Annotated in this window: 49 protein-coding genes and 1 tRNA gene (1 of these 50 only partly in view); 20 read left to right on the top strand and 30 right to left on the bottom strand. The window is 69.1% G+C overall.

Features of this window, described 5'->3' with window-relative positions:
• Positions 1 to 207: 207 nt before the first annotated feature.
• Positions 208 to 525 carry a c-type cytochrome gene (locus CKO41_RS01795; RefSeq protein WP_200381067.1) on the top strand — a complete coding sequence of 106 codons (318 nt, stop codon included), beginning with the start codon at positions 208 to 210 and terminating at the stop codon, positions 523 to 525.
• A gap of 688 nt (positions 526 to 1,213) precedes the next feature.
• On the opposite strand, the gene CKO41_RS01800 is transcribed toward CKO41_RS01795, so the two are convergent.
• Entirely contained in the window at positions 1,214 to 1,942 is a 729-nt protein-coding gene (locus tag CKO41_RS01800) for a hypothetical protein (protein WP_200381068.1), read from the bottom strand.
• 566 nt (positions 1,943 to 2,508) lie between these two features.
• Between CKO41_RS01800 and coq7 the strand changes: the two genes are divergently transcribed.
• Positions 2,509 to 3,156: a 2-polyprenyl-3-methyl-6-methoxy-1,4-benzoquinone monooxygenase gene (coq7, locus tag CKO41_RS01805; protein WP_200250373.1), complete on the top strand. Its 648-nt coding sequence runs from the start codon at positions 2,509 to 2,511 to the stop codon at positions 3,154 to 3,156.
• Positions 3,157 to 3,289: 133 nt separating this feature from the next.
• Here the strand turns inward: coq7 and speD are convergent, their stop codons facing one another.
• Entirely contained in the window at positions 3,290 to 4,114 is an 825-nt protein-coding gene (gene speD / locus CKO41_RS01810) for an adenosylmethionine decarboxylase (protein WP_200381069.1), read from the bottom strand.
• Positions 4,115 to 4,460: 346 nt separating this feature from the next.
• Complete coding sequence (locus tag CKO41_RS01815; RefSeq protein WP_200250369.1) at positions 4,461 to 4,877, bottom strand: OsmC family protein; 417 nt, start codon at positions 4,875 to 4,877, stop codon at positions 4,461 to 4,463.
• Positions 4,878 to 5,229: 352 nt separating this feature from the next.
• Between CKO41_RS01815 and crp the strand changes: the two genes are divergently transcribed.
• A complete protein-coding gene (gene crp / locus CKO41_RS01820) occupies positions 5,230 to 5,883 on the top strand; it encodes a cAMP-activated global transcriptional regulator CRP (RefSeq protein WP_200250367.1) in 654 nt (217 codons plus the stop codon).
• A 34-nt stretch (positions 5,884 to 5,917) separates the two neighbouring features.
• Here the strand turns inward: crp and trpC are convergent, their stop codons facing one another.
• The 18 genes from trpC to mnmG all read right to left on the bottom strand — a co-directional run bounded on the left by trpC (position 5,918) and on the right by mnmG (position 23,966).
• Entirely contained in the window at positions 5,918 to 6,721 is an 804-nt protein-coding gene (gene trpC, locus CKO41_RS01825; RefSeq protein WP_200381070.1) for an indole-3-glycerol phosphate synthase TrpC, read from the bottom strand.
• A gap of 354 nt (positions 6,722 to 7,075) precedes the next feature.
• On the bottom strand, positions 7,076 to 8,098 hold the full coding sequence (trpD, locus tag CKO41_RS01830) for an anthranilate phosphoribosyltransferase (protein ID WP_200381071.1): 1,023 nt from the start codon (positions 8,096 to 8,098) through the stop codon (positions 7,076 to 7,078).
• 47 nt (positions 8,099 to 8,145) lie between these two features.
• Positions 8,146 to 8,730: an anthranilate synthase component II gene (locus tag CKO41_RS01835; RefSeq protein ID WP_200381072.1), complete on the bottom strand. Its 585-nt coding sequence runs from the start codon at positions 8,728 to 8,730 to the stop codon at positions 8,146 to 8,148.
• Positions 8,731 to 8,850: 120 nt separating this feature from the next.
• A complete protein-coding gene (gene glmS / locus CKO41_RS01840; RefSeq protein WP_200381073.1) occupies positions 8,851 to 10,683 on the bottom strand; it encodes a glutamine--fructose-6-phosphate transaminase (isomerizing) in 1,833 nt (610 codons plus the stop codon).
• 16 nt (positions 10,684 to 10,699) lie between these two features.
• Entirely contained in the window at positions 10,700 to 12,070 is a 1,371-nt protein-coding gene (gene glmU / locus CKO41_RS01845) for a bifunctional UDP-N-acetylglucosamine diphosphorylase/glucosamine-1-phosphate N-acetyltransferase GlmU (protein ID WP_200381074.1), read from the bottom strand.
• Positions 12,071 to 12,390: 320 nt separating this feature from the next.
• The gene (locus tag CKO41_RS01850; protein ID WP_200250356.1) at positions 12,391 to 12,816 is read right to left on the bottom strand and encodes a F0F1 ATP synthase subunit epsilon; all 426 of its coding nucleotides are present in this window, start codon (positions 12,814 to 12,816) and stop codon (positions 12,391 to 12,393) included.
• 18 nt (positions 12,817 to 12,834) lie between these two features.
• A complete protein-coding gene (gene atpD / locus CKO41_RS01855) occupies positions 12,835 to 14,211 on the bottom strand; it encodes a F0F1 ATP synthase subunit beta (protein WP_200250355.1) in 1,377 nt (458 codons plus the stop codon).
• A 78-nt stretch (positions 14,212 to 14,289) separates the two neighbouring features.
• Complete coding sequence (gene atpG, locus CKO41_RS01860; protein ID WP_200250354.1) at positions 14,290 to 15,153, bottom strand: F0F1 ATP synthase subunit gamma; 864 nt, start codon at positions 15,151 to 15,153, stop codon at positions 14,290 to 14,292.
• 156 nt (positions 15,154 to 15,309) lie between these two features.
• Positions 15,310 to 16,851, bottom strand: a complete 1,542-nt coding sequence (atpA, locus tag CKO41_RS01865) for a F0F1 ATP synthase subunit alpha (RefSeq protein ID WP_200381075.1) — start codon at positions 16,849 to 16,851, stop codon at positions 15,310 to 15,312.
• Positions 16,852 to 16,864: 13 nt separating this feature from the next.
• Entirely contained in the window at positions 16,865 to 17,404 is a 540-nt protein-coding gene (locus CKO41_RS01870; RefSeq protein WP_200252115.1) for a F0F1 ATP synthase subunit delta, read from the bottom strand.
• A 9-nt stretch (positions 17,405 to 17,413) separates the two neighbouring features.
• Positions 17,414 to 17,884, bottom strand: a complete 471-nt coding sequence (locus CKO41_RS01875; RefSeq protein WP_200252116.1) for a F0F1 ATP synthase subunit B — start codon at positions 17,882 to 17,884, stop codon at positions 17,414 to 17,416.
• A 55-nt stretch (positions 17,885 to 17,939) separates the two neighbouring features.
• Positions 17,940 to 18,173, bottom strand: coding sequence for a F0F1 ATP synthase subunit C (atpE, locus tag CKO41_RS01880; protein WP_015280110.1), 234 nt, complete (start codon positions 18,171 to 18,173; stop codon positions 17,940 to 17,942).
• Positions 18,174 to 18,218: 45 nt separating this feature from the next.
• A complete protein-coding gene (gene atpB, locus CKO41_RS01885; RefSeq protein WP_200381076.1) occupies positions 18,219 to 19,064 on the bottom strand; it encodes a F0F1 ATP synthase subunit A in 846 nt (281 codons plus the stop codon).
• A gap of 10 nt (positions 19,065 to 19,074) precedes the next feature.
• Entirely contained in the window at positions 19,075 to 19,455 is a 381-nt protein-coding gene (locus CKO41_RS01890; RefSeq protein WP_200252119.1) for an ATP synthase subunit I, read from the bottom strand.
• Positions 19,456 to 19,555: 100 nt separating this feature from the next.
• A complete protein-coding gene (locus tag CKO41_RS01895; protein ID WP_200381077.1) occupies positions 19,556 to 20,467 on the bottom strand; it encodes a ParB/RepB/Spo0J family partition protein in 912 nt (303 codons plus the stop codon).
• A gap of 59 nt (positions 20,468 to 20,526) precedes the next feature.
• On the bottom strand, positions 20,527 to 21,303 hold the full coding sequence (locus tag CKO41_RS01900; protein ID WP_200252125.1) for a ParA family protein: 777 nt from the start codon (positions 21,301 to 21,303) through the stop codon (positions 20,527 to 20,529).
• 150 nt (positions 21,304 to 21,453) lie between these two features.
• On the bottom strand, positions 21,454 to 22,092 hold the full coding sequence (gene rsmG / locus CKO41_RS01905) for a 16S rRNA (guanine(527)-N(7))-methyltransferase RsmG (protein ID WP_200252128.1): 639 nt from the start codon (positions 22,090 to 22,092) through the stop codon (positions 21,454 to 21,456).
• Positions 22,092 to 23,966, bottom strand: a complete 1,875-nt coding sequence (mnmG, locus tag CKO41_RS01910) for a tRNA uridine-5-carboxymethylaminomethyl(34) synthesis enzyme MnmG (RefSeq protein WP_200381078.1) — start codon at positions 23,964 to 23,966, stop codon at positions 22,092 to 22,094. Before mnmG ends, rsmG begins: the two co-directional genes overlap by 1 nt.
• Before the next feature lie 89 nt (positions 23,967 to 24,055).
• Between mnmG and CKO41_RS01915 the strand changes: the two genes are divergently transcribed.
• Positions 24,056 to 25,015, top strand: a complete 960-nt coding sequence (locus CKO41_RS01915) for an AAA family ATPase (RefSeq protein ID WP_242463873.1) — start codon at positions 24,056 to 24,058, stop codon at positions 25,013 to 25,015.
• 15 nt (positions 25,016 to 25,030) lie between these two features.
• Here CKO41_RS01915 and corA read toward each other — a convergent pair whose 3' ends face one another.
• Entirely contained in the window at positions 25,031 to 26,122 is a 1,092-nt protein-coding gene (gene corA, locus CKO41_RS01920; RefSeq protein WP_338113755.1) for a magnesium/cobalt transporter CorA, read from the bottom strand.
• Between the two features lie 221 nt (positions 26,123 to 26,343).
• A complete protein-coding gene (locus CKO41_RS01925) occupies positions 26,344 to 26,949 on the bottom strand; it encodes a GDSL-type esterase/lipase family protein (RefSeq protein WP_200252136.1) in 606 nt (201 codons plus the stop codon).
• A gap of 1,219 nt (positions 26,950 to 28,168) precedes the next feature.
• Here CKO41_RS01925 and CKO41_RS01930 point away from each other — a divergent pair.
• A complete protein-coding gene (locus CKO41_RS01930; RefSeq protein ID WP_200252138.1) occupies positions 28,169 to 28,726 on the top strand; it encodes a hypothetical protein in 558 nt (185 codons plus the stop codon).
• 32 nt (positions 28,727 to 28,758) lie between these two features.
• Here the strand turns inward: CKO41_RS01930 and CKO41_RS01935 are convergent, their stop codons facing one another.
• The 5 genes from CKO41_RS01935 to CKO41_RS01955 form a co-directional block, all read right to left on the bottom strand.
• Positions 28,759 to 30,558, bottom strand: coding sequence for an SLC13 family permease (locus CKO41_RS01935; RefSeq protein WP_200381079.1), 1,800 nt, complete (start codon positions 30,556 to 30,558; stop codon positions 28,759 to 28,761).
• Positions 30,555 to 31,763, bottom strand: a complete 1,209-nt coding sequence (locus tag CKO41_RS01940) for an efflux RND transporter periplasmic adaptor subunit (protein WP_200381080.1) — start codon at positions 31,761 to 31,763, stop codon at positions 30,555 to 30,557. The genes CKO41_RS01935 and CKO41_RS01940 overlap by 4 nt, the downstream gene beginning before the upstream one ends.
• Positions 31,764 to 31,769: 6 nt before the next feature.
• Complete coding sequence (locus CKO41_RS01945; protein ID WP_200381104.1) at positions 31,770 to 34,133, bottom strand: ABC transporter permease; 2,364 nt, start codon at positions 34,131 to 34,133, stop codon at positions 31,770 to 31,772.
• Positions 34,133 to 34,867, bottom strand: coding sequence for an ABC transporter ATP-binding protein (locus CKO41_RS01950; protein ID WP_200381081.1), 735 nt, complete (start codon positions 34,865 to 34,867; stop codon positions 34,133 to 34,135). The genes CKO41_RS01945 and CKO41_RS01950 overlap by 1 nt, the downstream gene beginning before the upstream one ends.
• A 132-nt stretch (positions 34,868 to 34,999) precedes the next feature.
• A tRNA-Ser gene (locus CKO41_RS01955) sits at positions 35,000 to 35,090 on the bottom strand.
• Positions 35,091 to 35,828: 738 nt separating this feature from the next.
• Here CKO41_RS01955 and CKO41_RS01960 point away from each other — a divergent pair.
• Together CKO41_RS01960 and CKO41_RS01965 are read left to right on the top strand one after the other, a co-directional pair.
• Positions 35,829 to 37,784: an SLC13 family permease gene (locus tag CKO41_RS01960; protein WP_200381082.1), complete on the top strand. Its 1,956-nt coding sequence runs from the start codon at positions 35,829 to 35,831 to the stop codon at positions 37,782 to 37,784.
• 346 nt (positions 37,785 to 38,130) lie between these two features.
• Entirely contained in the window at positions 38,131 to 39,591 is a 1,461-nt protein-coding gene (locus CKO41_RS01965; protein ID WP_200381083.1) for a phenylacetate--CoA ligase family protein, read from the top strand.
• A gap of 380 nt (positions 39,592 to 39,971) precedes the next feature.
• Here the strand turns inward: CKO41_RS01965 and CKO41_RS01970 are convergent, their stop codons facing one another.
• Positions 39,972 to 40,790, bottom strand: a complete 819-nt coding sequence (locus tag CKO41_RS01970; protein ID WP_200252663.1) for a PEP-CTERM/exosortase system-associated acyltransferase — start codon at positions 40,788 to 40,790, stop codon at positions 39,972 to 39,974.
• A gap of 629 nt (positions 40,791 to 41,419) precedes the next feature.
• On the opposite strand from CKO41_RS01970, the gene CKO41_RS01975 reads away from it, so the two are divergent.
• The 10 genes from CKO41_RS01975 to CKO41_RS02020 all read left to right on the top strand — a co-directional run bounded on the left by CKO41_RS01975 (position 41,420) and on the right by CKO41_RS02020 (position 54,704).
• Positions 41,420 to 41,851, top strand: coding sequence for a type 2 periplasmic-binding domain-containing protein (locus CKO41_RS01975; protein ID WP_242463879.1), 432 nt, complete (start codon positions 41,420 to 41,422; stop codon positions 41,849 to 41,851).
• 1 nt (position 41,852) lies between these two features.
• The gene (locus tag CKO41_RS01980) at positions 41,853 to 43,049 is read left to right on the top strand and encodes a putative porin (RefSeq protein WP_200252667.1); all 1,197 of its coding nucleotides are present in this window, start codon (positions 41,853 to 41,855) and stop codon (positions 43,047 to 43,049) included.
• A gap of 9 nt (positions 43,050 to 43,058) precedes the next feature.
• Positions 43,059 to 45,506 carry an EAL domain-containing protein gene (locus CKO41_RS01985; RefSeq protein WP_200381085.1) on the top strand — a complete coding sequence of 816 codons (2,448 nt, stop codon included), beginning with the start codon at positions 43,059 to 43,061 and terminating at the stop codon, positions 45,504 to 45,506.
• Between the two features lie 14 nt (positions 45,507 to 45,520).
• On the top strand, positions 45,521 to 47,062 hold the full coding sequence (gene murJ / locus CKO41_RS01990) for a murein biosynthesis integral membrane protein MurJ (RefSeq protein WP_200252669.1): 1,542 nt from the start codon (positions 45,521 to 45,523) through the stop codon (positions 47,060 to 47,062).
• A gap of 157 nt (positions 47,063 to 47,219) precedes the next feature.
• Positions 47,220 to 48,170 (top strand): bifunctional riboflavin kinase/FAD synthetase, encoded by a 951-nt coding sequence (ribF, locus tag CKO41_RS01995; RefSeq protein WP_200252672.1) that lies wholly within the window; start codon positions 47,220 to 47,222, stop codon positions 48,168 to 48,170.
• Positions 48,171 to 48,268: 98 nt separating this feature from the next.
• Positions 48,269 to 51,127 carry an isoleucine--tRNA ligase gene (ileS, locus tag CKO41_RS02000; RefSeq protein WP_200381086.1) on the top strand — a complete coding sequence of 953 codons (2,859 nt, stop codon included), beginning with the start codon at positions 48,269 to 48,271 and terminating at the stop codon, positions 51,125 to 51,127.
• 11 nt (positions 51,128 to 51,138) lie between these two features.
• The gene (gene lspA, locus CKO41_RS02005; protein WP_200381087.1) at positions 51,139 to 51,627 is read left to right on the top strand and encodes a signal peptidase II; all 489 of its coding nucleotides are present in this window, start codon (positions 51,139 to 51,141) and stop codon (positions 51,625 to 51,627) included.
• Positions 51,628 to 51,778: 151 nt separating this feature from the next.
• Positions 51,779 to 52,684 carry a 30S ribosomal protein S6--L-glutamate ligase gene (gene rimK / locus CKO41_RS02010; protein WP_200252680.1) on the top strand — a complete coding sequence of 302 codons (906 nt, stop codon included), beginning with the start codon at positions 51,779 to 51,781 and terminating at the stop codon, positions 52,682 to 52,684.
• Position 52,685: 1 nt separating this feature from the next.
• Positions 52,686 to 53,759 carry a succinylglutamate desuccinylase/aspartoacylase family protein gene (locus tag CKO41_RS02015; protein ID WP_338115528.1) on the top strand — a complete coding sequence of 358 codons (1,074 nt, stop codon included), beginning with the start codon at positions 52,686 to 52,688 and terminating at the stop codon, positions 53,757 to 53,759.
• 21 nt (positions 53,760 to 53,780) lie between these two features.
• Positions 53,781 to 54,704 carry a LysR substrate-binding domain-containing protein gene (locus tag CKO41_RS02020; RefSeq protein WP_200381089.1) on the top strand — a complete coding sequence of 308 codons (924 nt, stop codon included), beginning with the start codon at positions 53,781 to 53,783 and terminating at the stop codon, positions 54,702 to 54,704.
• Positions 54,705 to 54,775: 71 nt separating this feature from the next.
• On the opposite strand, the gene CKO41_RS02025 is transcribed toward CKO41_RS02020, so the two are convergent.
• On the bottom strand, positions 54,776 to 55,693 hold the full coding sequence (locus CKO41_RS02025; protein WP_200252686.1) for an extracellular catalytic domain type 1 short-chain-length polyhydroxyalkanoate depolymerase: 918 nt from the start codon (positions 55,691 to 55,693) through the stop codon (positions 54,776 to 54,778).
• 199 nt (positions 55,694 to 55,892) lie between these two features.
• On the opposite strand from CKO41_RS02025, the gene CKO41_RS02030 reads away from it, so the two are divergent.
• The 3 genes in view from CKO41_RS02030 to CKO41_RS02040 are tightly spaced (at most 26 nt apart) and all read left to right on the top strand, a layout consistent with a single transcriptional unit that may run on beyond the window.
• The gene (locus CKO41_RS02030) at positions 55,893 to 56,483 is read left to right on the top strand and encodes a peptidylprolyl isomerase (RefSeq protein ID WP_200252688.1); all 591 of its coding nucleotides are present in this window, start codon (positions 55,893 to 55,895) and stop codon (positions 56,481 to 56,483) included.
• Between the two features lie 26 nt (positions 56,484 to 56,509).
• Positions 56,510 to 57,403, top strand: a complete 894-nt coding sequence (locus CKO41_RS02035; protein WP_200252690.1) for an HAD-IIB family hydrolase — start codon at positions 56,510 to 56,512, stop codon at positions 57,401 to 57,403.
• Positions 57,400 to 57,671, top strand: the 5' portion of a protein-coding gene (locus CKO41_RS02040; protein WP_200381090.1) for a carbohydrate kinase family protein. 619 nt of this gene lie beyond the right edge of the window; only the first 272 of its 891 coding nucleotides appear in the window; its start codon is at positions 57,400 to 57,402; the stop codon falls past the right edge of the window. The genes CKO41_RS02035 and CKO41_RS02040 overlap by 4 nt, the downstream gene beginning before the upstream one ends.

Here is a 57,671-nt window from a genome sequence, read left to right on the forward strand (position 1 = left end):
CCCGACCGGCCCCGCCAGCCGTTCGGCGCGCCTTGTACCGATGACCCTTGCCGATCCTCTGGCACGGAAATGTCCGCAACACGCTGCGCCGACTATATGCGAATGGGTCGCATTCTCTAGCATCTTTACGCTACTATCGCACCCGACGCCAAATCACGCAACGATTCGGCGTTTTTCGGCGATGACCTGTTCGTAAGGAGCTAGAAGATGCGCGTATCCCGGACCCTCCCGCGGTCCTACCTGGCCCTGGCGGCTTTGGCCTGGGCGCTGCCGGCCGCCGCCAACATGGAACTGGCGACCGCCAGCGGCTGCACGGTCTGTCATCAAGTGGACAAGACGGTGATCGGCCCGGCCTACCAGGACGTCGCAGACCGCTACCGAGACGACGGCACGGCCGTGGAGACCCTGGTCCTCAAGGTCAAGAACGGTGGCGCCGGCAACTGGGGCGAGATCCCGATGACGCCGCATCCCCATATCAGCGACGAGACCATCCGCGAGCTCGTCGAATGGATCCTGTCGATGTAGTGCGAAATCGAACCTCAGCGGCACGGACTCCGCGTCAGGCCGCGAAGGCCAGCACCAGGACCGAGCCTTTATCGCACCGGCGAGGGGAATCCCGTGAAATCTGGGGGCGGACAGCCCGCAACCCAAAAGCGGCCGATCACAGCTTCATCGGGGATTGAAGTCGTTCAAATAGCGAAAAGGCTGTACGTGCGTCCTACTCGCCCGCTCGGTGACGGCCGCTACGGCGCCCGATGCAGGTCGCGCGCGGCGCACTTGGGCACCGTCCAACTGCCGTTCTTTGGTGCAAGGCACCTCCCGCGAAGGAGATGCTGGTCGATCGGCCACCCTGGCAAGGATCAGCAAGGAAGTCGAAAACCTGATCTCCGACGTCCCGCACCGTCACTCGCTTCGCGCGACTGACGATGCAGGGCGTAACACAGGAGGATGACAAGAGACGTTTCGCGAAGCCCGTCAGGGGCAGCGACATCGAAGACGATATGGCCCCGGCGCCCGCCGGCGCGGCGTCACCGATCGGCCGAGCCGAAGGTCGACCGAGGACCGACGGCAACAGACCTCGTTTCGACCGGACGCGCAACCACCGACCACGGGGCATCCCTGCCCGCACAGGCACCCTGGAATCGCTCATGGTGTCCCGAAAACCTGCCGCCCGCAAGACTGAGGAGGGCGTGCCGCACAGGCCTGCCGGGATTCACCGCCGCGACGGGCAGCTTCCGAGCTTGTGGTCGAGCCAACTCTCGATCTGGGCCACCTCGTCTTCCGACGTCGCACCCCGACACTCCAGGAACAATCTGATCGCGGCCACCGGCCCATTGGTGCGAAGTTCGACGATCACGTCACGAAGATCGAAGTCGCCGTCACCATCACGATCGCATTCATTCTCCACCTGTTCTACCTTGAAGAAGGCCGCGCCGCTGCCGATCGGCGATGCCGTTGGCCTGATCGTCAGGCTGTGCAGCCCCGCTCCGACCACGAAGCTCGCCGTACTGGATGCGGGATCCGCCGCGCAGACATCCGGATCGGAGCCGCAGGAGCCGCTGGCGGCGACGTTCGGCGTCGCGCCCAGGGACGCGCTCGAATCGAAGACTTCGAAGGAATCGCCGTTAGCGAAGGCGTCGGTCACCGTCACGATCGCGGGGCCGGAGAAGGTCCAAGGCGGACTGTCGGCGAAGACCGTACCCGGACTCGAAGCGCAGGCGAGCCCGCCCGGATCCGCGGGTTGGCAACCCCTGGCGTCGGTACCGGTACCAGTGAACGAGAATTCGTACCAGGTCCCATCGGGCACGACCTGCCCGAAGGGGACCGCCCCGCTTTCGGGAAAAGAGTCGGCGACACCGTTGCCCTGTGCGAACACAGGACCGCCCGTCACGGCGACTCCGACCAACACAGCGAATGCGATACTCGAAAATCGAATCTGCATCGTCGATCCTCTCTTCCATCTGGTCTGCGCGGAGAGACCAAAACGAAAAGCCGGCTGTCGCCGGCACCCCTGTACAATTCTCGTACGCGAAAAAGTATAGGTCGCAAGATCCAGACGAACCAAAGAATTAACAAATATAATTTTTTTTGGAAACGTCATAGGCCGAATCCCGAGAGGCACTGTCTCTGCACGGGACATCGATACGAGCCCGAGCGGGCGGATGCGGACGAATCGGGGTGGTCGCTCGCCGACGCCCCTCCGGCGGCCCCCTCGCTCAGGGCCGCCAGGAGGCAATTTGTCGAAAGGCTGACGGGTCGACGCCCGACGCCGCCCGCCTGAATCCCGGTGCCTCGGTGCAACTCCGATCCGGCCCCTTCGTCGATCGAGCGCACCAGGCACTTGCTGCAGCGCCACCGGCGACCCATCTCCAACGGACGACCCGACGGGGATGCGCGCCTGACGCGCGCCATGCGACCCCGATCCCCTCTCCGCGGCATTCTGTGCGGCGAGCGATTCGGCCCACGACGCTCGCCCCGCCCTACGAACCGATCAGGAGCTACAGAGACATGGCCCATCCGCGACGCTATTCGCCCACCGACGACCTGCTCATCGGCCTCGACCAGGCGCTGCGCACCGTCTTCGGCCGCCCAATGACGACGACGCGGCCGAACCCGGCCGAGGGCCTCGTCGAGGCAGACCTGGACGAGGCCGAGCGCCGCCACGTCGGCCGCCTGATGCGCGTCAACCACTCGGGCGAGGTCTGCGCCCAGGCCCTCTACCAGGGGCAGGCGGTCACGGCCCACCTGCCAGTCGTTCGCGAGACGCTGGAGCGCTCGGCCGCCGAGGAGGCCGATCACCTGGCCTGGTGCGAGTCCCGCCTGCGCGAGCTCGGCGCGCGCCGCAGCCTGCTGAATCCGGCCTGGTACGCCGGCTCGTTCACGCTGGGGGCGCTGACCGGTCTGATCGGCGACCGCTGGAGCCTGGGCTTCGTCGTCGAGACCGAGCGCCAGGTCGAGAGCCACCTCGAGGGGCACCTGCGGGAGATCCCGGAACGCGACATCAAGACCCGCACCCTGATCCAGCAGATGAAGGTCGACGAGATCCACCACGCCCAGGTCGCCGGACACGCCGGCGGCGTCGCGCTGCCCGGCCCGGTGCGCTGGGTCATGAAGATCACCGCCAAGGTCATGACGCGCACGGCCTATTGGATCTGAGGGCCACCGGGTCGCGAAGTGCCCGATCCGGACGGCCGGCGCCATTGTCCTGAGCGCGCGGCGATGTCCCGTCTCGCCGACCGGGACCGGGCTCGATCACCGGCCGCTCGGGGCCCCAGCGGCGAACGCGGCCTCAGCAGCCCATGTACTCCAGATTGCGCGCTAGATTGCGACCGTAGAAGATCTCGGTCAGTTCGCGGCGCAGCAACTTCTGGATGCGCTTGTGCTCGCGCTCGCCGAGGTCCTGCGCCTGGATGCAGAAGAGGTAGTCGTCGAGGCGGAAGTGCTTCAGCACCATCTTGGTGTGGAACAGGTTCTCCTGGTAGACGTTGACGTCGACCATCTGGTAGCGGTCCTTCGTGTCGCGGGAGAGATAGTTCTGGATGGAGCTGATGTTGTGGTCGATGAAGTGCTTGCGCCCCCTGACGTCGCGGGTGAAGCCGCGCACCCGATAGTCCATGATGACCACATCGGACTCCAGCGCATGGATCAGGTAGTTCAAGGCCCGCAGCGGCGAGATCCGACCGCAGGTCGACACGTCGATGTCGGCCCGGAAGGTGCTGATGCCGGTCTGGGGATTGGACTCGGGGTAGGTATGCACCGTGATGTGACTCTTGTCGAGGTGCGCGACGACGGCGTCGGGCAGCGGCCCCGGCGAGGCCGTGTTCGACAGCAGTTCGGCGGCGATCGGCTCCTCGGAGATCAGCATCGTGACCGAGGCCCCCTGGGGGTCGTAGTCCTGATGCGCGATGTTGAGGATGTTGGCACCGATGATCTCGGCGACATCGGTCAGGATCCCGGTCAAGCGCTCGGCGTTGTAGGCCTCGTCGATGTACTCGATGTAGGCGGCGCGCTGCTCGGCGGAGTCCGCATAGCAGACGTCGTAGATGTTGAAGCTCAAGGTCTTCGTCAGGTTGTTGAAACCCTCCAACTTGAGCTTTTTCAGGGAATGCGGCATCGAATCCACCCATGCGTCTTGCAGTGCCCAACGCGAAGCGCCACCTTCGAATGGCCGCCGTGCGCTGGGCTGGAGTATGCCCGCCGCCGATGGCGACGGCCGTTGAGGGCACCCGGGCAACGGGGCGCCTGCCGAGCCGGCCCCGCCGATTCGCCGACCCACCCCTTCGACCTTCCGGATACGGCCGCGGCGAGGACCTCGCCCGCGGAACGCACCCGTCCGCTCGGGGCGGGGCCTCGCGGGTCGAAGGGGGCGAAACCTAAAGCCCCGCCCCCCGAAATGCAAGGGGAAATGTCACGAAGGATCGTCACGATACCGCCGCGGTGCGGCACGACCCGACGCGCCATCAGGGGCTGCGGATCTCGTAGTCGTGGGTCACCTCGGCCGTGGCCCCGAGCATGATCGAGGCCGAGCAGTACTTCTCGGCGCTGAGGCGGATGGCGCGCTCGACCTGCCGGGGGTTGAGATCGCGCCCCGTGAGGATGAAATGGGCGTGGATGCGGGTGAAGACCTTCGGGTCGGTCTCGGCCCGCTCGGCCTCGAGTTCGACGACGCAGGCGGTCACGTCCTGGCGGGCGCGGCGCAGGATGTGCAACACGTCGAACTCGGTGCAGCCGCCCATCCCGATCAGCAGCAGCTCCATCGGCCGGGGCCCGAGATTGCGCCCCCCGTGCTCCGGCGGCCCATCGAGGACCAGGGCATGACCGCTGCCCGACTCCGCCGACATCGCCGCCCCGTCGACCCACTCCACGCGTGCCTTCATCGTCACGACTCGTCCTCGCACAATTGGCCCCACCCGACATGACACCGCTGATACGCCGCACCGAGAACGGACCACCTTCGCAGGTCCTCACGCCTTCGGCCCGTCCTGGCCACGCGCCTCGGCGCCGCGGTGCGCGCGCCGGGCAGATCTATCGCTACGGCAACCCACCGACACCAGGGGACGACCGTTGCGGCCACCCCATCGCAGCACCCGAGGCCAAGCCCGACAGGCGCCGCGGACCACCTCGCGTCCCGCACGGCCGGTGGGCCTGATGACGTCGGGTTATTATAGTGCCGAGGGCATGGGCCCCGCAGATCCGAACAACTGCCACGACGCCCAGAGACGACACGCTATGACCCTAATCAAGCCCCCGCAACCGGAACCAGCCTGGCTGAAGCCCTTCCTCGGCTTCTGTCACAAAAAGACCTACGACAAGCACATCGACTTCATCCGTCAGGGGGAACCGGCGCAAAGCCTGTATTACCTGATCGATGGCTCCGTCAAGGTACTGATCGACGACGAGGATCGTCGCGAGTTGGTCATCGCCTACATCAACAAGGGGGAGTTCATCGGCGAGATGGGGCTCTTCGTGCCTCAGACGACCCGCAGCGTCGTCATCCGCACGCGCACCCGCTGTCAGGTCGGCGAGATCACCTATCAGCGCCTCCTGTTGCTCTTCGAGACGGAGCTCAAGGAGCACGCGAAGGAGATCCTCTTCGCCGTCGGCCGACAGCTCTCCAGCCGTCTCCACCAGACCAGCCGCAAGGTCGGCCACCTGGCCTTCCTCGATGTCACGGGCCGTATCGCCGGCGCCCTGCTCGATCTTACGAAGCAGCCCGACGCCATGACCCACCCCGACGGCATGCAGATCCGCGTCACCCGCCAGGAACTCGGTCGCATCGTCGGCTGCTCCCGGGAGATGGCCGGGCGGGTGCTGAAGGCCCTCGAAGAGCAGAGTCTGATCGACGTCAAGGGCAAGACCATCGTCGTGCGCGGGACGCGCTAGCATCGGGCACGCACCGCGCACCCCACCTCCGCCCTCATCCGGGATAGAAGAGCGCGCGCAGCGCCGCGCCCGGGTCCGGGGCGCGCATGAAGGCCTCGCCGACGAGGAAGGCGTGCACGCCGGCGGCCCGCATCCGCTCGACATCGGCACGGCTGTGGATACCGCTCTCGGTGACGAGCAGACGCTCGCCGGGGATGCGCGGCAACAGCCCGAGGGTCGTCTCCAGCGCCACCTCGAAGGTGCGCAGGTCGCGGTTGTTGACCCCGATCAGCCGCCCCGACACCCGCAGGGCCCGCTCCAGCTCGGCCGCGTCGTGGACCTCGACCAGGACATCGAGCCCGAGTTCGTCGGCCAGGGCGTTGAGGTCGTTCAGTTCGACATCGTCGAGGCAGGCAGCGATCAAGAGGATGCAGTCCGCACCGATCGCGCGCGCCTCGTAGATCTGGTAGGGATCGATGATGAAGTCCTTGCGGATCACCGGCAGCGCACAGGCGCCGCGCGCCTCCTCGAGGGCCGCCTCGCTGCCCTGGAAGAAGTCGCGATCGGTCAGCACCGACAGGCAGGCCGCCCCGCCCTCGGCATAGCTGGCGGCGATCTCGGCCGGGCGGAAGTCCGCGCGCAGGAGGCCCTTGCTCGGGCTCGCCCGTTTGACCTCGGCGATCACGGCCGGCTGGCCATCCGCGACGCGGGCCAAGAGGGCCTCGGCGAAGCCGCGCGGCGGCGAGGCGGCCACCACCGCCCGTGCGACCTCGGCCAGCGGCCGGCGGCCAGCGCGTTCGGCGACCTCCTCGCGTTTGCGGGCGACGATCTTCTTCAGGATATCGGGTGCGGATGACATGGCGGTCAGGGGTCAGAGGGGGTAACCGGAAATTATGAGATCTCTACTCTGGAAACTACGAAATGCACCGAAATATGCGAAAAATGCCGATTGGAGGATCGTTCGCGCTCGATCTTCGGGTGTCGATCGCCATCGAGCAGCAAACCGAGCGATTCGAGAACCCTGCCCCTCGGACAGGCCTTTCACAGTACCAATTTTCGCGCCTTTCGCGTGTTTCGTAGTTTCTCATCGTTCCAAGCTGCCGCCTGCGCATCCAGGGCACCTTCTGGGAAGGCCACGAGCAAAGGTCGAACGCTGGGAGAAATGGGCACCGGCAACGACCGCTTCTGACGTGCCTCTCGGGGTCGGGCGCGATCAACCGAGGGACTGGGTCAGGGAGACCAATCGGTCGAGCCGCTCGCTTGCGGCACCGCTGGCGATCACCTCCACGGCCCGAGCGATCCCGGCGGCCAGCGTCTCGGCCCGACCGGCGGCGTAGATCGCGGCCCCCGCGTTCAACGCGACGATGTCGTGCGCCGGCCCGGGCCGGCCGCCGAGGACGCCGAGCAAGATCTCGCGGCTCTCGTCCGGGCCGTTGACCCGCAGCGCATCGAGCGGGGCGCGCCGCAGGCCGAAGTCCTCGGGACGGATCGCGAAGCGCACGACCTGCCCGCCCTTCAACTCGGCGACGTCGGTCGTCTCGGCGATGCTGATCTCGTCGAGCCCGTCCCGCCCGTGGACGACGAGCACATGGAGGGCGCCGAGCCGTTGCAACACCAGGGCCAGCGGCTCCAGCAGGTCGTCGGCGAAGACGCCGAGGAGCTGATGGGGAACGCGGGCCGGGTTGGTCAGCGGCCCGAGGACGTTGAAGATGGTCCGCACGCCCAGCTCGCGACGCGGCCCGATCGCGTTCTTCATCGCCCCGTGATGGGCCGGTGCGAACATGAAGCCAACGCCGATCTCGCGCACGCAGCGCGCGACCTCGGCCGGGGCGAGATCGAGCCGGATCCCCAGCGCCTCGAGGACATCGGCGCTGCCCGAGCGGCTGGAGACCGACCGGTTGCCGTGCTTGGCGACGTGGCAGCCGGCCGCCGCGGCGACGAACATGCTCGCGGTCGAGACATTGAAGAGCCCGGCCGCATCGCCGCCCGTGCCGACGATGTCGACCGTGTGCTCGAGCCCGGCGAGGTCCACACCGGTCGCGAGGCCGCGCATGACCTCGGCGGCGGCGGCGATCTCGGTCACCGTCTCGCCCTTCATCCGCAGCGCGACCAGGAAGCCGGCGATCTGGGCCGGCGTCGCCCCACCGGTCATGATCGCCTGCATCACCCCCATCATCTCCTCGCCGGTCAGGTCATGGCGGTCGAGGCAGCGAGCGATGGCCTGCTTGATGTCCATAGCGGTACCCGTCGTGTCCGAGCGTCCCAGGCGCAGCGGGGCGCCGGTCAGCGCCCTGCGAGGAAATTGCGCAGCAGGTCGTGGCCATGCTGCGTGAGGATGGATTCGGGGTGGAATTGCACACCTTGAATCGGCAGCTCTCGGTGGCGCACGCCCATGATCTCGTCGAGCGCGCCGTCGTCGTGCTGCGTCCAGGCGATCACCTCCAGGCACGCGGGCAGCGTCGAGCGCTCGATGATCAGCGAATGATAGCGCGTCGCCGAGAACGGATTCGCGAGCCCGGTGAAGACCCCGGCATCGGCGTGGAAGACCGGCGAGGTCTTGCCATGCATCACCTCGCGCGCCCTGACGATCGCGCCGCCGAAGGCCTGGCCGATCGACTGGTGTCCGAGGCAGACGCCGAGCAGCGGGATCCGCCGGGCCGCGGCGGCCTGAATCAGGGCCACCGAGATGCCAGCCTGGCTCGGCGTGCAGGGCCCGGGCGAGATCATGATCTGCGCCGGCTCCAGGGCGAGGGCCTCCGCGAGCGAGAGCTGGTCGTTGCGGTAGACCCGCACGTCGGCGCCCAACTCCCCCAAGTACTGGACCAGGTTGTAGGTGAAGGAGTCGTAATTGTCGATCATCAACAACATCTGGGCATCTCGCGAGTCGCAACGAGGGGCGCCGGGCGGCACCGAGGCCGGCTAGAGGACCTCGGCATTGTGACTCAAACGGCGTCGCGAGCGAAACCTCGCGCACCGCTGGGCCGCCCCCTACTCCACCGTCACGGACTTGGCCAGGTTGCGCGGCTGATCGACGTCGGTGCCCTTGAGCACCGCGACATGATAGGCGAGCAGCTGCAGCGGGACCGTGAAGATCAGCGGGTCGATCAGGTCGTCGGTCTGCGGCAGGCGGATGAGGGTCACGCCCTCGCCCTCCTCCATCGCCACCTGCTGGTCGGCGAAGACGAAGAGCCGTCCGCCGCGGGCGCGGACCTCCTCGAGGTTCGACTTGAGCTTCTCGAGCAGGGCATTGTTCGGGGCCACCGCCACCACCGGCATGTCCTCGTCGATCAGCGCGAGCGGCCCGTGTTTGAGCTCTCCGGCGGGGTAGGCCTCGGCGTGGATGTAGGAGATCTCCTTGAGCTTCAGCGCCCCCTCCATCGCGATCGGATACTGCTCGCCGCGACCGAGGAAGAGGGTGTGGTGGCGCTCGACGAACTGCTCGGCGAGCCGCGCGACCGCCTCGTCGAGGCCGAGCACCTGCTCCAGCTTGGCCGGTAACGCGCGCAGCAGCCCGACGACGCGGGCCTCGCCGGCCTCGTCGAGGGAGTGATAGCGGCCCAAGACCACTGTCAGCAGGAGCAGCGCCGCGAGCTGGGTCGTGAAGGCCTTGGTCGAGGCGACGCCGATCTCCGGCCCGGCCCGGGTCAGGAGCACGAGATCGGACTCGCGCACGAGCGAACTCTCGGGCACGTTGCAGATGGCCAGCGTCGTCGCATAGCCCGCCTGCTTGGCCAGGCGCAACGCGGCGAGCGTGTCGGCCGTCTCGCCGGACTGGGAGATGGTGACGAACAGTGCCCCCTCGGGGACGACGTGACGGCGATAGCGGTACTCGCTCGCGACCTCGACCTGGCAGGGCAGCCCGGCCAGGGCCTCCATCCAGTAGCGGGCGACGAGACCGGCATGGTAGCTGGTCCCGCAGGCGACGATGGTCACGGCGCGGACCCCGGCGAAGATCGCCTCGGCCTGGTTGCCGAAGGCCTCGGGCAGGGCACGGTTCCCGCTCAGGCGGCCCTCCAGCGTATCGGCGATCGCGTGCGGCTGCTCGTAGATCTCCTTGAGCATGTAGTGGCGGTACGCGCCCCGCTCGGCCGCATCGGCCGAGACCGTCGACTCCCGGATCGGGCGCGTTACCGAATTGCCAGCCGCGTCCCAGATACGGACCTCCTCGCGGGTCAGCTCGGCGAGATCGCCCTCTTCCAGGAAGATGAAGCGGTGGGTGACCGGCAACAGCGCGAAGACGTCCGAGGCGATGAAGTGCTCGCCGAAGCCGACGCCGATGACCAGCGGGCTGCCCTGGCGGGCCGCGACCAGGCGATCCGGGTCGCGGGCGTCGATGACGCCGAGGGCATAGGCCCCGACGAGCCGACGGGTCGCGCGGCGCACCGCCTCGGTGAGACCGTGCCCGGCGGCAAGTTCGTCGTGGATCGCGTGGACGACGACCTCGGTGTCGGTCTCGCTCGTGAAGCGGTGACCGGCCGCGGTCTGTTCGCGACGCAGGACCTCGTAGTTCTCGATGATGCCGTTGTGCACCAGGGCGCAGCGCGCGCGGCAGACATGGGGGTGGGCATTGCGGGTCGCGGGCTCGCCATGGGTCGCCCAGCGCGTATGGGCGATGCCGAGGGTCCCGGACAGCGGGTGGGCCTCGACCTCCTCGCGCAGGCGGGCGACCTTGCCGAGGGCGCGCACCCGCTCGATGCCCCCTTGCGCATCGAGCACGGCGATGCCGGCCGAGTCGTACCCGCGGTACTCCAAGCGGCGCAACCCCTCCAGCAGGATAGCCGCGACCGGGCGTTGCGCGATGGCGCCGACGATTCCGCACATGGAACGACCCTCCTTCTCAGTCCTTCGGCTGCTTGCGCGGCCGTACCCAATACTCCATCGTCTTCTGGCGGGCCCGCGCCAGCGTCAACTGCTCGGGCGGGGCGTTCATCGTGATGACGGAGCCGGCGCCGATCGTGGCCCCGGCGCCGACCTCGACCGGCGCGACCAGCGCCGTGTTCGAGCCGATGAAGGCCTCGTCGCCGATCCGCGTGCGGTGCTTGTTCGCGCCGTCGTAGTTGCAGGTGATGGTGCCGGCACCGACATTGACGTCACGGCCGATGTCGGCGTCGCCGATGTAGGTCAGGTGATTGACCTTGCTGCCGACGCCAAGCGTCGCCTGCTTGATCTCGACGAAGTTGCCGACGTGCGTCGCCTCGGCGAGGTCCGCGCCCGGGCGCAGCCGCGCGAACGGCCCGACCCGCGCCCCGGCGCCGACTTGCGCGCCCTCGATGACGCAATTGGCCAGGACCTCGGCGCCGGCGCCGATCGCGCAATCGCGCAACAGGCAGTTCGGGCCGATCGTGACCCCGTCGGCCAGTTCGACCTCACCCTCGATGACGGCATTGACGTCGATCACTACGTCCTGTCCGGCCCGCAACCGACCACGGATGTCCAAGCGGGCCGGATCCGCCAACGTGACGCCGGCGCGCATCAGGGCCTCGGCGAGGCGGCGCTGGTAGAGGCGTTCGAGCGCGGCGAGTTGGACACGGTCATTGACCCCGACGACCTCCTCCGGGTCCGCCGGGCTCGCCGTCGCCACGGTCACACCGTCGGCGACGGCGAGGCCGATCGCGTCGGTCAGATAATACTCGCCTTGCGCGTTGCCCCGGTCGATCCGACTCAACCAATCGGCGAGCCGCGTCCGCTCGGCAATCAGGATCCCGGTGTTGATCTCATCGATGCCCCGCTCGGCCACGTCGGCGTCCTTGTGCTCCACGATCCGCTGCACGCGCCCGCCAGCGTCGCGCACGATGCGGCCGTAGCCGTCCGGGTCGGGAAGACGCGTCGTCAGCAGTCCGAGTTCGGTGTCGGCCGCGACCGCGATCAGCCGCTCCAGGGTCCGCGGCTCGATCAGCGGCACGTCGCCGTAGAGCACCAGGATCCGGTCGCAGTCGGCGAGCGCCGGCAGCGCCTGCTGGACTGCGTGACCCGTGCCCAGTCGCTCGGCCTGCTCCACCCAGGCGCAGTCGTAGCCCGCGAGCGCCGCACGGACCTGCTCCCCACCATGGCCATAGACGACGCAGGTCCGGGCGGCACCGATCGCCTGCGCGGCCTCCAGGCAGTGGGCGAGCAGCGGCCGCCCGGCCAGCGGATGGAGGACCTTCGGCCGGGTCGAGCGCATCCGCGTCCCCTGCCCCGCCGCCAGCACCGCCACGCCAAGTCTCATCGTATCGCCCCTCTCGCAAGCACCGATGCCGGGTTAGGCTTCGCTCACCCGACGCCTCTACGCCTCGACCGACCGTGTCGGGTTACGCGGCGCTGACCCGACGCCTCGACCACCGATCGAGGCACCGTCGGTCGCGAAGGGTCCGCACAGCGGACCGCATCCCAATCCTCGTCGAAAGCGCACTGCTCGAGCCACCTCGATTCGCCGATCGCCCGGAACCCCGGTCACATGCCATGCCGTGCAACGCCGGTCGACGTCGAGCAGAAACGCGAGGCCCCGCACGGGGCGGGGCCTCTGGTCGTAGCGCATGGGCCGGCCGATCACTTGCCCTTCATCTTGCGCAACTTCTCGATCGCCCGCAACTGCGCGACGGCCTCGGCGAGCTCGGCCTGGGCCTTCGCGTACTCCAGCTCGGCGGACCGCCCGGCCAGCGCGTCCTCGGCGCGACGCTTGGCTTCCAGCGCCGCGGCCTCATCGAGGTCGCGGGCCCGCAAGGCCGTGTCGGCGAGCACGGTCACGACGTCGGGCTGGACCTCCAGCATACCGCCGGAGACGTAGAAGTGCTCCATCTCGCCGCCGTCGTGCTCGACGCGGACATCGCCCGCCTTGAGCCGGGTGATCAGCGGCGTGTGCCGAGGCGCGATGCCGAGCTCGCCCATCTCGCCGGGGGCGTAGACCATGGTCGCGAGCCCGGAATGGATCGCCCCCTCGGCACTCACGATGTCTACATGAATCGTCATCGCCATAGCCTGCTCCTGATGCGGTTACATCTTCGCCGCTTTTTCCACCGCCTCTGCGACCGAGCCCACCATGTAGAAGGCCTGCTCCGGCAGGTGGTCGTATTCGCCGGCGACGATCGCCTTGAAGTCCGCGATCGTGTCCTTCAGCGACACGTACTTGCCCGGCGCGCCGGTGAAGACCTCGGCGACGAAGAAGGGCTGCGACAGGAAGCGCTGGATCTTGCGCGCCCGTGCGACGACCAGCTTGTCGTCCTCGGAGAGTTCGTCCATGCCGAGGATCGCGATGATGTCCTTCAGCTCCTTGTAGCGCTGCAGGGTGCCCTGCACGGCACGCGCCGTATCGTAGTGCTCCTGACCGACGACGTTCGGGTCGAGGATCCGACTCGTCGAGTCGAGCGGGTCCACGGCCGGGTAGATGCCGAGCTCGGCGATCTGCCGCGACAGCACCAGCGTCGCATCCAGGTGCGCGAAGGTCGTTGCCGGCGACGGGTCCGTCAGGTCGTCGGCGGGCACGTAGACGGCCTGGAAGGATGTGATCGAGCCGGTCCGGGTCGAGGTGATGCGCTCCTGGAGGCGCCCCATCTCCTCGGCCAGCGTCGGCTGGTAACCTACCGCCGAGGGCATGCGCCCGAGCAGCGCCGAGACCTCGGTACCGGCCAGCGTGTAGCGGTAGATGTTGTCGATGAACATCAGCACGTCGCGCCCTTCCTCGCGGAAGTACTCGGCCATCGTCAGACCTGTCAGGGCGACACGCAGACGGTTGCCCGGGGGCTCGTTCATCTGGCCGTAGACCAGGGCGACCTTGTCGAGGACGCCGCCCTCGGTCATCTCGTGGTAGAAGTCGTTGCCCTCGCGGGTACGCTCGCCGACACCGGCGAAGACCGAATAGCCAGAGTGCTCGACGGCGATGTTGCGGATCAGCTCCATCAGGGTGACGGTCTTGCCGACGCCGGCACCGCCGAACAGGCCGACCTTGCCACCCTTGGCGATCGGCATGATCAGATCGATGACCTTGATACCCGTCTCGAGCACTTCGGTCGAGGCCGCCTGATCCTCGAGCTTGGGGGCCTCGCGGTGGATCGACCAGCGTTCGGCGCTCGGCACCTCGCCCTTCTCGTCGATCGGATCGCCCAGGACGTCCATGATGCGCCCCAGGGTCGCGGTGCCGACCGGCACCGAGATCGGCGCACCCGTATTGGCGACGCTCAGACCGCGCCGTAGGCCGTCGGTGGAACCCATCGCGATGGTCCGGGCCACGCCGTCGCCGAGCTGCTGCTGGACTTCCAGCGTGAGGCCCGTCTCGTCGACCCTCAGCGCATCGTAAACCTTGGGCATCGCGTCGCGGGGGAACTGCACATCCACCACGGCGCCGATAATCTCCACCACGTTACCGGAACTCATAGCTTTTCCTCATATTGCCTTGCGGCAGTTGGATGCCTCAAAAACTCGAATCGGACCAAGGCCTGGCCGCCCCCCGATCTAGACCGCCGCGGCGCCGCCGACGATCTCGGAGATCTCTTGGGTGATGGCCGCCTGGCGTGCCTTGTTGTAGACGAGCTGGAGCTCGTCGATCAGGTTGCCGGCGTTGTCGGAGGCGGACTTCATCGCCACCATCCGTGCCGCCTGTTCGCAGGCCCCGTTCTCGACCACGGCCTGATAGACCAGCGATTCGATGTAGCGGGTCAACAAGGCATCGAGCACCACCCGGGCATCGGGCTCGTAGATATAATCCCAGTGATGCGTGCGCCCCTGTTCCGACTCGGCATTGATCGGCACCAGCTGCTCGATGCTCGGGCGCTGCGTCATCGTGTTGACGAATGTGTTGCAGGCAATGTGGATCGCGTCGATCTCGCCGGCCACATAGGCATCGAGCATCACCTTGACGGTCCCGATCAGATCCTCGATGTGCGGCTTGTCGCCGAGATGCGTCACCTGCCCCATGACGTTGCCGCCGAAGCGGCGGAAGAAGCCGAGCGCCTTGTTGCCGATGGTGCAGAAGACGACCTCGACCCCGGCCTCGCGCTGCGCCTTCACCTCGGCGAGTAGTCGCCGAAACAGGTTCGAGTTCAGGCCGCCGCAGAGGCCCCGATCCGAGGACACGACGATGTAGCCGACGCGCTTGCGCTGACGGCCGATATCCATGTAGGCGTGGCGGTACTCGGGGGAGGCATGGTACAGATGATGGATGACCTGGAGCATCTTCTCGGCGTAGGGGCGAGAGGAGGCCATGCGGTCCTGAGCCTTGCGCATCTTGGACGCGGCCACCATCTGCATCGCCTTGGTGATCTTCTGCGTGCTCTTGATGCTGCTGATCTTGGTTCGAATCTCTTTGGCGCCTGCCATAGTCTCTATGCTCCGAGCTGGCGGCGACGGGGCCCGCCGGGCCTGTCTGCCCGGGCGGGGGCCGCCACCGGCCGCGTAGGTGTCGTCGCGCCACGCGGCAGCGCCGCCGGCGGCGTCAGGGCCGCCGCCGGTCCGGCCGCCGCCGGCGAACCGCGCCTACCAGGTGTTGGTCGCCTTGAAGTCCTTCAGGGCCGCGTGCAGCCCTTGCTGGATCTCCTCGTTGTAGTCGCCGGTCGAGTCGATCCGCTCCAGCAACGCCGCCTGGCTGCCCTTCATGTAGCCCTGCAAGGCGTTCTCGAAGTCCACCACCTTGGCCACATCGACGTCGTCGAGATAGCCCTCGTTGACCGCGAACAGGCTGACCGCCATCTGGCCGACGCTCATCGGCGAGTACTGGCGCTGCTTCATCAGCTCGGTGACCCGCTGCCCGCGCTGGAGCTGCTTGCGGGTCGCCTCGTCGAGGTCGGAGGCGAACTGCGAGAAGGCCGCCAGCTCGCGGTACTGGGCGAGCGCGAGCCGCACGCCGCCACCGAGCTTCTTGATGATCTTGGTCTGGGCCGCACCACCGACACGAGACACCGAGAGGCCCGCGTTGATCGCCGGGCGGATACCGGCGTTGAACAGGTCGCTCTCGAGGAAGATCTGACCGTCGGTGATCGAGATGACGTTCGTCGGCACGAAGGCCGAGACGTCGCCGGCCTGGGTCTCGATGATCGGCAAGGCCGTCAGCGAGCCGGTCCGGCCCTTGACCTCGCCGTTCGTCGCCTTCTCGACGTAGTCGGCGGTGACGCGCGCAGCGCGCTCGAGGAGACGCGAGTGGAGGTAGAAGACGTCGCCCGGATACGCCTCGCGGCCCGGCGGACGGCGCAGCAGCAGCGACACCTGACGGTAGGCCCACGCCTGCTTGGTCAGGTCGTCGTAGATGATCAGGGCGTCCTCGCCGCGGTCACGGAAGTACTCGCCCATCGCACAGCCGGCGTAAGGAGCGATGTACTGCATCGCAGCCGAGTCGGCGGCCGGCGCGGCGACGATGATCGTGTGCTCCATCGCCCCGTGCTCCTCGAGCTTGCGGACCAGGCCCGCGATCGAGGAGTTCTTCTGGCCGATGGCGACGTAGATGCACTTAACGCCGGTGCCCTTCTGGTTGATGATGGTGTCGATCGCCACCGCGGTCTTGCCGGTCTGACGGTCGCCGATGATGAGCTCGCGCTGGCCGCGGCCGATCGGCACCATCGCGTCGATCGCCTTGAGACCGGTCTGCACCGGCTGATCGACCGACTTGCGGGTGATTACACCCGGGGCGACCTTCTCGATCGGCGAGGTCGCCCCGGCGTTGATCGGCCCCTTGCCGTCCATCGGCGCGCCGAGCGGACTGACGACGCGCCCGAGCAGCGCCTCGCCGACTGGCACCTCGAGCACGCGCCCCGTGCAGCGGACCCAGTCACCCTCGGACAGGTGCGTGTAGCTGCCGAGGACGACGGCGCCGACCGAGTCGCGCTCCAGGTTGAGGGCCAGCGCGAAGGTATTGCCCGGCAGCTCGAGCATCTCCATCGACAGGGCGTCGGAGAGCCCGTGGGCGCGGATGATGCCGTCGGTGACGCTGACGATGGTGCCTTCGGTACGGGCCTCCGTCTTCAGCTCGAACTGCTCGATCTTTTGCTTGATGAGATCGCTGATCTCAGAGGGATTGAGTTGCATGGCGGTTTCCCGTTCAGAATTGCAATTGGGTAGCCAGGCGCTGCAGCTTGCCGCGCACGCTGTCGTCGATGACCAGATCGCCGGCGTGGATCTCCACGCCCCCGAGCAGACCCGGATCCTCCTCGACGGTCAGCTCGATCTCGGCGCCCAAATGGGTCCGCAGCACCTCGATCAGCCGCGTCTCCTCGGCCGCTTCGAGCGGATAGGCGCTACGCACCGTTACCTGACGCAGGCCCCGCTGCTTCACCCGGAGATCATCGAACAACCGTGCGATCTCGCTGATCGCCTCGAGCCGGGCATTCTCGGCCAGCAGCCCGACCAGATTCCGCGCCTGCGGGGGGAGGTCCGGGCCGCAGATGTCGAGGATCAGGTCGCGCAGCCGCTCGCGCGGGGCAGTCGGGTTGGCGATCTGGCGGGCCATATCCGGGTCGTCGGCGATCGTCGCGAGCAGGCTCAGGGCCGCGGACCAGGATTCGACCGAATCGGTCTCGCGAGCCAGCTTATAGACCGCCTCGGCATAAGGCCGCGCGATGGTGGTGATGTCTCCGGCCATGGCGTCGCCTTACAGTTTCTGTGAGAAGGAATCGATGAGGGCCTTGTGGGCCGCCGGATCGATCTCTTTCTGCAAGATCCTCTCGGCGGCGGCGACGGCCAGTTGGCCGACCCGCTCGCGCAGATCCTCGCGGGCGCGATTGACCTCCTGATCGATCTCCGCCTTGGCGGCAGCAACCAGACGGTCGCCCTCGACCCGCGCCTCCTGCTTGGCCTGATCGACGATCTCGGCGGCGCGGCGCTGGGCCTGATTGACGATCTCGGCACCCTGGGCCTTGGCCTCCTTCATCAGGGTCAGGGCCCGCTGCTCGCCCAATTCGCGCTCGCGCTGGCCACGCTCGGCGGCGGCCAGGCCCTCGGCGATCTTGTCCTTGCGCTGCTGCAGGGCCGTGACGATCGGCGGCCATACATAGGTCATACAGAACCAGACGAATAGCCCGAAGGCGATCATCTGGGCGATGAGAGTCAAATTGATATTCATCCGTTTTCCTCGTTGGGGACGAGAACCGTCGATCCGGCCGAGGGCCGGACCGTCGTCAGACAGCGAACATCAAGTAGAGACCCATCGCGATCGAGATGACCGGCAGGGCGTCGGTCAGGCCCATCACGATGAAGAATTGGGTACGCAGCATCGGGATCAGCTCGGGCTGGCGCGCCGCGCCCTCGAGGAAGCGCCCGCCGAGGACGCCGATACCGACCGCCGCGCCCAGGGCGCCCAGGCCCAGCATCAGACCAGCCGCGATGAACTGAATAGCTTGTGCGAGTTCCATGAGTACTCCCGTGTTAGCAGATGAGCCGAAGAAAGTGGAACGAGATCAGTGGTGCTCTTGGTGCGCCATGTCGAGATAGACGATGGTCAGCACCATGAAGATGAAGGCCTGCAGCGTGATGATCAGGATATGGAAGATGGCCCAGGCGATCTGCAGGAGACCACCGGTCAAGGCGAGCACGACACCGCCGCTGTACATCACCGCGATCAAGATGAAGATCATCTCGCCGGCGTAGAGGTTGCCGAACAGTCGCAGCGCCAGCGAGACGGGCTTCGAGATCAGATTGATGCCCTCGAGCAGCAGGTTCGCTGGCATGCCCAACTTGCCGAAGGGCTGCAGCGTCAACTCGCCGAGAAAACCTCCGACGCCCTTCATCTTGACGCTGTAGTAGAGGACCAGGAAGAAGACCATCAGCGCCATGCCGAAGGTCGCATTGGGATCGGTCGTCGGCACCACCTTGAGGTGATGAACGCCGACCAGACCGGCGAGCCAGGGCAATAGGTCGATGGGCACCAAGTCCATCAGGTTCATCAAGAAGACCCAGACGAAGATGGTCAGGGCCAACGGAGCGACGAGCGGATTGCGACCGCTGAAGGAGCCGCGGACATTTTCGTCGACGAAGTCGATGATCGCCTCGACGAAGTTCTGCGCCGCCCCCGGGACACCGCTGGTGGCGCCCTCTGCGACCTTGCGAAAGAACCACAGAAAGAGCACGCCGAGCCCAATCGAAAACAACAGGGTATCCACATGGATCGCCCAGAAGCCCATCGCCGCCGCCTCGTCGGCATTGTGGGCGAAGCCGAGACCATGTTCCGGATGCAGCCCTAACGTGAGATTGGTCAGATGGTGCCGGATGTACTCTTGCGAGGTCAGGATTTCGGAAGAAGCCATCGTTGAGATCTCATTTGTTAGCTCGGGCGTCCGTTTGGGCCGCCAGCACGGTCGGCAGGACCTGCACGACGAAATACGCGCCGAGCAGCGCCGGGAGGCTGAGCCCTGCGACGGTGACGAACGCCAACGTGAAGAGCGCCAGGATCAAGGCGATCTTGGCGATCTCGGCACCGTAGAAGCGCATCAAAAGCCTCCCAGGCTCTTGTGCGCGATAGCCGCGAAAGACCCAGAAGACGAACACTGCATTCGCTAGGAGACAGACGCCGGCCCCAATGAGGACCGACAGCGCGACGGATAGACCGAAGATCAGCCCGACCAATACGACCGCCAGGGCCACGAAGAACTGGAGCTTCAGGACCCTTTTGGCCTGGAGCGCATCAGGCTGCCGCATTGGTTCTACAAGTGGCAAAAGCCCCTCTCCTTGCCGAGCGCGGATTATATGGGTTTGCGGATAAGAGGGTCAACGAAGCCGAGGGACTTTTTCGCGCCCATCAACGGATGTGGGCAAGGATCCCGTCGAGTTCATCGAGACTGTTGTAGGCGATCACGACCTTGCCGCGGCCCTTGCTCCCGCCGAGGATCTGGACCTGGGCGCCGAGCCGGTCGGTCAGGTCGTCCTGGAGACGTCGGATGTCGGGGTCGCTCGGACGACCCGCCGGCGACGGCTCGGGGGGGGCGCTGCCACCCTCGCCGGCCAACTGGACGCGCCGCACCAGGCGCTCGGTCTCCCGCACCGACAGGCCGCGATCGACGACAGCGCGCGCCACGCGGCTCTGCTCGTCCCCGCGCAGGCCGAGCAACGCCCGGGCGTGGCCCATCTCCAGCCGCCCGGCGGCGAGATGGGCCTTGACGTCATCGTTGAGATCCAACAGCCGCAGCAGGTTCGTCACCGAGGTGCGGGACTTGCCAAGCGCCTCGGCGACCTGCTGGTGGGTCAGCCCGAACTCCCCGAGCAGGCGCTGCAGGGCCTCGGCCTCCTCGAGCGGCGTCAGGTCGTCGCGCTGGATGTTCTCGATCAGCCCGATCGCGACCGCCGCCTGCTCGTCGACGTCGCGCACGACGACCGGGATCTCCCCGAGCCCGGCCTGCTGAGCGGCCCGCCAGCGCCGCTCGCCGGCGATGATCTCGTAACGCCCGGCCTCGATCGGCCGCACGACGATCGGTTGCAGGACCCCCTGGGCAGCGATCGAGTCGGCGAGCTCGCGCAGGCTGTCCGGGTCGAACGCCCGCCGCGGCTGGTAGCGCCCGCGCTGGATCAGGTCGACGGGCAGCCGCGCGACCGCCTCGACCGACCGCTCGGACACCACCTCGGTGCGCGCCAGCGCCACCCCCGCCTGCGCGCCCTGCGCGCCCGCGAGCAAGGCGTCGAGCCCCCTTCCAAGTCCACGTTTCTTCAATGACATTCGCTTGGTCGTTTCCAGGTTCGATTCATTCTTCGCGGCGCGGGCGAGCCCCACGGCGCTCAGGCCGCCGCCGGGCGGCGCAGGACTTCGCCGGCGAGCGCCAGGTAGGCGATGGCACCGCGCGAGCTCTTGTCGTAGAGCAACACCGGCAGGCCGTGACTCGGCGCCTCGGCGAGGCGCACGTTGCGCGGGATGATGGTGCGGTACACCTGCTCGGCGAAGTGACTGATGAGTTGGGTCGAGACCTCGTTCGCCAGGTTGTTGCGCGGGTCGTGCATCGTGCGCAGGATCCCCTCGATGCGCAGCCCCGGGTTGCGACTCTCGCGTACCTGCTCGATGGTGCCGAGCAGCGCCGAGAGCCCCTCGAGCGCATAGTACTCGCACTGGATCGGGATCAGCACGCCGTGCGCGGCGACCAGGGCATTGACCGTCAGCATGTTGAGCGAGGGCGGACAGTCGACGAGGATCAGGTCGTAGTCGTCGCGCACGGCGCCGAGGACATGGCTCAAGCGCCGCTCGCGGTGCGGCGAGTCGAGGAGGCCGACCTCGGCGGCGGTCATGTCGCCATTGGCCGGGAGCAGGTCGAAGCCCGGCTCCGGCTCGGCGACGCGGCAGCGGCAGTACTCGGCCGGCACATCGCCAAGCAACAGGTCGCAGGTCGAGTGGGCCAACCCGTATTTGTCGACGCCGCAGCCCATGGTCGCATTGCCCTGCGGGTCCATGTCGACGAGCAGCACGCGCTGGCGCATCGACGCCAGCGACGCGGCGAGATTCACCGCGGTGGTGGTCTTGCCGACGCCACCCTTCTGGTTGGCGATGGCGATGATTCGGACCATGGACTGCACCCTTGTGAGACGCCGGTCACCGACGGCCGCGGACCGAGGCCGACGGGGCGCCCGGGCTCGCAGCGGCGGCACCGCCATTGGCCGTCGCTCGCGCCACGGCACGGGGCGCGCGAGGCGGCATCTTGCGCGCGTCGGCGCCCATCAACGAAAGCGGATCTCGATCAGGTGCCGATCGCCCTCGAGGAAGGGCACCGCCAGGCGATGGACGATCGGCTCGTCGTTCGCCAAGGCCGGATCGGCCAGCTCGGCGAGCGGCTCACGCCCCTTCAGGGCCAACAGGCACCCCGGGCGCCGCGCCAGATCGGCCGCCGCGGCGCGCAGCTCGGCGAGTGAGCCGACCGCGCGCGCGACAATGGTAGCGAATTTTTCCGGTGCCCGGTATGCACCGGCCCGGGCCTGGACGGGCGTCACGTTGGCCAGCCCGAGCGCGAGGACCGCCTGGCGCACGAAGCGGACCTTCTTGCCGTTGCTGTCCAAGAGCGTGAAGCGCCGCTGCGGCTGAAGGATCGCGAGCGGGATGCCGGGCAGGCCGGCCCCGGTACCGAGATCGAGGACCGACTCCCCATCGAGGAAAGGCGCGACCGCCAGGCTGTCGAGCAGGTGGCGCGCGACCATCTCCAGCGGATCGCGCACCGCGGTCAGGTTGAAGGCCCGATTCCAGCGCGCGAGGAGCTGGAGATAGTCGATCGATGCCCGACGCTGGGCCTCGTCGACGTCGAGACCCATCGACTCCAGGCCGGCATCGAGGCGCGCGCGCAGGCGGGCGGTCTCGCCATCCATCAGCCGGCGCGCCGCTTCAGATGGATCAGGAGCAGCGAGACCGCGGCCGGCGTCATGCCTGGGATCCGCGAGGCCTGCCCGAGCGTCGCCGGGCGCAACCGCACGAGCTTCTCGCGCACCTCGGTGGAGAGACCGCGGACCTCTGCGTAGTCGAGCCCCTCGGGCAAGACCTGCTCCTCCTGGGCGCGCTGGCGCTCGATCTCATCGCGTTGGCGCTCGATGTAGCCGGCGTACTTGCACTGGATCGCGACCTGCTCGGCGACGCTCGGGTCGGCCACGGGCGGACCGAGACCCGGCAGCGCGACGAGCTCGGCGTAGCCCACCTGAGGGCGGGCGAGCAGGTCGAGGGCGCGGGTCTCGCGGCGCAGCGCATCGCCGAGGACGGCCTGCTCGGCCGCGGGCGGCAGCATACCGGGGCGCACCCAGACGTCGCGCAACCGCTCGCGCTCGCGCGCGATCGCCTCGCGCTTGGTCTCGAAGGCCCGCCACTGGCCCTCGCCGACGAGCCCGAGGCGCCGGCCGATCTCGGTCAGGCGCAGATCGGCATTGTCCTCGCGCAGCAACAGGCGATACTCGGCACGGCTCGTGAACATCCGGTAGGGCTCGTTGGTGCCGCGCGTGATCAGGTCATCGACGAGGACGCCGAGATAGGCCTCGTCGCGCCGCGGCCACCAAGGCTCTAGCCCCCGGGCCTGACGCGCCGCGTTGAGGCCGGCGAGGAGCCCCTGGGCGGCCGCCTCCTCGTAACCGGTGGTGCCGTTGATCTGCCCGGCGAAGAAGAGCCCGGCGACGAAGCGGGTCTCCAGCGAGGCCGCGAGGTCGCGCGGGTCGAAGAAGTCGTACTCGATCGCATAGCCGGGCCGGGTGATATGGGCTGCCTCGAAGCCCGCGATCGACCGCACGAGCTGGTACTGGACGTCGAACGGCAGGCTCGTCGAGATCCCGTTCGGGTAGACCTCGGTCGTCTGAAGCCCCTCGGGCTCGACGAAGATCTGGTGCGAGCCCTTGTCGGCGAAGCGCACCACCTTGTCCTCGATCGACGGGCAGTAGCGCGGCCCGACCCCGCCGATGACGCCGGTGAAGAGCGGCGAACGGGACAGGCCGCCCTGGATGATCTCGTGGGTGCGGGCATTGGTGTGGGCGATGTGGCAGCAGACCTGCCGCGGGTGATCCTCGGGCCGCCCGAGAAACGAGAAGACGGGCACCGGCTCATCGCCCGGCTGCGCCTCCAGGCGCGCGTAGTCGATCGTGCGCCCGTCGATGCGCGGCGGGGTCCCGGTCTTCAGCCGCTCGACGCGGAACGGCCCCTCGCGCAGCCGGCGGGCCAGCGCGTTGGCGGGTGGATCGCCGAAGCGCCCGCCTTCATAATTGGCCAGGCCGATGTGGATGCGCCCGCCGAGGAAGGTCCCGACGGTCAGCACCAGGGTACTGCCACGGAACAGGAGCCCCATCTGGGTCATGACGCCCGTGACGCGCCCGCCCTCGATCAGGAGATCGTCGACCGCCTGCTGGAAGAGGTCCAGGCCCTCCTGGCGCTCGAGCGTCGTGCGCACGGCGGCACGGTACAGGACCCGATCGGCCTGGGCGCGGGTCGCCCGCACGGCCGGCCCCTTGCGCGCGTTGAGGACCCGGAACTGAATGCCGGCACGATCGGCGGCCCGCGCCATCAGGCCGCCGAGGGCGTCGATCTCCTTGACCAGATGACCCTTGCCGATGCCGCCGATGGCCGGATTGCAGCTCATCTGGCCGAGCGTCTCGATGTTGTGGGTCAGAAGCAGCGTGCGCGCGCCACAGCGCGCCGCCGCCAGCGCCGCCTCGGTGCCCGCGTGACCGCCACCGACGACGATGACGTCATAGTGCCCTTCTGCCTGCATGGAGTGACCCGAATGCGATCGAGAACCCGCGATTTTAGCGCAAACGCACCGCCCGCGGGCCGACTTGGGATACCACGGGGGCGGAATCCATGACCGGCGCGGCCCAACGATCCAGTCGCCTGCGCGACGATCAGGCCACGCAACTGGCCGGCGTCCTCGATGCCGCCGGGGGCATCATCCTCGGCAAGACCCGCGAGCTGCGCCTGGCCCTCGCCTGCCTGCTCGCCCGAGGCCACCTGTTGATCGAGGACGTGCCCGGGGTCGGCAAGACGACGCTCGCGCGCCTGCTCGCGCGACTCCTCGGGCTGCGCGACGCGCGGATCCAGTTCACGAGCGACATGCTGCCGGCCGACATCGTCGGCGTCTCGATCTACGACCGCGGCGAGGAGCGCTTCCGTTTCCATCCCGGGCCGGTCTTCGCCCAGGTCGTCCTGGCCGACGAGATCAACCGGGCGACGCCGAAGGCCCAGAGCGCCCTGCTCGAGGCGATGGAGGAGCGCCAGGTCACGGTCGAGGGCGAGACCCGACCGCTGCCGCAACCCTTCTTCGTCATCGCCACCCAGAACCCGGCCTATCAGGTCGGCACCTTTCCGCTGCCCGAGTCGCAGCTCGACCGCTTCCTGATGCGCATCGCCCTCGGTTATCCGCCGCCGGCCCAGGAGAAGGAGCTCCTCGCCGGCGAGGACCGCCGGGCGCTCGTCGCCCGCCAGGCGCCGCTCCTCGCGGTCGCCGACCTGCTGGCCCTGCAGGAGGCGGTCGAGCGCGTCCACGCGGCCGCGCCGATCATCGACTACTGCCACGAGATCCTCCAGTTCACGCGCCGCAGCGGTCACTTCGCGCACGGCTTGTCGCCGCGCGCCGGCCTCGGCCTGCTGCGCAGCGCCCGGGCCTGGGCGCTGCTCGACGCGCGCGACTTCGTCCTCCCGGAAGACGTCCAGGCCGTCCTCGCCCCCTGCGTCGCGCACCGCCTCGGCGACGGCAATGGCCTCGGCCGGACCGACCACCAGGCGATCGCCGACCTGATCCTCGACGGCGTACCCGTCCCCTGACGGCTGCCCGCTGGCCTACAACCAGCCCCCACGCCGGAAGCGCCACAACATCAACCCGGCGATACCGAGGCAGCCCCCCCAGAAGATCGGATAGGAGTAGCGCCAGCCGTTCTCCGGGATCGGCATATTCATGCCGTAGACGCCGGCGAGGAAGGTCAGCGGGATGAAGATGGTCCCGATCACGGTCAGCACCTTCATGATCTCGTTGGTCCGGTTCGAGATCACCGAGACCTGTGTCTCGGCCACCGCCGAGGCGATCTCGCGGTAGGTCTCGATCAGGTCGATGGCCTGGACGCACTGGTCGTAGAGGTCGCGGAAATAGGTCTGGGTGGTCTCGGAGAGGCACTCGTGGCGCTCGCGCTGGAGCTCCCCGACGAGTTCGCGCATCGGCCAGGCGACCCGCCGGATCGCGACCAGGTCGCGCTTGATCCGGTGGATCGCCGGCAGGCCCTGGGGGTCGGGGCGCGTGAGGACCTCCTCCTCGACGACCTCCAGCCGCCCGGAGACCTCGTCGAGGACCGGAAACAGCCGGTCGACGATGGCATCGAGCAGGGCGTAGAGGAGAAAACTCGCGTCGTTGCCGCGCAGCCGCGAGCGCGGCGCCTGGAGGCGGTGGCGCACCCCGTCGATCGCCGGGTTCGCGACCTGCTCGAAGCTCAACAGCGTGTTGCGCCCGAGGAAGAGGTTCAGCTGCTCGGCGTGCAGGGTGCCCTCCCGCGGCCGCACCCGGCCGGCGACGACGAACAACCGCCCCGGCAACTCATCGACGCCAGGGAAGTCGTCGAGCTTGGGCCGATGGGCGCCATCGAGCATGTCCTCGATCGCCAGCGGGTGCAGCTGGTACTTCTCGGCCAGCGCGCGGATGACGCCCCGATCCTGGAGTCCCTCGACATGGATCCAGCGCACCCGCGACCAGGGGGGCCGATGCACGGCGACGAAGGCCGCGATGTCGGCGACCTCCTGGACCTCGATGCGCTCCGGGCAATAGTCGGTGCAGACCACGCGGGCCGCGGCCGCCCCGGGCTCGTGGGTCAGCTCATGGTACTCGATCCCGGCCGGCGTCCCGGGCGGTCGGCGACGCAGGCGCGGGACCGCCGGCAGGCGCACCCGCCGAGGACGCCCGTCTCGGCCGTGCTCATCCGCCCTGAGCGGCTGCCCAGCCAGACTATCAGGCGGCTTCGCCTGGCCATCCACCCGCGCGGATGGACCCGTCGTCGTTTCGGAAGACCCGCTCATGGGCAATCAAAGGCTCATCTTGCGTTCTTGGACACTGATTCGGATTGGCGCCGATCTCGTCGATCGGGCCCCCACGCGTCGTGCGGGCCTCCCTACAAGGCCCCATGGTCGACGAGGAGCCGGTGCAGGACCTCGGCGAGACGGCGATAGCCTGCCGCGTTCGGATGGACCTGATCGGCCTTGAGCGCCGGATCGGCCAGGATATCGGCCAGCGCACCTCCCTCGAGCGGCACATCGAGCTCGTCGGCCAGTTCCCGATACAGCGGATGGACGGAGAGAAAGATGCCAGGCCGCGGGACGCCGAGCAGGACCACGGCGACGCCCCCGTCGCGCGCGAGTCGAATCATCTCGCGCAGGTTGGCCTGCGTGCGAGTCGGGTCACGGCGGCGCAGCAGGTCGTTGCCGCCATGCCCGAGGATCACCAGATCCGGCGCCACCGCATCGAGCACCGCCGGCAGCCGCGCCAGCGCCGCATCGCTCTCCTCGCCGGGCACCCCGGCATTGACCACGGCCCGCCCGCTCAGCTCCGCGAGCACCTCCGGATAGCCGCCACCGCGCCTGGCGCCCGTCCCTCGCGTCAGGCTGTCGCCGAAGGCCAGGATCACCGCGTCGCCGGATAGGGCCGGCAACGGCTGGGGCCGGTCGCAGGCGAGCAGCATCGACGACAGGCACAACACCAGCAGACACCGGATCATCATGGACGGACCGCCGACCCACGGAGCCCTAGCGCGAGCCAGACCTGGCGCAATCCTTCCATCAGAGACAGCGTGGAACCAAGAGAGCACGGCCGGACGGGGGTCAGGGTGTGCCCTGGAGGGCGGCGCGCCCCTTACCAAAGTAGGTCAGCCGCGCCAGAGCGAAAACTCGAATACTACTCCTAGAAATCGCCCTCGAGCACTTCGCGATCGCCTCGAATCGCGGCAATCGCGGAGACTCTTCCCAAGAGCCGGGATCACCCTCCCGGGTGATCGCCGCCCCGGCCGCCTCCCGAGGGCACCTTGAGGCTCTCAACCTAGCAACGGCAGCTGACCGCTTCATCATGGAATCTAGTCGTTGAAATCGCGAAGAGGCTTTGCATGAGTCCTGCTCACCCGCGCGGTGAAGACCGCTCCGGCGCCCGATGCACGTCGCGCGCGGCACACTTCGGGCACCGTCCAACTGCCCCTTCTCGGTTCAAGGTGCCCTCGAGCGATCCATCGCTTCCCCCGTGCGGGAGGCCATCGACAGACCTCTACCGTGCAACAGCTCGTTTCATCGTTCGGGGTGCCGCCGCACCTGCATCCTCGTTAGGCTGAACGCATCGCTCGCAGCGACCCCGGTTCCGGGAACTCGCCGAGTCCTGCCAACTCGATCACAGTGCCGCGATCCGAGACCCTGCCCGCCGCGTGGAATTCCGTTGGCCAACACGCGAGTCAGCGTATAATCGACGCCGTCGTGCTGATGATTATCGGTCTCATCGATGGGCCAGAGATCCCTCCCCGAGGACCTCGAAGCACCGCCGCCCCGGCGTTTCTTCGAGGCGCCATCCCGTCGCACCGACCGTTCGCAGCCGAATCCGGGCACACCTGTCCCGCTCTCATCGCTCAACCGCGTTCCCGTGGAGCCTTGGCCGCGATGGCACCGCGAACTCCCTCCGAACGCCCTTACAAGAACAGGCGGCAAACGCTCCGGCGCCGAATCGCGAGGTCGAATGAGACCCTACCATCGACGGCGTCGGCGCGGAACCCGCAGCAGAGGGCAAGTCGTTCCGACACCGGCCCGGCTTGCACGTCGATCCGCAGCGGCACGATATACCCGCCGGCGGCCCCCTGCTCTGGAGGAATGGATACCGGTCGCATCGGCTCACGACGGCCGATGCGTTGGTGATTCCTTAACTTGACATCTGGCTTTCTTATGGCGCACTCATCGTCGCAAGGCGTGAAAAGATTCTTCACTCGTTGGCTGTCGGGCTCGTCTCGAAGTCAAGCCCACTACAGCTACACCCAGCACCTCAAGAGGACATACGGCGACCTCGGCGCCTATTCGGACATCCAGACCCTGGCGGCGCAACGCACGCCGCATCCGACCCGCCACGAGATCCGCTGCCACCCCGACCTCCCCTTCGGCTGCTCGCTCGGCGCCCTGATCAAGCGATTCGGCACGCCGCAGCATCGCGTCCCGAGGCCCAACGACCTGACCGACGCAATCGCCGCCTACCGCCAGCAATGGTCGGGCCACAAGGTCAAGAGCGAGTTCCATTTTTCCGCGGACGGGCTCTTCTATTTCAATCAGTCCTTCCCCTACCTCTCGCATGGCGAGCGCGAGACCGTCGCCCGGTACTTCATCGGCAACTACTGCGGCGAGGAACAGGTCGATCTGGATGAGGAGAAGCTCGCCGACGACAAGGGGCACGAGATCATCTTCACACGAGACGTGGTCTTCTCGATCCACTACCTCGACCGGCAGAGCCCCGCCCTCGCGGGCGAATCGGGCTGATCTGAACCCCCGAGTACGGGCGTCGACGGCTATCAGCCGGGCCAGAACGGCCAGACCCGCGGCACGACGAGGACCGTCACCAGGCCGACGACCAGGGTCAGGGGCACGCCGATGCGCACGAAGTCGCCGAAACGGTAGCCGCCGACATTGAAGACCATCAGGTTGGTCTGGTAGCCGATCGGCGTGGCGAAGCTCGCCGAGGCGGCGATCATCAGGGTCACCACGAAGGGCTCGATCGCGCACCCGATCGTCTGCGCCGCGTCGACGGCGATCGGAAAGACCAAGACCGCCGCGACATTGTTGGTCGCCGCCGCGGTCAGCAGCGCGGTCGCGACGAAGATCAGGGCCAGCGTGACCTTCGGGTCGCCGCCCGCCAGGTCGATCAGGCCGCCGGCAAGGACACTGGCCGCGCCGGTCTTCTCGAGCGCCGCGCCGATGCCGAACGAGGTCGCGATGACGACCAGCACCTGCCAATCGGGCGAGCGCCGAGCGGTGCGACTGGTGGTGCAGCGGGTCAGGATCATCGCGCCGGCGGCCAGCAGCGCCGCCTCCAGCATGCTCAGCCAGCCGAGCGCGACGACCGCGACCATCGCGCCGACGATGGCGATCGCGAGCGGTGCGCGCTCGTGCTGGAGTGGGTGCGAATCGCCGATCTGGCTCACCAGCAGGAAGTCGCGCGCGTTGCGCTGCTGCTCGACGAAGTCCGGACGGGTCTCCAGCAGCAGGGTGTCCCCCGGGACGAGGACGATGTCGCCGATCTTGCGCGCGACCCGCTCGCCGTTGCGCGCGAGCGCGATGATCACGGCATCGTAGCGGTTGCGAAAGCGCCCGGCGCGCACGCTGCGGCCGATCAGCGGCGATTTGTCCGAGAGGACCGCCTCGACGAAGCAGCGCCCCGGTCGCGGCACGTCGAGCTTGAAGACCTGGTTGGTCGCCGGGATCAGGCCGCGGGTGCGCTGCAGGTCCATGACCGAATCGAGGATCCCGGCGAAGACCAGCCGGTCGCCGGCCTGGAGGATCTCCTGGGAGGAGACCGCCGGCAGGATCTGCGCACCGCGCTCGACCTCGATCAGGAAGAGCCCCGGCAGCTGGCGCAGCCCGGCGTCCTCGATGCTCTTGCCGACCAGCGGGCTGCCGGCCTCCACCAGCATCTCGGCGGTATACTGGCGCACGTCCTCGTAGCGCGCCGCGGCCGGCACCCGGCGCGGCAGCAGCCAGTGCCCGGCGCTCAGCAGGAAGACGATCACCGCCACCGTCACCGGCAGGCCGATCCAGATCGGCTCGAACAGACCGAACCCGCCCTCCCCACCGAGGTGGTCCGTATAGAGGCCGTTGACGACCAGGTTCGTGCTGGTGCCGATCAGGGTGCAGGTGCCGCCGGCGATGCTCGCGAACGAGAGCGGGATCAGCAGCCGCGAGAGCTCCAGGCGGTGGCGCTTGGCCCAGTCCTGGACGGCCGGGATGAAGATCGCGACGAGCGGCGTGTTGTTGAGGAAGGCGCTGAGGCCCGCCGCCGGCAGCATCAGGCGCAGCCGCGCGTCGCCCGGTCCGCGCGGACGCCCGAGCAACCGCGGACCGATCCAACCGACGGCCCCCGTCTCGGTGAGCCCGGTGACCACGACGTAGAGGACCCCGACCGTCAGCATGCCGGGATTCGAGAAGCCCGCGAGGGCCTCGGTCGGGGTCAGGATGCCGAGCACGATCAACAGCGTCAGGACCCCCGAGGTGACGACGTCCGGCGCCGCCCGGCTGAAGGCGAAGAGCCCGAAGCACAGGAGCACGAGGCCGACGCTGACCCAGCCCTCCCAGCCGAGTTGCCAAAGCGCACTCATCGCGGCACGCCCCCTTCGACGACGACCCGCAGCCCATCGCGCAGCCGATCGCCCGGATGGACGACGACCCGTTCGCCTGCCTGAAGCCCGGCCTGGATCTCGGCGGCGAGGCCGGCCTGCCGGCCCACGGTCACGACGCGCTCGCGCACCCGTCCGCCCGCGACGACGAAGACCGCCCAGCCCTCGCCGGCGCGGTACAGGGCGCCCGTCGGGACCTGGAGCACGTCGGCCCCCTCCCAGAGCACGAAGCTGGCCTCGACCCGGTAGCCGTCGCCGAGCGTGCGCCAGGCCTCGCGCGGGGTCAGGACCTCGACCCGCACGGTCACCCGCTGCTCCTCGACGCCGAGCGCCGAGACGGCCTCGTAGCCGGCGGGCTCGACGCGCCGCACTCGGCCCTCCAGCGCCGCCCCGCCGCCCCAGCGGGTCAGGACGACCCGCATCCCCGGGCGCACCCGGACCGCATCCATCGACAGCAGGTCCACCACCACCTCCAGCTCGCCCAGGTCGCCGAGCTCGAGCACGGCCGTACCGGCCGCGACCGGGCCCTCGGACTGGCGGTGGCGACGGGTCACGACGCCGGGGGCCGGCGCGCGCACCGCGAGGACCGGGGCATCCGCCGGGGCCCGCGCACCGGCGGCGGCCTCGCCGATCCAGCGCAGGGCCGCCAGCTCGAACCGCGCGACCTCGACCAGATGCTCGGCGGCCTGCAAGGCCGCCTCGGCGGCCTCGCGCTCGGCGCGGCGACGATCGCGCTCCTCGGAGGAGATCAGGGCACGCCGATGCAGCGGTTCGCTGCGCGCCTCCTCGAGGCGCGCCAGCTCGAGCTCGGTGCGCCGCGCCTGGAGTTGGGCCTCGGTGGCCGCGACCCGGGCACGCGCCCCCGCCAGGTCCTCGTCGAGCTGACCGCGCGAGCGCACGTCCAGGGCCGGAACCGGCAAGGGCTCCAGCTCGAAGAGCACCTCGCCGGCCGCGACCGCATCCCCGGGCTCCAGCGCCACGCGCCGCAGGTAGCCGTCGATCGGCGCCGCGACGCTATAGGGAGCGCGCAGCTCGGTGCGGCCCTCGTCCTCGACGGACTCGATGAACGGGCCGCGCGCAACCTCGGCGACGCTGACCGGCACCGGACTCGGCCGCAGCAGGGACAGCAGGGCCGCGCCGGCGGCGAGGCCGACGAGCACGGCGACGAGGCGGGTCGAGCGCGACATGGCCGGCTAGTCCAACGTCTTCAGCGCCAGCACCATGTCGAGCCGCCCGAGACGGCGGGCGATCGCGGTGACCGACAGCGCGGCCGCGACCAGGACGCCGGCGGCGGAGAAGGCATAGGTGCGCGGGGTGATGATCCAGGGCATGCGAAACAGGTCCGTCGTCATGGCCCAGCTCAGCAGGGCGGCGAAGCCGGTGCCGACGAGCCACCCCAGCGGGATGGCCAGCAGGGTCAGCACGGCGATCTCGCCGATCAGGATCCAACTCACCTCGGCGCGGGTCAAGCCGAGCACGCGCAGGGTCGCAAGCTCCCGCGCCCGTTCGGCGAACGCGATCCGAGCGTTGTTGTAGACGACGGCGAAGGTGATCGAGCCGGCCATCAGCAGCAGGATCGTCATGGTCGCGAGCACGGTGTCGCCGATGTAGTCGCGGAACTGCCGCTCGGCGTCGGCGACGAGGGCGATGCCGGCAATCCGCGGCATCTCCCACAGGCGCGCGAGGAGCCGCTCCTGCGCGGCGGGATCGACGAGCAGCCAGGCGCCCGAGACCGCCGGCCCCTCGCCCATCAGCCGGTTGAGGGCCGGGCGTGCCATGTAGGCGCCGAGGCCGATCGGTTCGTCGACGACGCCGGCGACGCCCACGGCCAGCGCGCGCCTGTGCCCCTCGAGGACCTCGACCGTCACCGACCCGCCCGGGCGCACGCCGAGATAGTCGGCCAGGTAGCGGGTCAGCAACAGCCCGTCCGGCGGCACCGGCACCGGCCGGTGCTCGCCATCGAGCAGCCGGCGCAGCCGCGGCGCGGCCTCGACGCCCAGGATCGCGGTGCGATAGTCGCGCCGCCCGGCGACCAGGCGCACCGCGGCGCTGCGATAGCCCTCGACATGGCGGACACCGAGCTGGGCGCGCAGCTCGGCCAGGGCGCCGAACGAGGTCGGCTCGGTCAGGGTCAGGTGCAGATCCATCTGCATCACGAGCCGATACTGGACGTCGAGCAGCCGATCGACGGCCCCGAACTGGTAGCTGCCGAGCAGCAGCAGGCCACCGGAGAGGGCGATGCCGACCGTCGAGAAGAGGGTCTTGGCGCGGTGCCGCGACAGGTTGCGCACGATGATGCGGGTCGGCTGACCGAGGTACCGCCCGAGCGGCGAGCGGTCCAGCCAGGAGGGACGGAACCGCTCCGGGGCCGGCGGGCGCATCGCCTCGGCCGGCGGCTGCCGCGCGGCCCGGCGCACCGCGCCCAGGGTGCCGAGGAGCGCCGCCGCGACCGCCAACGCCAGCGCGAGCGCCAGGGACTGCGGCGGCAGCCGCAACCCCATCTGCGGAAAGCGAAAGTACTCCGCATAGAGCCCGACCAACCCGCTGGCCGCCCAGGCCCCGAGGGCGATGCCGAGGGCGAGCCCGAGGACGACGACGAGCCCGGCCATCAGCCCGAAGTGCCCGGCGATGGCCCCATCGCCATAGCCGAAGGCCTTGAGGATCGCGATCTGCTGGCGCTGCCCGGTGACGATCCGGGCCATCAGCAGATTGAGCAGGAAGGCGGCGACGCCGAGGAAGACGGCCGGCAGGACCAGCGCCATGACCCGCAACTGGTCGAGCTCATCGGCCAGGAAGCGATGCGAGATCTGCTCGTCCCGGTCGGTCGCGCCGATACCCCCGTAGCGCGCCAGGCGCCGATCGACGGCCGCGATGACCGCCCGCGGATCGGCCCCGGGGGCCAGCGTGAGGACCAGGCTGTTGAAGGCCCCGTCCATGTCCATCGCCTCGGCCAGCCCCGGACGGCCCATCCAGAGGACCCCGTAGTGGGCATAGTCGGGCAACAGATCGGTCGGCGCCACCTGATAGATGAACTCGGGCGAAAGGGCCAGGCCGCTGACCACGAGATCGACCTCGCGTCCGTTGACGATGGCCCGCAACGCATCGCCTGGACGCAGGCCGTGGGCCTCGGCGAACGGCTCGCTCAGGACGACCTGGTCGGCACGGCCCGGTGCCGGCAGCGCACCCTCGCGCAGATGGAGCCGATTGAGCGCCGGCTGGCGACCGTCGGGGAGCGACAGCAGCAGGCCGCGCACCGGCCCGGCGAAGCCCGGCACCTCCAGGCGCACCGGCGCCTGCACCCGCGTCTCGATCTGGTCGATACCGGGGAGTTCGCGCAGGCGCGCGGCGACCCGCTCCGGGGCGCGCTCGAGCTCGGCGAAGACGTCCGCGAAACGCTGCGTCTCGTAGAAGCGCGCCTGCGCCGAGGCGATCGCCTCGCGCATCGCCACGGTCAAGATCAGGACCATGACCCCGGCGGCGATGACGACGGCGATCGCCGCCACCTGCCCCTTGAGCCGGGCCAGATCGCGCAGCGCCTTGCGCGAGAGCGCGCGCATCACCAGCTGAGCTCGGCCGGGTCACGGCGGCGGGCGTTGACGCGCACCTCCTGCACCCGCCCGTCGCCGAGCCGGACCACGCGGTCGGCCATCTCGCCGATCACCCGATTGTGGGTGATGATCGCGGTCGTCGCCCCGAGCCCCTCGTTGATGCGCCGCAGGACCTCCAGGACCCGGATGCCGGTCTGCGAATCCAGCGCGCCGGTCGGCTCGTCGCAGAGCAGCACGGCCGGGCGCTTGGCGACGGCGCGCGCGATCGCCACGCGCTGCTGCTCGCCGCCGGAGAGCTGGGCCGGGAAGTGGTCGAGGCGATCGGCGAGTCCGACCAGGGCGAGGGCCTCCTCGGGCGGCATCGGGTCGGTGCTGATCTCGGTGACGATCGCGACGTTCTCGCGCGCCGTGAGGCTGGAGATCAGGTTGTAGAATTGGAAGACGAAGCCGACGTGGCGGCGCCGATAGGCGGTCAGCGCGCGGTCGTCGGCCAGCGACAGGTCCTGCCCGCGGTAGCGGACCGTACCGCCCGAGGCCCGGTCCAGCCCGCCCAGGATATTGACCAACGTCGACTTGCCCGAACCCGAGGCGCCGAGGATCACGACCAGCTCCCCGGCATGGAGCTCGAGATCGACCCCGCGCAGGGCCGCGATCTCGACCTCGCCCACCTGGTAGGTCTTGATCAGCCCGCGCGTGCAGAAGACCGGCTCGCGCTCGGGCGTCGTCGCAATGGATCCAGACATGGGCTTCGCTCCCGGCGCAACGCCCAGATGGTGGAACGAAAGCTGGTGCAGGGAGTAGAACGGCCGCCCGCGGCCCGGGGGAGATCGGCCCGCCGGTTCCTTCAACGAGGCATCGACGACGCCATCGGGTGATGGCGGAGAGGGAGGGATTCGAACCCTCGATAGGCTGTTAACCTATACACACTTTCCAGGCGTGCTCCTTAAGCCACTCGGACACCTCTCCGGGGACGACGAGGACCGGCGCGAACCGGCCACCTCGTCTAGACCGCGAAGGGTAGCGCATCGCCCCCGACCGTGCAAACGGGAGGCCCGAGCTTTTCGCACCGCGGATCCGTTTCGATCAGCGGGGGATGTCAACGAGGCATACCGACTGCTTCCGCCGGCTTAGCCTGCGCCGGTCGGAGCCTGAGGTATCCCCGGACAAAAGGCCTAAACCGCCGTGGCGTAGGTCGACTGACCGACGGCAGCCGGCGCTCGCAATCTGAGCCATCTCGCCGTCGCGCGGCTGACTGGGAGCGCCGGCTTTCCAGCCGGCTCGTCGCCGGCGCGGCTCGATGCCGCGTTGGCGGCGTCTGGGCCGGTAGAAGGGCACGTGCGCAGCGGCCATCCAGCGGCGCTGATGGGTGATCTCCTGGCTTCAGCGCCGCAGGTCGCGCGCCGGGGGCATCGAGCCCCCCGCGCGCGAAGCCGGCTGAAAGCCGGCGCTCCCAGTTCGTACCGACTCGCCGTCGCGGCCGATCTTGGGGGGATACCTCAGGGTCGGCGCCCGCTGGCGAGCGATCCGGGCGGCCGTTCGACCACCTCGAAACAGGCCCCAGGACGGAACGGCACTATATCAAGACACCCTTATATGAAAAAACGATGAATTTCTTATGGTAGACTGGCCGGCATTTCGGCCGGTGGGCGACGGGCGCCCCGAGGCATCGGCTACAGCTACCAGTCATCAGCAGGGTGTCAGGATATGTTCGAGGCCATCAAGGCGTTGTCTGCGCGCGACATCGCGGCGGCCCTGTTCGCCGTCGCCGCCATCTATCTCGCCGGCGTCGTGCCGAGCACCGAGATCGCCTGGGTGACGGCATTCCTGCTGCTGACGATCTTCCTCTTCGCCTTCGAGGTCGTCACCGTCGACGTCGCCGCGATCACGGTCATGGTGCTGCTCGGGCTGACCAGCCTGGTCGCGCCCCTGATCGGCCTGTCCGAGGGCCTGGTGCCGGTCGAGCAGCTCTTCGACGGCTTCGCGAGCAACGCCGTGATCTCGATCATCGCCGTCATGATCATCGGCGCCGGCCTCGATCGGACCGGCATCATGTCGCGCGTCGCGGGCTTCATCATGCGCATCGGCGGCTCGACCGAGCAGCGCATCATCCCGCTGATCTCGGGCACGGTCGGGGTGATCTCGAGCTTCATGCAGAACGTCGGCGCCGCCGCCCTCTTCCTGCCCGTCGTGAGCCGCATCGCGGCGCGCACCGGCCTGTCGATGTCGCGGCTGCTGATGCCGATGGGCTTCTGCGCGATCTTGGGTGGCACCATCACGATGGTCGGCTCCAGCCCGCTGATCCTGCTGAACGACCTGATCCTGACCTCGAACCAGGCCCTGCCCGACGGGGTCGCACCGATGGCCACCTTCCAGCTGTTCGATGTCACGCCGATCGGCCTGGCCCTGGTCACGGTCGGGATCCTCTATTTCGTGATCGCCGGACGCCTCGTCCTGCCCGCCGGCGGCAGCGACAAGCTCGAGGGCAGCGATGCGACCGCCTACTTCGCCGAGACCTACGGGCTGTCGGGCGTCGACATCCATGAGATCCGGGTCACCGCCGACTCGCCGTTGATCGGGGTCAATGTCGACGACCTGGAGCGGGCCTGGCGGGTGCGGGTGATCGGCGTCGACAAGGGTGACGGGCTGCGCGTCGGCGCCGACGGGGTCGACCGCACGCTCGGCATCGAGCCCGGCACCCTCGTACTGCTCGGCGCCCGGGAACCCTTCAAGCGCTTCGCGACGGCCCACCAGGCGATCGTCAAGCCGGAGCTCGACACCTTCGCCGAGGTCCTGGCACCGACCAAGGCGGGCGTCGCCGAGATCGTCATCCCGCCGGGCTCGTCGCTGATCGGCAAGACCGCCCGCGACATCTGGATGCGCAAGACCTATGGCCTCTCGCTGCTCGCGATCCACCGCGGCGGGGAGACAATCAACTTCGAGACCGGCGGCGTGCGCAACACGCCCTTTCGCCCCGGCGACGCCCTCGTCGTGCACACGACCTGGCTCGACCTCGCGCGCCTGGAGCGCAATCGCGACTTCGTCATCGTCACGACCGAGTATCCGCACGAGGAGCTACGCCCGAGCAAGGTGCGCCATGCCCTCTTCTTCTTCGCCTTGACGCTGGCGCTCGTGCTCTTCACGGACCTGCGCCTGTCGGTCGCGCTGCTGACCGGGGCGATGGGGATGATCCTCACGCGGGTGCTGTCGATCGAGGAGGCCTACCAGGCGGTCAGCTGGAAGACGGTCTTCCTCCTCGCCTCCCTGATCCCGCTCGGGCTCGCCGTCGAGAGCTCGGGGACGGCCCGCTGGATCGCCGACCAGACCCTGCTCCTGCTCGGCGACAGCCCGATCTGGGTGATCCAGGCGGCGCTCGCCGTCCTCGCGACCTTCTTCACGCTGGTCATGTCCAACGTCGGCGCGACCGTGCTGCTCGTGCCGCTCGCGGTCAACATCGCGCTGGGGGCCGGCGCCGACCCGGCGGTCTTCGCGCTGACCGTCGCGATCGCCACGTCCAATTCCTTCCTGATCCCGACCCATCAGGTCAATGCCCTGATCATGGGCCCGGGCGGCTATCGGGTGCCCGATTTCATGCGCGCCGGCGGCATCATGACCATCCTCTTCCTGATCGTCTCGCTGACGATGCTGAACCTGGTGTTCTGACGCGCCCTGAGGCGGCCGGCCAACATCCAGCGGCACCCGCCTCCTCCTCGCTCGCCCGTCCGCGAACCGGTGCCCGAGTCGGGCGCGCACGGCGAAGACCTGTATCATCCCCCGATAAAAGCGGCCTGATCCGGCGCGCGCCGGCGACCGTTCGAGGAAAGGGCACCTTGAAAAAAAACAAGGTGCCCGCGCGGGGCAAGGATGCCCCGCCATGTTCAGTCGCCTGAGCGACTGAAAATGAAGCGCAGCAGAGATCGCATTTTCGCTTCGCGCCTTGAAAAATTACCAGGATGGCAAGTTTTCAAGGTCCCCGAAAGGCGCTCGAGATAAGGGGTACCGAAATCCGATGAGATCGCTGGAGAAGCTCATACGCCGCTGGCAGATCGCCGCCCTCGACCGCCTCGACGGCCAGCGCCTGGTCGCCGCGAGCGTCGACCGCGCCATCGCCCAGTTTCACCGGGTGGCACGGGAGGTCCCGGCCTACCGGGCGATCCTCGGCGAGCGCGGGGTCGTCGCGGCGCGGATCCGCTCGCCGGCCGAGTTCCTCGCCCACTGCCCGATCCTCGAGAAGCGCGACCTCTTCGGCGCCTATCCGCTCGCCGAGCTCTGCGTCGGGGGGCGCCTCGAGGGACTCGCCGGCGTCCTGACCAGCTCCGGGCACGGCGGGCGATTCGCCTTCGGCCTCGCCACTCACCGCCAGGAAAGGCGCACGCGCCGAATCATCGAACTGGCGCTCGCCTACCTGTTCCAGACCGACCAGCGCAGGACGCTCCTGATCAATGCCCTGCCGATGGGCGTGCGCTTCTCCTGCTCGACGGTCACGCTCGCCGAGACCAGCGTCCGCGAGGACATGGTCGGGGCGCTGATCGAGCAGTTCGCGCCCCACCACGAGCAGGTGATCCTCGTCACCGACCCGCTATTCTGCAAGCGGCTGCTGGACCACGGGCGCGAGACCGGCGGCGATTGGGGCCGCTTCAGGATCCATGTCGCCCTCGGCGAGGAGACCTTCGGCGAGGCCTTCCGCCGCTATGTCGCCACCGGCCTCGGCCAGGACCCCGACGGCTGGACGAGGGGCTTCGTGATGTCCTCGATGGGCCTCGCCGAGCTGGGCCTCAATCTGTTCTTCGAGACGCGCGAGACGGTGCGCCTGCGCCAGCTCGGCGACCGCTCCCCGGAGCGGCTCGCGGCGGCGATCGGCGCCTGGCCCGGGCGGGTGCCGCCGCTCCTCTTCGTCTACGATCCAATGCGGATCTTCGTCGAGGTCGTCGCCCCCGATGCCGACGGCTGGGGCTCGCTGACCGTCTCGACCCTCGATCGATCGCTGCGCCTGCCATTGATCCGTTACCGCACCGGCGACCGGGCCAAGCGGCTCGATCCGCGCCGGCTCGCCGCCGCGCTGGTGGACGCGCACGGCAGGAGATTCGACCTGCCGAGGTTGCCGATGATCGCGGTGACGGGACGGGAGGCCGATACCTTGCCGGACGGACGCGCGCTGCTCGACATCAAGGACGCCCTCTATGCCCGACCCGAAATCGCCGACCGGCTAAGCGGCGCCTTCCGCGTCGAACCCCTGGCTGGCACCGGCTGCCGCCTGCACCTGCAAACCACCGCCGGCTGGGCCGGCGAGGCGGGCGCGATCGCCGAGGCCCTGCGCCCGCACCTGCCGAGCGCGCCCGGCGGCACCCCGGATGAGATCCAGGTCTGGCCCTATGCGGCCTTCCCGTTCGGGCAGACGCTCGACTACGAGCGGAAATTCACCTATTGCACCCCGAAAAGGGGTCAGAGCCCTTTTTACGAAAACGCGTAAAAAGGGCTCTGACCCTGACGTATACCCACAAAATCGGCCTCGACGGCGAGTCGGTACGAACTGGGAGCGGCGGCTTTCAGCCGGCTTCGCGCGGGGGGCTCGATGACCCCAGCGCGCGACCTTCGGCGCTGGAGCCAGGAGATCACCGATAAGCGCCGCTGGATGGCCGGCCCCACACGTGCCCTCCGACCGGCCCAGACGCCGCCAACGCGGCATCGAGCCGCGACGGCGACGAGCCGGCTGGAAAGCCGGCGCTCCCAGTGAGCCGCGCGACGGCGAGATGGCTCAGATCGCGAGAGTCGGCTTGCGTCGGTAAATCGACCTACGCCACGGCGGTTTAGGCCGTTTATCCGGGGATACCTCAGGCTCTGACCCCTTTTCTAGACCGACGCAACTTCGGGCGGACCGACCCCATCCCGGGAGCGGACGAAATCGGGGACGAGATCGGGTTCGAGGTCACGGACGAAGTAATGAAACCGCTCCGGCGAGGCCTTGTAAAGCTCCTCTTCGAACCGTTTTACAGTCGTGAAGTAGGGCCGCACCGGGCCGTGGTAGTCGACCTCCGGACCGGCTGGGACGAACTTGAGCCCGATACGAGTCAAGATGACATGGACGCTCCGCTCCATCGCCAACATCCAATGCGTCACACCGCGGCGCTTGCTTGCCTGGTAGATCAGACGACAGAGGCCGACCAGGATCTCAGGCGTATTGCGCGGTGCGACGAGGACATCCCCCGCCGAGCGGCGGGTGCCCTCGGCGCGCGGTAGACCACCGTAGACAGTATCCCCGGCGCGCACACGGAAGGTCTTGGAGATCGCCACCCGCGAAACCTCGGCACCATGCGTATGGCCGGGATAAGCGGGGTCGTTGAGATACTCGTAAGCCCCGGCGAATCGACAATGGCGCATCAGCGGAAATCCGAGCGGCGAATGCGTCACCAGCCGCGCCGTGCCCGCCGGCTCGCCGGAGCGATGGGTCGCGAGAACATGCAGCGAGACGGCATCGTATTCATCGCGCTCCAGCCCGTCCGGGTAGTCGTCCTTGCGCAGCAGGCCACGCTCCAGGCAGTAGACCTGATAGCGAATACGATAGGCGGTCTCCAGATCGATCGGGTCAGCGATGCAGGAGAAACGGAAGTAGCGATCGCGAACTATAACGTGGGCACTGTGCCCCGAATGCCCTGGCGCAGCCAAAACCATAACTCCATCTCTTCACGGTGCTGTGGTCCAGTCGAGATCTTCGGCGCCGAGACAGGCGACCCGACACCCTCGGCGCGGCGCGCGCCGGGCGGACCGAGAAGGCCGCGTGGCGTCCAGTCATCGCCCCATCCGTGGCGCACCGCGCCGATCGGCGAGCGTGGGGCCCGCGACGCGACGCCGCGGCGGACGCGGCCAGTCGATGCGATTGTCATTCTCGGCCGGTAGGCTAACACGAACTTCTCCCATTCTCGCGAACGAAGTGCGACCTCCGTCACGGACTTGCGCGAATCACAGTCGTGCGCCCATCGCCTTCATGGGGGCCGCCCCACCACCTCTTGTGTTAGAGGCCGACGCCGCTTAGACTCCAGAGCCCATCAGGGGAAATACCGATGACAGGAATCGCGAGGTCTCGGCGCTCGCCGGAGCAAAAAACGCAAGCATCTGAAAAGGATGTCATTGCAGGCCCAGGACCGAGGCCTTGCGTGCGTCGTACACCTGTGCGAGCCGACCCCGCGCAGGGCGACTCGAAGTCGGGTCGTGGCTGTCGCGCCCACACCTCACTGACCACGGGTCGGCGACGAATGATTCGATTCAGTACTGTCTAGGAATTTCTCTTGACCGCCCGAGCCTTGTCCGCGCGATCCCTCCTTCGGTGGCTGAGCCTCCTCGCCTTGGCGGCTGGTTGCCATGTCGCACCGATCGCGGCGCAGGAATTGATCGCGCACCCGAGTGCCGAGATCGCGACCCTGACACGCAACGAGGCGAGACTCTATTTCACGCTGAGGCTCAAGACCTGGCCGAATGGCCGCCTGGCCAAGGTCTTCGTCCTGCCGGACAACCACCCCATCCATCAGCGGTTCACCAACGAGATCCTCGGGCTCTACCCCTACCAACTGCGTCGCGTCTGGGACCGCCAGATCTTCTCCGGCACCGGCCAGGCACCCATCACGGTCGACGACGAGCAGGAGATGATCCAGCGCGTCGCCACGACGCCCGGGGCGATCGGTTATGCGGCAGTCCCCAACGAGCACCCCGATCTGCGCGTCTTGCAGGTACGTTGACATGTCGCACAAGCTCAGCCTTCCGATCGCCCTCGCGGCGGTCATCGCCCCCACCCTCGGCCACGCCATCGAGTTGGCCGAAGGGCGCCTTCAGATCCATGGCTTCGCCAGCCAGGCGGTCGTCGCAACCTCGGCCAACCGCTACTACGGCAACAGCCCGGATACGTCGCTCGAATTCACGGAACTGGGTCTGAACCTGTCTTACCAGCTCGACCCCAACTGGCTCTTCTCCGGTCAACTGCTCGCCCGTCGCGCCGGGGAGATGTACGACGGCTCACCATCGCTCGACTATGCGCTGGTCGATTACGCCTTCCTCTCCGACGCCGAGCGGCGCCTCGGCCTGCGGGTCGGGCGTATCAAGAACCCCTTCGGCCTCTACAACGAGACCCGCGACGTCCCCTTCACGCGGCCCGGCATCTTCCTGCCGCAGGTGATCTATTATGATAAGGTGCGTAACCTCCTGCTCTCGTCCGACGGGGCCATGCTCTACGGCGACCTGTTCGGGCCGCAAGGCAACCTCTCGCTGACGCTGAGCGCCGGGCAGGCGGTCATCGACGACAACGTCGAATGGACCTACCTCGGCGAAGACTTCGATGGCGATCTGGAATCCGACAGTGCCAGCTGGAAGACGGCGAGCCTCTGGTACTCGACCCCGGCCGACGACCTCAAACTCGGCCTGAGCGCGATCCTGATGGAGATGAGCTTCGATGCAGGCGCCGCCTCTCCCCTCGATGCCGGATCGATCGAGGTCTTCGATTGGATCGCCTCGTTCCAGTACAACGCCAAGGACTGGACGCTATCGGCCGAATATGCCCGCACGCCGACGCGCTGGCACGACTTCGGCCCGCTGTTCCCGTTCACGGATCAGGTGATGGAAGGTTACTACTTGCAAGGCGCCTACCGCGTGCGCCCCGACCTCGAGGTCATGGCGCGCTACGAGGAGGGCTTCGCCGATCGCGGCGACCGCGGCGGGCGCGAGCGCTCGGCACTGACCGGTGGCGTCGTGCCGCGCTACGACTTCTTCTCGAAGATCTTCACCCTCGGGCTGCGCTGGGACATTGCCCAGAACCTGATGCTGCGCCTCGAATACCAGCGCCACGATGGCACCTTCGCCATCTCCTGGCGCGAGAACCCGGACCCGGGCGACCTGGTACGGGAGTGGGACGTCTTCGCCGCCTCGATCTCGACGCGCTTCTAAGGTTCCGCCGTGGCTCCGCCAAGCACCCCGCGGGGACCATCAGGCTACCTCAGTCTTCGGTGGAAGTCCCTGATCGCACTGAGCCTCGCGCTCGTGCTCGTCAATGCCTCGCTGGCCCTGATCGCCAACCTCCAACTGGTCGAGCAGTTCGAGCTCCAGCAGGGGGCGGTGCGCGAGCAGCAGGCCCGCCAACTGCGCGCCCTCATCGAGGAGGGCAGCCAGGAGATGTCGAAGCTCGCGAGCCTGGTGCCACTGCTCGGGGCGAGCGAAGGACCGACTGCCGATATCGAGGCGCAGATCGCCCGGGCACTCGACATCCATGGCGCCCTGCTGGATCTGGAGTGGGACATCCGGTCCGTGCACTGGATCCGATCCGACGGGACCGACTCGCTGAGCTGGCCCTCGGACGACGGCCCGAGCGTCCCGGAGACGCTGCGCGAGCGCCTCGCCCGGGACCCGGAACGGGCGATCGCCACGCTGCTCTGCAAATTCGAGTGCCACCAGTATCTCGCGATCCCACTGCTGTGGCAGGGCGACTTCGCCGGCAATCTGATCCTCGGTCGGTCGCTCGCCGACGCCCTGCTCAGCTTCCGCGCCCTGACCGGGGCCGAGGTGGCCATTGCCTGGGGTGCCGAGAAACCCGGAGAACCATCACCGCTGCTCGATCCCCAGAGCCCATCCTACCTGCAGTTCCCGGCCGTCACCTACCCGGACAAGACCGAACCGATCCTGCGCAGCGCCGCGGCCACCTTGGCGCAGACCGACGCCCTGGGCACGCCCATCCCGGTCCAGCACGACACGGGCTGGTTCGAGGTCTTCCGCATCCCCTCGCTCGCCCCCGGCATCGACGCCCTCATCGTCAACGACATCAGCACCCAGCGCGAGGCGATCCGCGCGGCGACCCTTGGCAGCATCCTCCTCGGCATCCTGGGCCTGGTCCTCTCCGAGGTCCTGCTGCTGATGATCATGAAGGGGCCCCTCTACCGGCTGCGCGACCTGGCCTCGGCCCTGCCCCTGCTCGCCGAGAACCGCTATGCGGACCTCCGCGACCGGCTGCCGCCGCACACCAGGGCTCGGATGCCGAACGACGAAATCGACCTGATGACCGACACCGTGCGCAGCCTCACGGACCGCATGGAGGCGCTGCAGCGCGATCGCGAGCAGGCGGAATCGCGGCTCGTCTGGCTGGCCAACCACGACCCGCTCACCCAACTCTTCAACCGGCGCCGCTTCAACGACGAGTTCAAGGGGATCCTGGAACGGGCGGTGCGCTTCGAGCACCAGGGCGCGCTGTTGTTCCTCGACCTCGACCAGTTCAAGGACGTCAACGACCTCAGCGGCCACCAGGTCGGCGACACCCTGCTCCAACGGGTCGCCGATCAGCTGCGGTTGGTCTCCCAGCCGAGCGACCTGGTGGCCCGCCTCGGCGGCGACGAATTCGCGCTCGTCCTCCCCGAGGGCAGCGAGGACAATGCGCGCGCCGCAGCCGAGGCGATCCAGCGGGCGATCCACTCGATCATCGTCCAGGAGAAGGGGCGCCGCCATCATGCCTCGGCCAGCATCGGCATCGTGATGTTCCCCGACCAGGGCGCGACGATCGGCCAGCTAATGGCCAACGCCGATCTGGCCATGTACCAGGCCAAAGAGAAAGGCCGGGGCCGCTGGTACATGTTCAGCGAGAAGGATCAAGGCAAGGAGCAGCTCGATGCCCGCGTGCTCTGGCGCGAGGAGATCGCCCAGGCGTTGCAGTTCGACCGCTTCGAGCTGCACTTCCAGCCGATCATCGAGATCGCCACCGGCGAGATCAGTCACCTGGAGGTGCTGCTGCGAATGCGCAACCCGCGCGGCGAGACCATCTACCCGGACCGCTTCATCCCAGTGGCCGAACGCACCGGGCAGATCCGCGCGATCGACCGTTGGGTCATCGACAATGCCCTCGCGGCGATGCGGGCCCAGCCTGCCCTGCGCCTCTCGATCAACCTCTCGGCCAGCGCGATGGACGACCCGCTGCTGCTACCCGACCTGCGCCGACTGCTGCAGCGCTACGAGGTCTCCGCCGAGCGCATCACCTTCGAGGTCACCGAGACGGCCGCAATCAACAGCCTCGCCAACGCCACCCGCCTGATGCGCGACATGCAGGCGCTCGGTTGCCGTTTCGCCCTGGATGATTTCGGCAGCGGCTATGCCTCCTACGCCTATCTGCGCCAGTTGCCGGTCGACGACGTCAAGATCGACGGGGCCTTCATCCGCGACCTCGCGAAGAACACCGAAGATCGCATCTTCGTCAAGGCGATCACGGACATGGTCCACGGCATGGGCAAGCGCGTCGTCGCCGAGTTCGTCGAGAGCGCCGAGATCCTGGCGATCCTCAAGGGCATGGGTGTCGACTACGCGCAGGGCTACCTGGTCGGAACGCCGCATGCGCTGGCCGGGACCCAGCGCCAGCGGACCCGCTGAAGCACCCGCAGCGCGTGCCCGGGCCTTCCCTCCTCGCAGCCACCGCCAAGGTCGGTGGCGCCACCCTCGTCTCGCGCGTGCTGGGCTTCGTCCGCGACCTCGTCATCGCCCGCCTGTTTGGCGCCGATGCCGCCACCGACGCCTTCTTCGTCGCCTTCAAGATCCCGAATCTCCTGCGCCGGCTGTTCGCCGAGGGGGCCTTCTCGATGGCCTTCGTGCCGGTACTGAGCGACTACCGCGCGCACCGCCCCTTCGCCGAACTCAGGGCACTCGTGGAGCGCGTCGCCGGGACGTTCGGCCTCGCCCTGCTCGTCGCGACCGCCATCGGGATCCTGACCGCCCCGGTCCTGCTCGTCCTCGTCGCCCCCGGCTTCGCTGACGACCCGGCGCAGCGCGCACTCGCCACCGAGATGCTGCGGCTCACCTTCCCGTACCTGCTGTTCATCGCCCTGACGGCCCTCGCCGGGGCCATCCAGAACAGCCACGAGCGCTTCGCCGTACCGGCCTTCACGCCCGTGCTGCTCAACCTGGTGATGATCGCCTGCGCCCTCTGGCTCGCCCCGCTCCTGGACCAACCGATCCTCGCCCTCGCCTGGGGCGTACTGCTCGCCGGCATCGTCCAACTCGCGTTCCAGGTCCCGTTTCTCGCCCGTCTCGGCCTGCTGCCCCGGCCGCGGCTACAGCCGCGCGACCCGGGCGTGCGGCGGGTCCTGCAGTCGATGGCCCCGGCCCTGCTCGGGGTCTCGGTGACCCAGATCAACCTGCTCCTCGACACCTTGCTCGCCTCCTTCCTCACCGCCGGCAGCATCTCCTGGCTTTACTACTCGGACCGCCTCGTCGAGCTGCCGCTCGGCCTCCTCGGAGTGGCCCTCGGCACCGCCATCCTGCCGCGCCTGTCCCGCCACCAGGCCGCACAGGCGCCAGGGGAACTGTCTCAGACGCTCGACTGGGCACTACGCTGGGTGCTCCTGCTCGGCCTGCCGGCCGGGGTCGGTCTGATGGCGCTCGCCGGACCGCTGATCGCGACCCTATTCCACTCCGGCGAATTCGGCGGCGAGGACGTCGCGATGGCGAGCCGCAGCCTCATCGCCTATGCCGCCGGACTACTGCCCTTCATCACGATCAAGGTCCTCGCCCCCGGCTTCTACGCGCGCCAGGACGCACGCACGCCGCTGCGCATCGCCCTCGTCGCACTGCTCGCCAACCTGGTGCTGAGCCTGGCGCTGATGGGGCCGCTCGGCCATGCCGGCTTGGCGCTCGCGACCAGCCTGGCCGCCCTCGTCAACGCCGCCCTGCTGCTGTGGGTCCTCCTGCGCGAGGGCATCTACCGGCCCGCGGCCGGCTGGCCGGCACGCGTCGCGAGGGCCGCGTCCGCGACCCTGCTGATGGGCGCGCTCCTCGTCGGCGGCACCGGGGCGACCACCGATTGGCTGGCCTGGGACACCGGGCGGCAGATCGGACACCTGGCCGGGTGGATCCTGCTCGGGGCGCTCACCTATCTCGGTGCCCTGTTCCTGCTCGGCGTGCGACCGCACGAGTTGGCGGACCGGGCCTGAAGACCCGATCGAATGGCCGGTCCGGCCGACATGTCGCCACCGCGCACGCCCGCTGATGGTTCGGCTCGCGCCGGCCGTCGAGGGGCCGCCGGATTCGGAATCGCCGCCGGTTGCGGCTTATAATTCGATCCCTTTTTCCATCACCGATCCGGAGCAGATGAAGGTCATCCGCGGCTCGCATAACATCCGCCCCGCCCACCGCGGCTGCGTCGCGACCATCGGCAACTTCGATGGCGTGCACCTGGGCCACCGCAGCGTCTTCGAGCGGCTCCTCGCGCGCGGACGCGAATTCGGCCTGCCGGCCACCGTCATCACCTTCGAGCCCCAGCCGCTCGAGGTCCTCGCCCCGCACGCCGCCCCGGCGCGCCTGACCCGGCTGCGCGAGAAGCTGGCGGCGATCCAGGACTGCGGGATCGAGCAGGTGCTCCTGCTGCCCTTCGGTCCCAGGTTCGCGGCCATGCCGCCGCGCGACTTCGTCCGCGCGGTGCTCGTCGAGGGCCTCGGTATCGCCTCGCTGCTGGTCGGCGACGACTTCCGCTTCGGCCGCGGACGCGGTGGCGACATCGCGCTGCTGCGGGCGATGGGCGCCGCGCACGGCTTCGCCGTCGAGGACCTGGACACCATCACCCACGGGACCGAGCGGATCAGCAGCACCCGCATCCGCGAGGCCCTCGCCGCCGGCGACCTGGAGCAGGCCCGCCACCTGCTCGGACGCCCCTACCGGATCTGCGGACGGGTCGTCCACGGCGACAAGCGCGGGCGCAGCATCGGCTTCCCGACCGCAAACATCGGCCTGCGCCGGCGCATCAGTCCGCTGAGCGGCGTCTACGCAGTGATGGTCCACGGCGTCGCGCCCGACCCCTGGCCGGGTGTCGCCAACGTCGGCGTGCGCCCGACCTTCGGCGGCGACGTGCGCCCGCTGCTGGAGGTGCACCTGCTCGACTTCGCCGGCGACATCTACGACCGCCACGCCGAGGTCGAACCCCGCCTGAAGCTGCGCGACGAGGCGCGCTTCGATTCGCTCGAGGCCCTGGTCCGCCAAATCGAGCGCGACGTCGCCGCGGCGCGCGCATTCCTCGGCCGGTCCCCGCCGCGGCGCGGACCGTGATACCTTGGCGGGAGACCGCGACGATCGGCGCCCGGTCCGCGCGCCAACCCGCGGCGATGCCGGACCGACGCCCACCCAAGCCCTGAGAGACCGCACGCGTGGCTGATTACAAAGACACCCTGAACCTGCCGAAGACCGCCTTTCCGATGAAGGCCAATCTGGCCCAGCGCGAACCCGAGATGCTCGCCCGCTGGGAGGCGCTCGACCTCTACGCGGCGATCCGCCGCGCCCGCGCCGGCCAGCCGACCTTCATCCTGCACGACGGCCCCCCCTATGCCAACGGCGAGATCCACATCGGCCACGCGGTCAACAAGGTGCTGAAGGACATCATCGTCAAGGCGCGCACCCTCGATGGGCTCGACGCCCCTTACGTGCCGGGTTGGGACTGCCACGGGCTGCCGATCGAGCTCCAGGTCGAGAAGAAGCAGGGCAAGCCGGGCGCCAAGATCAGCGCCGCCCAGTTCCGCGAGGCCTGCCGTGACTACGCCGCCGCCCAGGTCGACGGCCAGCGCCGCGACTTCCGTCGCCTCGGCGTCCTCGGCGACTGGGACGACCCGTACCTGACGATGGACTACCGCTTCGAGGCGGACATCATCCGCGCGCTCGGGCGCATCGTCGCCAACGGCCACCTGCAGAAGGGCGAGAAGCCGGTGCACTGGTGCATCGACTGCGGCTCGGCGCTCGCCGAGGCCGAGGTCGAGTACGCCGAGAAGCAGTCGATCGCGATCGACGTGCGCTTCGCCGTACTCGACGAGGCGGCCCTCCTCGCCCGCTGCCATGGCCTGCCCGACGGCCAGGGCCAGGGGCCGCTCGCGCTCGTCATCTGGACGACGACGCCCTGGACCCTGCCTGCGAATCAGGCCGTCGCGCTGAATCCCGAACTCGACTATGTCGTCGTGCAGACCGAGGGCGAGGCCGCCCACGAGCGGCTCGTCGTCGCCGAGGGGCTGCTCAAGGACACGATGGACCGCTGGGGGATCGAGCGCTACCGGGTCATCGGCTACGCCCGCGGTGCGGCCTTCGAGGGGCTCAGGCTCCAGCACCCCTTCTACGCCCGTGAGGTGCCGGTCATCCTCGGCGAGCACGTCACGTTGGAGGCCGGCACCGGCGCCGTGCACACGGCCCCCGGCCACGGCCACGAGGACTACATCGTCGGCAGCCGCTACGGCCTGCCGGTCGACAACCCGGTCGGCGGCGATGGGCGCTTCCTGCCGGATACGCCACTCTTCGCGGGCGAGAACGTCTTCAAGGCCAACGAGCACGTCATCGAGGTCCTGAAGGCCCGCGGCGCGCTGCTGCGCGAGGAGCGCTTCACGCACAGCTACCCCCACTGTTGGCGGCACAAGACGCCGATCATCTTCCGTGCCACGCCCCAGTGGTTCATCAGCATGGACCGCCCGGGGGTGTGCGAGGGGGCGCTGCGCGAGGCGGCGCTACGCGAGATCGGCGAGGTCACCTGGATGCCCGACTGGGGCCGCAACCGCATCGAGGCGATGGTCCGCGGCCGCCCCGACTGGTGCATCTCGCGCCAGCGCACCTGGGGCGTGCCGATCCCGCTGCTGATCGACCGGGCGAGCGGCGAGCCGCACCCACGCACCGCCGAGCTGATCGAGGCCGTCGCCCGCCTTGTCGAGGAGCGCGGCGTCGAGGCCTGGTTCGCGCTGGCGCCAGCCGACCTCATCGGCGAGGCCGAGGCGGAGCGCTACGAGAAGGTCCACGACACGCTGGACGTCTGGTTCGACTCGGGCGTTACCCATGCCTGCGTGCTGGAGCGCCGCGCCGACCTGCGCTTCCCGGCCGACCTCTATCTGGAGGGCTCCGACCAGCACCGCGGCTGGTTCCAGTCCTCGTTGATGACCTCGGTCGCGATGCACGGGCGCGCCCCCTACCGCGAGGTCCTCACCCACGGCTTCACCGTCGACGCCAAGGGCGAGAAGATGTCGAAGTCCAAGGGCAACGTCGTCAGCCCGCAGGAGATCATGAAGACCCTCGGGGCCGACATCATCCGCCTGTGGGTCGCGGCGACCGACTACCGCGGGGAGATGAGCGTCTCCAAGGAGATCCTCACCCGTACCGCGGACGCCTACCGGCGCCTGCGCAACACGGCGCGCTTCCTGCTTGCGAACCTCGACGGCTTCGACCCGGCGCGCGATCTCCTGGCCGCCGACGACCTGCTCGCCCTCGACCGCTGGGCCGTCGACCGGGCGCGGCAACTGCAAGAGGAGATCGTCGAGGCCTACCGCGGCTACCAGTTCCACCTGATCTACCAGCGGATCCACAACTTCTGCGTCGTCGACATGGGCGGCTTCTACCTCGACGTCATCAAGGACCGCCAGTACACGACGCCCCCGGACGGGCGCCCGCGCCGCTCCTGCCAGAGCGCGATGTACCACATCATCGAGGCGATGAGCCGCTGGCTGGCGCCGATCCTGAGCTTCACGGCCGACGAGATCTGGCCGCACATCCCCGGCGAGCGCGGTCCCTCGGTGCACCTGGAGACCTGGTACGAGGGCCTCGTCCCGCTCGCCGCGGGCGCCCCGCTCGATCGCGCCGGCTGGGACCTGGTGATCGCCGCCCGCACCGCTGTCGCCCCGGCCCTGGAGGCAGCCCGCAAGGCCGGCGTCATCGGCGCGGCCCTCGACGCCGAGGTCGACCTCTACGCCGAACCGGCCCTCTACGAGACGCTCGCGCGCCTCGGCGAGGAGCTACGCTTCGTCCTCATCGTCTCCGAGGTCCGGCTGCACCGGCTCGCCGAGCCGCCGGGCGAGGCCATCGCCGAGGCCGTGCCCACCGCACTCCCGGGCCTCGCGGTCGCGGTCGCCGCCTCGCCGCACCCCAAGTGCGTGCGCTGCTGGCACCACCGCCCCGACGTCGGCACGGATGCCGACCACCCGGAGCTCTGCGGGCGCTGCGTCACCAACCTCGCCGGGTCCGGCGAGACCCGCCGCTACGCCTGAGGCCCCGGGTCATGGCACGCTGGCTCTGGCTCTCGGCGCTCGTCCTGGTCATCGATCAGGCCACCAAGGTCGCGGCCCTGCTCTGGCTCGAGCCGCATGTCCCGCTGCCGGTCCTGGCCCCGGTCTTCAACCTGACACTGCTCTTCAACGAGGGCGCGGCCTTCAGCTTCCTCGCCGATGCCGGGGGCCTACAGCGCTGGGGGCTCGCCGCCTTCGCCCTGGCGATGAGCGCGGCCCTCGGCGTCTGGCTGGTGCGCCTGCCCCGGACAGAACGCCGGCTCGCCGTCGCCCTCGCGCTGGTCATCGGCGGGGCGCTCGGCAACCTCATCGATCGGGTCCTCTATGGCCATGTCGTCGACTTCATCCAGGTCTATCTCCCGTTCATCCCGCTGCGGCTGTTCAATCCGTGGCCAGCGTTCAACATCGCCGACAGCGCGATCAGCATCGGCGTGGCGTTCCTGCTCGTGACGACGCTCCGCGAGGGCCGCCCCCGGCCCTGACCCGAGCGCCGCCCTTCGCACGGCGCGCGATCGCGGCCGATCTGGCATGATGCGCGCCGGCGGCCCATCCGAACGCGGGCCAGCGGCGCTCACGCGAGCGAAGCGGCCCAGCGTACCCAGACACGGCTACCCCGACGGTGGAGGCAAGACGATGAAGATCGCCATTCTCTCGCGCGATTCGCGGCTCTATTCCACCCAACGGCTGGTCGAGGCCGCGCGCGCGCGCGGCCACGAGGCGCGCGTCGTCGACGTGCTGCGTTGTTACATGAACATCACCTCGCACAAGCCGTCGATCCACTACAAGGGCGAGGTCCTCGACGACTTCGATGCCGTGATCCCGCGCATCGGCGCCTCGGTGACCTTCTACGGCACCGCGGTGCTGCGCCAGTTCGAGATGATGGGGGTCTATCCGCTCAACGAGTCGGTCGCCATCACCCGCGCCCGCGACAAGCTGCGCTCGCTCCAGCTGTTGTCGCGGCGCGGCATCGGCCTGCCGGTGACCGGCTTCGCCCACGCCCCGGACGATGTCGAGGACCTGATCAAGATGGTCGGCGGCGCGCCGCTCGTCATCAAGCTGCTGGAAGGGACCCAGGGCATCGGCGTCGTGTTGGCCGAGACCGAAAAGGCCGCCGAGAGCGTCATTGAGGCCTTCCTGGGTCTGCGCGCCAACATCCTGGTGCAGGAGTACATCCGGGAGGCCGGCGGCGCCGACATCCGCTGCTTCGTCATCGGCGACAAGGTCGTCGCGGCGATGAAGCGCCAGGCCAAGGAGGGGGAGTTCCGCTCGAACCTGCACCGCGGCGGCAGCGCGGTCGCGGTGCGGATCACCCCGGAGGAGCGCTCGACGGCGGTGCGTGCGGCGCGGATCATGGGGCTCAACGTCGCCGGTGTCGATATCCTGCGCGCCAACCACGGCCCGGTCGTCATGGAGGTCAACTCCTCGCCCGGGCTCCAGGGCATCGAGGCGACGACGGACAAGGACATCGCCGGTATGATGGTGGAGTTCATCGAGAAACATGCCGTCGAAGGCAAGACCCGCACCCGCGGTAAGGGCTGAGGTGACCGTCGAACCCATCCGCATCGGCGACCGGCTGATCCAGCCCGGCGAGCGGGTCGACGTCAACGTGCCGCTGCCGAGCCTCTATACCCAATCGCCGGTCTTCCTGCCGGTCCAGGTCCTGCACGGCCGTCGCCCAGGCCCGACCCTGTTCGTCACCGCCGCGATCCACGGCGACGAGATCAACGGCGTCGAGATCATCCGCCGACTGATGGGCCTCAAGGCCCTGCGCCAACTGCGCGGCACGCTGCTCGCGGTGCCGGTGGTCAACACCTACGGCTTCGTGCGCCAGTCCCGCTACCTACCCGATCGGCGCGACCTCAACCGTTCGTTCCCGGGTTCGGAGACCGGCTCGCTCGCCGCGCGCCTGGCGAGCACCCTGATGCGCGAGGTCGTCGCCCGCGCCACCCACGGCATCGACCTGCACACGGGCGCCGCCCACCGCGAGAACCTGCCCCAGATCCGCACGGCCCTCGACGGCCACCGCGACCTGCCGGGCCTCGCCCACGCCTTCGGCGCCCCCGTGATCCTCAACTCGGAGCTGCGCGACGGCTCCCTGCGCGCCGCCGCCGCCGAGCGGCAGATCCCGCTCCTGGTCTACGAGGCCGGCGAAGCGCTGCGCTTCGAGGAGATCGCAATCCGGGCCGGCCTGCGCGGGATCCTCGCCGTCATGCGTCACCTCGGGATGCTGCGCGGCACGGGCGGCCTGCGCCTGCGCCCGGTGACCGCCCCGGTCGTGGCCCGCGCGAGCCTCTGGGTGCGCGCGCACCAGAGCGGCGTGCTGCGCTCGTTGACGCGGCTCGGCGCCCAGGTGCGCCGGGGCGACCGTCTCGGCGTCATCGCCGACGTCTTCCGCCACGAGGAGGAACCGGTCCTCGCCCCGAGCGGCGGCATCGTCATCGGCCGCACCAACCTGCCGTTGGTCACCGAGGGCGAGGCCATCTACCACATCGCGCGCTTCGGGCGGCCCGACGAGGCCGCCGAGACCGTCGAACGCTTCCACTCCGCCTTCGCCTCCGACGAGCAGGCGGACGCCCTCGATGCCGAAGCGCACCTGCGGCCATTCGAACCCTAAGGACCCGTCTGCGAACGACCCATGAACCTGCGTGACCTCAAATACATCATCGCCGTCGCCGAGACCCATCACTTCGGCCGGGCCGCCGAGCGCTGCTTCGTCAGCCAACCGACGCTGAGCGGCCAGATCAAGAAGCTCGAGGACGAACTCGGCGTCACCATCTTCGAGCGCACCAACCGCTCGGTCGAGGTGACCCCGATCGGCGAAGGCATCCTCGCCCATGCGCGGCTCCTGCTGGAGCAGGCCGAGGCGATCGAGCGGACCGCGCGCGCCCACCAGGACCCGCTGGCCGGGCCGCTGCGCATCGGCGCGATCCCGACCCTGAGCCCCTACCTGATGCCGCTGATCCTCAGACCGCTGCGCCAGCGCTACCCGCAGCTCCAGCTGGTCCTGTTCGAGGAGATCACCGACACCCTGCTCCAGCGGCTGCGCCAGCACGACCTCGACGCCGCGTTGCTCGCCACCCCGGCCGACGACGCCGAACTCACCGGCCAGCCCCTCTACGACGAGCCCTTCTGGCTCGCCCACCCGCGCGGCCACCCGCTGGCGGATAAGGCCGAGATCACCCAGGACGACCTGGAGGCGGTCGAGCTGCTACTGCTGGCCGACGGGCACTGCCTGACCCACCAGGTGATGGAGGTCTGCCGTCTCGCCGAGCGGCCACGCACCGGCGAGACGGCCGACCTGCGCGCGGCGAGCCTGGAGACCCTCCTGCAACTGGTCAGCGCCGACTTCGGCTGCACCCTGGTGCCGGCGCTGGCCGCCGGCAGCGGCTGGGCACACGACGGCAACATCGCGTTGCGCCGCCTCGACCTGCCGGACGCCTACCGGCGCATCTCGCTCGTCGCGCGGCGCAGCTTTCCGCGCCGCCCGGCGCTGACGGCGCTCGCCGGACTGATTGTCGCCCACCTGCCCGAGACGGTTCGGCCCTGCGCGGCGGCGTAGGCGCGAAGCGACGATGCGATTTTCGCTTCGCTTCATTTTCAGTCGTTTAGACGACTGAAAATGGAGGGGGCTCAGGCGGCACGCCGGGACCGGCCGCGGAATTGGGCGAAGAACCGCAGCATCTCGGCCGAGGCGTCGGGGCCGAGCGGTTCGGTGTAGGAGCCCGATGGACTGCCGCCGGACCAGGCGTGGCCGGCGCCGTGGATCGACCAATGCTCGGCCGCGGGGCGGCCGTCGCGGTCCAGGTAGCGGGTGCGGGTGTAGGCGCGACCGCCGGGCACGCGCCCGGGCTCGACGAGCAGGCCCCCGTCCTGGCCGGCGAGGGCACCGAACCCGCACCCGCCATGCGCCGCGCAGACCCAGGCGACGATCCGCGCCCCGTGGATCGGGTGCACGACCCTGTCGCAGTCGCCGTGGAAGACGATGATCGGGGCGACCGTGCCGACCCCAGTGGGCGGCGGCCCCCCGGGGCCGAGCCGATCGAAGGGCGGAACGGCCTCGCGCACGGCGAAGTAGAGCGGCGCGGAGTGGACGCCGGCCGCGGCGTAGAGGTCCGGGTAGGCCGCCGCCAGGATGCTCGCCATCGCCCCACCGGCCGACAGTCCGGCGACATAGACCCTGGCCGGATCGATCGGCTGCTCGGCGATGATGGCCCGCGTCAGCTCGGCGAGGAGCCAGGGCTCGCCGGCGTCGCGCCCCTGGTGCCCCTCCTCGAACCAGCGCCAGCAGCCCGACGGCTGGACCTCCCGGCCCTGCCCCGGATAGAGGACGTAGGCGCCCGCCGCGCCGGCGATCTCGGCCATCCGCGTACCGGCGGCGAAGTCCTCCGGGTCCTGGAGGCAGCCGTGCAACATCAGGATCAGCGGGTGGGCCGCCCCGTCGCGCCCGGCGGGGCAATGGAGCCGATAGTCGCGGGCGCCGGCGGGGTTCGCGAAGGAGCCGGCCAGGACCCGCCCGGCAACGGCCGACGGGGAGCGCACATCAGTCATGGTGTCTTCATCGTTCGGTGAGCGAGCGGCGCGGCCAGGGCGCCGGGCGAGGACGGCCGGGTCGCCCCCGGCGCTTCTTGGTATCCTTGCGCGGTCGCGGCGGGCCTTCTCGGCTCGGACGCCCGATCGATCGGCCCTTTGGCAAGGTGGACTCGGCAGTTTAACATGAGGGGCTCGGATCCCCTGGGAGAACAACCGCATGAACAGAATCAGCTCCATTGTCCTCACCGCCCTGCTCGGCCTCGCCGTCGCCGGCCAGGCGCAAGCGGCCAACCCCAAGGTCGCGATGGACATCACGATCGGCGGCGAGCCGGCCGGCACCATCGTCGCCGAGCTGCGCGCCGACGTGGTGCCGAAGACCGCCGAGAACTTCCGCGCCCTGTGCACGGGCGAACTCGGCGTCGGCAAGACCGGCAAGCCGCTCCACTATGCCGGCTCGCCGTTCCACCGCATCATCCCCGACTTCATGGTCCAGGGCGGCGACATCACCCGCGGCAACGGCCGCGGCGGCGACTCGATCTATGGCGGCCGCTTCCCGGACGAGAACTTCCGTCTCAAGCACGAGGACGCCGGTGTCCTCTCGATGGCCAACTCCGGGCCGGGCACCAACAGCTCGCAGTTCTTCATCACCCTCGTGCCGACGCCCTGGCTCGACGGCAAGCATGTCGTCTTCGGCCATGTCGTCGAGGGGATGGACGTCCTGAAGGAGATGGAGGCCCAGGGGTCTTCGCCGAGGGGCAAGACCAAGACCAAGGTCATCCTCGCCGACTGCCGCGAGCTCACGGACTAGGCCGCACGCGGGCCGACGACGGGACCATGCGCCTCCTCCTCTGCACCGACCTCGACCGGACCCTGCTGCCCAACGGGGCAGCCCCCGAGTCGCCGGCGGCACGGCCGCGCCTGCGCGCCCTGGCCGCGCGCGAGGAGGTGACGCTGGTCTATGTCACCGGGCGCCACCGCGAGCTCATCGAGGCGGCCATCGCCGAGTACGGGCTGCCGGCACCGGACTTCGTCATCGGCGATGTCGGCACCAGCGTCTACCGGGTGAGCGGCGCCGACTGGAAGGGCTCGGTCGCCTGGTCGACTCGCATCGCCCGCGACTGGGCCGGGTTCGGCCGCGACGCGCTGGCCGCGCTGCTCGGCGACATCCCCGGCCTGCGCCTCCAGGAGCCCGCCAAGCAGGGCGCCTTCAAGCTCAGCTGGTACGCCCCGTCCGATTGGGACCAGGCCCGCCGGCTCCCCGAGATGGAGGAGCGCCTCGCCGCGGCCGGCGTGCGCGCGAGCCTGATCTGGAGCGTCGACGAGACGACGGCGACCGGCCTGCTCGATCTGCTGCCGGCCTCGGCGGGCAAGCGCCACGCCGTGGAGTTCCTGATGGCCCAGGAGGGCTTCGCCGCGGCCCACACCCTCTGTGCCGGCGACAGCGGCAACGACATCGCGATGCTCGCCAGCCCCCTGCCCGCGGTCCTGGTCGCGAACGCCACCGCGACGGTGCGGGCCGAGGCGGTCGCCGCCGCCGAGCGGGCCGGCACCCTGGACAGTCTCTACCTGGCCCGCGGCGACTTCCACGGCATGAACGGCAACTACAGCGCCGGGATCCTCGAGGGGCTGGCCCACTTCCTGCCCGAGACGCTGGCCTGGTGGGCGGAGCCGAACGACGCCCCGAGCACCGACGCCCCGAGCACCAACGCGGAGGCCACCGAACCATGAGCCTCGATCGCAGCGCCCGTCCCTTGATCTTCGGCGAGGTCCTCTACGACGTCTTCCCCGACGGCGAGGCCCTCGGCGGCGCCCCCTTCAACGTCGCCTGGCACCTCCAGGCCTTCGGCCGCGCACCGCTGTTCATCAGCCGCGTCGGCGACGACGCCCGCGGCCAGGCCATCGCCGCGGCGATGGCCGATTGGGGCCTGGACACGCGCGGCCTCCAGCGGGACCGCGAGGCGCCGACCGGCATCGTCCAGGTCCGCCTGCGCGACGG

This window comes from Thiococcus pfennigii (genome assembly GCF_016583835.1).
Taxonomy (GTDB): Bacteria; Pseudomonadota; Gammaproteobacteria; order Chromatiales; family Chromatiaceae; genus Thiococcus; species Thiococcus pfennigii.

Coding starts and splice junctions, on each gene's coding strand:
- CKO41_RS01970 (WP_200252663.1), bottom strand. CDS start 40,790: ATGGTTTTGGCTGCGCCAGGGCATTCGGGGCACAGTGCCCACGTTATA.
- speD (WP_200381069.1), bottom strand. CDS start 4,114: ATGCCGCATTCCCTGAAAAAGCTCAAGTTGGAGGGTTTCAACAACCTG.
- crp (WP_200250367.1), top strand. CDS start 5,230: ATGACCCTAATCAAGCCCCCGCAACCGGAACCAGCCTGGCTGAAGCCC.
- atpG (WP_200250354.1), bottom strand. CDS start 15,153: ATGGCAGGCGCCAAAGAGATTCGAACCAAGATCAGCAGCATCAAGAGC.
- rimK (WP_200252680.1), top strand. CDS start 51,779: ATGAAGATCGCCATTCTCTCGCGCGATTCGCGGCTCTATTCCACCCAA.
- CKO41_RS01800 (WP_200381068.1), bottom strand. CDS start 1,942: ATGCAGATTCGATTTTCGAGTATCGCATTCGCTGTGTTGGTCGGAGTC.
- atpA (WP_200381075.1), bottom strand. CDS start 16,851: ATGCAACTCAATCCCTCTGAGATCAGCGATCTCATCAAGCAAAAGATC.
- CKO41_RS01850 (WP_200250356.1), bottom strand. CDS start 12,816: ATGGCGATGACGATTCATGTAGACATCGTGAGTGCCGAGGGGGCGATC.
- CKO41_RS02030 (WP_200252688.1), top strand. CDS start 55,893: ATGAACAGAATCAGCTCCATTGTCCTCACCGCCCTGCTCGGCCTCGCC.
- trpD (WP_200381071.1), bottom strand. CDS start 8,098: ATGGACATCAAGCAGGCCATCGCTCGCTGCCTCGACCGCCATGACCTG.
- CKO41_RS01925 (WP_200252136.1), bottom strand. CDS start 26,949: ATGATGATCCGGTGTCTGCTGGTGTTGTGCCTGTCGTCGATGCTGCTC.
- CKO41_RS01945 (WP_200381104.1), bottom strand. CDS start 34,133: ATGCGCGCGCTCTCGCGCAAGGCGCTGCGCGATCTGGCCCGGCTCAAG.
- ribF (WP_200252672.1), top strand. CDS start 47,220: ATGAAGGTCATCCGCGGCTCGCATAACATCCGCCCCGCCCACCGCGGC.
- rsmG (WP_200252128.1), bottom strand. CDS start 22,092: ATGGATGGCGAGACCGCCCGCCTGCGCGCGCGCCTCGATGCCGGCCTG.
- CKO41_RS01935 (WP_200381079.1), bottom strand. CDS start 30,558: ATGAGTGCGCTTTGGCAACTCGGCTGGGAGGGCTGGGTCAGCGTCGGC.
- CKO41_RS02025 (WP_200252686.1), bottom strand. CDS start 55,693: ATGACTGATGTGCGCTCCCCGTCGGCCGTTGCCGGGCGGGTCCTGGCC.
- CKO41_RS01815 (WP_200250369.1), bottom strand. CDS start 4,877: ATGAAGGCACGCGTGGAGTGGGTCGACGGGGCGGCGATGTCGGCGGAG.
- CKO41_RS01960 (WP_200381082.1), top strand. CDS start 35,829: ATGTTCGAGGCCATCAAGGCGTTGTCTGCGCGCGACATCGCGGCGGCC.
- CKO41_RS01835 (WP_200381072.1), bottom strand. CDS start 8,730: ATGTTGTTGATGATCGACAATTACGACTCCTTCACCTACAACCTGGTC.
- atpD (WP_200250355.1), bottom strand. CDS start 14,211: ATGAGTTCCGGTAACGTGGTGGAGATTATCGGCGCCGTGGTGGATGTG.
- trpC (WP_200381070.1), bottom strand. CDS start 6,721: ATGTCATCCGCACCCGATATCCTGAAGAAGATCGTCGCCCGCAAACGC.
- CKO41_RS01795 (WP_200381067.1), top strand. CDS start 208: ATGCGCGTATCCCGGACCCTCCCGCGGTCCTACCTGGCCCTGGCGGCT.
- CKO41_RS01870 (WP_200252115.1), bottom strand. CDS start 17,404: ATGGCCGGAGACATCACCACCATCGCGCGGCCTTATGCCGAGGCGGTC.
- glmS (WP_200381073.1), bottom strand. CDS start 10,683: ATGTGCGGAATCGTCGGCGCCATCGCGCAACGCCCGGTCGCGGCTATC.
- mnmG (WP_200381078.1), bottom strand. CDS start 23,966: ATGCAGGCAGAAGGGCACTATGACGTCATCGTCGTCGGTGGCGGTCAC.
- CKO41_RS01965 (WP_200381083.1), top strand. CDS start 38,131: ATGAGATCGCTGGAGAAGCTCATACGCCGCTGGCAGATCGCCGCCCTC.
- CKO41_RS01980 (WP_200252667.1), top strand. CDS start 41,853: ATGTCGCACAAGCTCAGCCTTCCGATCGCCCTCGCGGCGGTCATCGCC.
- CKO41_RS02035 (WP_200252690.1), top strand. CDS start 56,510: ATGCGCCTCCTCCTCTGCACCGACCTCGACCGGACCCTGCTGCCCAAC.
- CKO41_RS01915 (WP_242463873.1), top strand. CDS start 24,056: ATGACCGGCGCGGCCCAACGATCCAGTCGCCTGCGCGACGATCAGGCC.
- CKO41_RS01950 (WP_200381081.1), bottom strand. CDS start 34,867: ATGTCTGGATCCATTGCGACGACGCCCGAGCGCGAGCCGGTCTTCTGC.
- CKO41_RS01895 (WP_200381077.1), bottom strand. CDS start 20,467: ATGTCATTGAAGAAACGTGGACTTGGAAGGGGGCTCGACGCCTTGCTC.
- coq7 (WP_200250373.1), top strand. CDS start 2,509: ATGGCCCATCCGCGACGCTATTCGCCCACCGACGACCTGCTCATCGGC.
- CKO41_RS01900 (WP_200252125.1), bottom strand. CDS start 21,303: ATGGTCCGAATCATCGCCATCGCCAACCAGAAGGGTGGCGTCGGCAAG.
- CKO41_RS01940 (WP_200381080.1), bottom strand. CDS start 31,763: ATGTCGCGCTCGACCCGCCTCGTCGCCGTGCTCGTCGGCCTCGCCGCC.
- glmU (WP_200381074.1), bottom strand. CDS start 12,070: ATGAGACTTGGCGTGGCGGTGCTGGCGGCGGGGCAGGGGACGCGGATG.
- CKO41_RS01890 (WP_200252119.1), bottom strand. CDS start 19,455: ATGCGGCAGCCTGATGCGCTCCAGGCCAAAAGGGTCCTGAAGCTCCAG.
- CKO41_RS02020 (WP_200381089.1), top strand. CDS start 53,781: ATGAACCTGCGTGACCTCAAATACATCATCGCCGTCGCCGAGACCCAT.
- atpB (WP_200381076.1), bottom strand. CDS start 19,064: ATGGCTTCTTCCGAAATCCTGACCTCGCAAGAGTACATCCGGCACCAT.
- CKO41_RS01875 (WP_200252116.1), bottom strand. CDS start 17,884: ATGAATATCAATTTGACTCTCATCGCCCAGATGATCGCCTTCGGGCTA.
- lspA (WP_200381087.1), top strand. CDS start 51,139: ATGGCACGCTGGCTCTGGCTCTCGGCGCTCGTCCTGGTCATCGATCAG.
- atpE (WP_015280110.1), bottom strand. CDS start 18,173: ATGGAACTCGCACAAGCTATTCAGTTCATCGCGGCTGGTCTGATGCTG.